This is a genomic window from Streptomyces sp. NPDC032091, assembly GCF_055580265.1.
On record NZ_JBVILR010000003.1, the window covers coordinates 1 to 57,053 of the forward strand.

A 57,053-nucleotide genomic window follows, 5' to 3' on the forward strand; every position below is an offset into this window, starting at 1 on the left:
CGGCGTCTGGTGCGTGCTCTCGGTGCGCCGGGCGGAAGCCCGCGTACTGGACGTACTTGGCTTTCGCCCGGTGCGGCGAGAGCGCGTGCCAGGCGCCGCGGGGCAGACGGGAGTTTGACGACAGGCCCTAGGTGCCCCCCTAGGCCGGCAGTTCCCAGATCAGCAGTTCGCCCGGGGAGCCGGCCGTGACCTCCAGGTTCTTCTCGCCGGTGATCCGCGCCGCGTCCCCGGGCCCCAGCTCCGCCCCGTCGAGGCGCAGGTCCCCGCGCACCACGTGCAGGTAGACCCGTTCCGCGTCCGGCACGGGCACCCGCTCGCCCGCGCCGGGCCGCCGCACGTGGAGCACGGCGCCGGCGGCCGGGACCTCGTACGGGGTGCCGTCCGCGAGGTCCCGTACGACCTCGTACGACGGGTCCCCGCCCGCGGCCAGCGGGGCGAGCCACGTCTGCACGAACCGCAGCGGCCGGTCGCCGTCGTTGCGCTCCACGTGCCGGGCCCCGCTGCCGGAGCCGAGGCGCTGGACGTCCCCGGGCCGGACGGCGGCGGTGTGGCCGGTGGTGCTGTCGCGGTGGGTGAGCTCGCCCTCCACCACCCAGGTCACGATCTCGGTGTGGCTGTGCGGGTGCTCGTCGAAGCCGGAGCCGGGGGCGAGCAGCTCCTCGTTGCAGGCGAGCACCGGGCCGAAGCGGATGTTGTCCGGGTCGTAGAAGGACCCGAAGGAGAAGGCGTGCCGGGTGGTGATCCCGGTGTCCGGATCCCCTCCCGCGTACCGGTCCGCGGCGCGGCGTACATCGATCATGGGAGCCACCGTAGCCGCCTCGCGGGACCCCGGGGCCGGTACCCGCGTCCGCGCCGGGCCGCCGATAAGGCAGTCTTGTCCCGTGCCCCAACCCGAACGTGAGCATTCCCCCGAGACCCGTCCCGCGCATCCGGTGCATCCGCACGCGGCGACGCTGCGCCGGCTGGAGAAGTCCTCCGGCCGGCTCGCCGCCAACGCCATCGCGCGCATGGACGAGGCCCTGCCGTGGTACCGGGCGATGCCTCCGGAGAACCGGTCGTGGATCGGCCTGGTCGCCCAGGCCGGCATCGCCGCGTTCACGGAGTGGTTCCGGCACCCGGAGACCCCGCAGGCGATCTCCACCGACGTCTTCGGCACGGCCCCGCGGGAGCTGACGCGGGCGATCACCCTGCGCCAGACCGTGGAGATGGTCCGTACGACGATCGAGGTCATGGAGGCCGCGATCGACGAGGTGGCGGCCCCCGGCGACGAGTCGATCCTGCGCGAGGCGCTGCTGGTGTACGCCCGGGAGATCGCCTTCGCGACGGCCCAGGTGTACGCGCAGGCCGCCGAGGCGCGCGGGGCGTGGGACGCCCGGCTGGAGTCCCTCGTCGTCAACGCCGTGCTGTCGGGCGAGGCGGACGAGGGCGCCCTGTCACGGGCCGCGGCGCTCGGCTGGAACTCCCCGGAGCACGTGTGCGTGGTGCTGGGCACCGCCCCGGAGGGGGACAGCGAGCTGACGGTCGAGGCGATCCGCCGCGCGGCCCGCCACCACAAGCTCCAGGTGCTCACGGGGGTGCTGGGCGACCGGCTGGTGGTGATCGCCGGCGGCAGCGACAACCCGATCCAGGTGGCGAAGTCGCTGATCGGCCCGTTCGCGGCCGGTCCGGTGGTGGCCGGGCCGGTGGTCCCGGACCTGCTGAACGCGACGAAGTCCGCGCAGGCGGCGGCGGCCGGCCTGAAGGCCTGCACGGCCTGGCAGGACGCGCCGCGTCCGGTTCTGGCGGACGATCTCCTGCCCGAGCGCGCGATCGCCTCGGATCCCTCGGCCAGGGAGCAGCTGGTGGAGGAGATCTACAGACCGCTGGAGGAGGCGGGCTCGGCGCTGCTGGAGACGCTGAGCGTCTACCTGGAGCAGGCGAGCAGCCTGGAGGGGGCGGCGCGGATGCTGTTCGTGCACCCCAACACGGTGCGCTACCGGCTCCGACGTGTGACCGACGTCACCGGCTGGTCACCCTCCGACGTCCGCTCGGCGTTCACGCTGCGGATCGCCCTGATCCTCGGGCGTCTGGCCGACGGAGATCAGCAGCCCTAGACTTTTGTCGGACATCAACAATTACCCCGACGGTTCTTCGTCCCTGTCCCCACGGGCGGCGGAGACCACCCACAAGAGAGAGTGTGAGGGTGCTCGTACTCGTCGCTCCCGGCCAAGGCGCTCAGACGCCCGGCTTCCTGACTCCCTGGCTCGAACTCCCCGGCGCCGCCGAACGCGTCGCGCGGTGGTCCGACGCCATCGGGCTGGACCTCGTCCACTACGGCACCAAGGCCGACGAGGACGAGATCCGCGACACGGCGGTGGCCCAGCCCCTGCTGGTCGCGGCCGGCCTGCTGTCCGCTTCCGCGCTGGGTTCCCCGACGGCCTTCGGCGCCGTCGCCGGCCACAGCGTCGGTGAGATCACCGCTGCCGCCTACGCCGGTGTGCTCGGCGAGGGCGAGGCGCTGTCGTTCGTCCGTACCCGCGGGCTGGCCATGGCCGACGCCGCCGCCGTCACCCGGACGGGCATGGCCGCGGTCCTGGGCGGCGACCAGGACGTGGTCGTCGCGCACCTGGAGAAGCTCGGGCTGACCCCGGCCAACATCAACGGCGCGGGCCAGATCGTGGCCGCGGGCACCGCGGAGCAGATCGAGGCCCTCGTCGCCGACAAGCCCGAGGGCGCGATGAAGGTCGTCGCCCTCAAGGTCGCGGGCGCCTTCCACACGCACCACATGACGCCCGCGGTCGCCACGCTGGCGGAGGCCGCGAAGGCCCTCGCCCCGGCGGACCCGGCGCTGACGTACGTGTCCAACAGGGACGGTCTCGTGGTCGAGTCGGGCGCCGACGTCGTCGCCCGCCTGGTCGGCCAGGTCGCCAACCCGGTGCGCTGGGACCTGTGCATGGGGACCTTCTCCACGCTGGGCGTCACCGGGATCGTCGAGCTGAGCCCCGGCGGCACCCTGACGGGTCTGGCCAAGCGCGCGCTCAAGGGCGTGCCGAACGTGGCGCTGAAGACGCCGGACGACCTCGACAAGGCCGCGAAGCTCATCGCCGAGCAGACGGCCTGAGAGTAGGAGCCCACACAGCATGTCCAAGATCAAGCCGGCCAAGGGCTCCCCGTACGCCCGCATCCTCGGCGTCGGCGGCTACCGCCCGACCCGCGTGGTGCCCAATGAGGTCATCCTCGAAACGATCGACTCCTCGGACGAGTGGATCCGCTCCCGCTCCGGCATCGCCTCGCGGCACTGGGCCTCGCCCCAGGAGACCGTCGCCGCGATGTCGGTGGAGGCCTCCGGCAAGGCGCTCGCCGACGCCGGGATCTCCCCCGAGCAGATCGGCGCGGTGATCGTCTCGACGGTCTCGCACTTCAAGCAGACCCCGGCCGTCGCGACCGAGATCGCGCACCGGATCGGCGCGGGCAAGCCCGCCGCCTTCGACATCTCCGCGGGCTGTGCCGGTTTCGGCTACGGCCTGACCCTCGCCAAGGGCATGGTGGTGGAAGGTTCCGCCGAGTACGTCCTCGTCATCGGGGTCGAGCGGCTGTCGGACCTGACGGACCTGGAGGACCGGGCGACGGCCTTCCTCTTCGGCGACGGCGCCGGCGCCGTGGTCGTCGGCCCCTCGGACGAGCCGGCCATCGGCCCCACGGTGTGGGGTTCGGAGGGCGACAAGTCCGAGACCATCAAGCAGACCGTGCCGTGGGACGAGTTCCGCAGCACGGACACCGCCCAGAAGTTCCCGGCCATCACCCAGGAGGGTCAGGCGGTCTTCCGCTGGGCCGTCTTCGAGATGGCCAAGGTGGCCCAGCAGGCGCTCGACGCGGCCGGGATCACCCCCGAGGACCTGGACGTCTTCATCCCGCACCAGGCCAACATGCGGATCATCGACTCGATGGTGAAGACTCTCAAGCTGCCGGAGCACGTGACGGTCGCCCGTGACGTGGAAACCACCGGCAACACGTCGGCCGCCTCGATCCCGCTCGCCATGGAGCGGCTCCTGGCGACCGGAGCGGCGAAGAGCGGCGACACCGCGCTCGTCATCGGCTTCGGGGCGGGGCTCGTCTACGCCGCCACGGTCGTTACCCTCCCCTAGGGCCCGGATCACTTCCCGGACCTGAACCACCAGCTAGCTAGCTACAGAAGGAGCGCCACATGGCCGCCACGCAGGCAGAAATCGTCGAGGGTCTCGCGGAGATCGTCAACGAGATCGCGGGCATCCCGGTCGAGGACGTCGAGACCGACAAGTCCTTCACCGACGACCTGGACGTCGACTCGCTGTCCATGGTCGAGGTCGTCGTCGCCGCCGAAGAGCGCTTCGACGTCAAGATCCCCGACGAGGACGTCAAGAACCTCAAGACGGTCGGCGACGCCGCCGACTACATCCTGAAGCACCAGGCCGCCTGAGCCTGACGAGCGTTTGTCGCCACCCCGCGGTGGCGCCGTGACAATTCAGCACCCCCTGAGACGTGGAGAAAGAATTCCTGTGAGCCCGACCAATCGCACCGTGGTCGTCACCGGTATCGGCGCAACCACTCCGCTGGGTGGCGACAGCGCTTCGACCTGGGAAGGTCTGCTCGCCGGCCGGTCCGGCGTCTCGCCCCTGGAGGGCGAGCGCTTCGCCGAACTGCCGGTCCGCATCGCCGCCCAGGCCGCCGTGGACCCGAGCGAGGTACTCCCCCGCCCGCTGGCCCGCAAGCTCGACCGCTCCGCGCAGTTCGCCCTCATCGCGGCCCGTGAGGCCTGGGCCGACGCGGGTTACACCGCTCCGGCGGGCGAGGACGAGACGATCGTCCCCGAGCGTCTGGGCACCGTGATCGCCTCCGGCATCGGCGGTGTCACCACCCTGCTCGACCAGTACGACGTACTGAAGGAAAAGGGTGTGCGCCGGGTCTCCCCGCACACCGTCCCGATGCTCATGCCGAACGGCCCCTCGGCCAACGTCGGCCTGGAAGTCAACGCCCGCGCCGGTGTGCACACCCCCGTCAGCGCGTGCGCGTCGGGCGCCGAGGCCATCGGCTACGCCGTCGAGATGATCCGTACCGGCCGTGCCGACGTGGTCGTCGCCGGCGGTACCGAGGCGGCGATCCACCCGCTGCCGATCGCGGCGTTCGCCAACATGATGGCGATGTCGAAGAACAACGAGAACCCGACCACGGCCTCCCGCCCGTACGACAAGGCCCGCGACGGCTTCGTCCTCGGCGAGGGCGCCGGCGTCGTGGTGCTGGAGTCCGCCGAGCACGCCGCCCAGCGCGGCGCCCGCGTCTACTGCGAGGTGCTGGGCCAGGGCCTGTCCGCGGACAGCCACCACATCGCGCAGCCGGAGCCGACGGGCCGCGGTGTCGCGGCCGCCCTGCAGAACCTGCTCGACAACACCGAGCTCGACCCGTCCGAGCTCGTCCACGTCAACGCGCACGCCACGTCCACCCCGCAGGGTGACACGGCCGAGCTGAAGGCGCTGCGCAAGGTCCTGGGCGACGACCTCGACCACGTCGCGATCTCCGCGACCAAGTCGATGACCGGTCACCTGCTGGGCGGCGCGGGCGGTATCGAGACGGTGGCGACGGTACTGGCGCTGTACCACCGGATCGCCCCGCCGACGATCAACATCGACGACCTGGACGACGAGATCGACGCGGACATCGTGCGCGGCGAGGCCCGCAAGCTGCCCGTCGACGGTCCGGTCGCGGCGATCAACAACTCCTTCGGCTTCGGCGGCCACAACGTCTCCCTGGCGTTCCGCACGGTCTGAGTCGGGACCCGCACCACGACGAAGGCCCCCTCCCGGCAGTTCCGGGAGGGGGCCTTCGTCGTATGCGTGGCCCGACTCAGACCACCTGGTGGAGCCAGCGGACCGGGGCGCCCTCGCCCGCGTAGCGGAAGGGCTCCAGCTCGTCGTCCCAGGGCTTGCCGAGCAGCTTGGCGATCTCCGCCTCCAGCTCGGTCTCGCCGCGCGCGGAGCGGGCCAGGGCGGCGCGCAGCCGGTCCTCGGGGACCAGGATGTCGCCGTGCATGCCGGTGACGGCGTGGAAGATGCCCAGCTCGGGGGTGGAGCTGTAGCGCTCGCCCTCGGCCGTCGGGCAGGGTTCGGCGGTCACCTCGAAGCGGAGCAGGTGCCAGCCGCGCAGGGCGGAGGCGAGTTTCGAGGCGGTGCCGGCCTCGGCCTGCCAGGAGAACTCGGCTCTCCAGGTGCCGGGGGAGGCGGGCTGCCTGATCCAGTCGAGGTTCACCCGCACCCCGAGCACGCCCGCAACAGCCCATTCCACGTGCGGGCAGAGCGCGCGCGGTGCGGAATGCACGTACAGAACTCCACGTGTCGTCACCGGGACCTCCAGTGTGGGACGAGGTCGGGAATAAACTCCAGAAAACGGACAGTATGTGACGTGATGTAATGTAACGGAAATTAATGGACATTGCGTAGCGGCACCTGCGGCCGAAACGCCACGGGAAAAAGCTACCGTGCGCCAGGGGTCATGGTGTGACGTACGGTCGCTCCGAAGCCCGTAAACACAGAGCATTCACTCAGCAGGACGCCCCGGGGAGGACGCGGGGCGACGAGGGAGGACCACCCGATGCGCACCACCGCCGCGCGCCGCCGCGTACGCCGGACCGTCACCGGCGCGGGCGTGGCGGTGGCCGTACTGGCGGCGGCGGTCACGGGCTGTGACGACTCGGGGGTGCCCGCGAAAGAGGGCGAACGGGGGGCGCGGGCGAAGCCTCGCTGGAACCCTGCGCCGGCCTCCGTCGCCGCGGTCGGAGACTCCATCACCCGGGGTTTCGACGCCTGTTCGGTGCTGGCCGACTGCCCGGAGGTCTCGTGGGCCACGGGCAGCGATCCCGCCGTCAACTCACTGGCCGCCCGGCTGCTGGGCGAGGCGGAGGTGCCCACGCGCAGCTGGAACCACGCCGTGACGGGCTCGCGCATGGCGGACCTGCCCGGGCAGGTGGCCGAGGCGGCGCAGCACAAGCCGGGCCTGGTCACGGTCATGGTGGGCTCGAACGACGCCTGCCGGCCCACGGCTTCGTCCATGACCCCGGTGGCGGACTTCCGGGCCGAGTTCGAGCAGGCGTTGAAGGAGCTGCGGGCGGCCTCGCCGGCCTCGCAGGTGTACGTGTCCTCGGTGCCGGACCTCCAACGGCTGTGGGAGCAGGGCAAGGACAGCCCGATGGTGCGGCAGGTCTGGAAGCTGGGGATCTGTCAGTCCATGCTGGCCGAACCGCTGTCCGCCGACGCGGGGGCGACGGCCCGGCGGGAGAAGGTACGGGCGCGCGTGGTCGAGTACAACGAGGCGCTGCGCCAGGTCTGCGCGAAGGACGCGCTGTGCCGCTACGACGGCGGGGCCGTCTTCCAGTACCCCTTCGGGGCGGAGCAGCTGAGCCACTGGGACTGGTTCCACCCGGGCAGGGACGGGCAGGCGCGGCTCGCGGAACTGGCCCACCGGCAGGTGACGGCGGCGCAGCCGCCGCGTTGACGCCGACCCCGTGCGGGCGCCCGGTGACGAGTGCGGACGGGCCGGGGGCGGGTGTCAGGGCGACGCCCCCGGCCCGGTTGTGCGGCCGGGACGGGGGTGATTTCCGGCCAATCGCCCGCCCCGGCGTGTCGCGGGCCCTCCCCGGCCTACAGGTCGAGGGTGGCCGTCAGCCGGGTGTCGGCGTGGGAGTGGCTCGCGCGGACCTCGTAGGCGCCGCCGATCCGGCGCCAGCCGTACGCCTCCTCGTCCCAGACCTCGAAGGCGCGGGCGGCCAGCGGGATCTCCACCTCGACGCTCTCCCCGGCTCCCGCGGCGACGGACGCGAAGCCGGCCAGCCAGCTCGCCGGGCGCTCCACGGGGCCGGCGGCGGGGGCGAGGTAGACCTGGACGACCTCGCGGCCGGGCCGGGTGCCGGTGTTGGTGAGGCGGACCCGGACGGACTCGGCGGTGGCCTCCAGGGATTCGTAGGCCCAGTCGGTGTAGCCGAGGCCGTGCCCGAAGGGGTAGGCCGGGGTCACGCCGTGGGCCTCGTAGGCGCGGTAGCCGATGAGCAGCCCCTCGCGGTACTCCAGGCGCCCCTCCCGGGGGACGACCTCGGTGACGGGCGCGTCCGCGAGGGAGGCGGGCCAGGTGGTGGGCAGGCGGCCGCCGGGTTCGGCGTCGCCCAGGAGCATGTCGGCCAGCGCGGCCCCGCCCTCCTGCCCGGGGAACCAGGTCAGCAGGACGGCGGCGACGTCCTCACGCCAGGGCAGTTCCACCGGGGAGCCGGCGTTGACGACGACCACGGTGTGCGGGTTGGCGGCGGCGACGGCCCGCACCAGGTCGTCCTGGCGGCCGGGCAGCGCGAGGCCGGTGCGGTCGAAGCCCTCGGACTCCACCCGCTCGGTGGTGGCGACGACCACGACGGCGGTGTCGGCGGCGCGGGCGGCCCGCACGGCCTCGGCGATCAGCTCGTCGGGGTCGCGGCGCGGGCCGCGGTGGAGCAGGGAGAACATGACGGCCTTGAGCGGCATCGCGCCCATGTCGGGCACCTGGTGGGTGAGCGAGACCTCGACGGGCTCGCCTGCGGTCAGGAGCACCGTCGCCCGCTCTTCGGGGGCGCCGAAGAAGGCCTCGAAGGGGTCGGCCTCGGATCCCCTCTCCTGGACGCCCTCCCAGCGGGTGCGCCCGCCGACGGCGAGGCGGAAGGCGCCGAGCCCACGGGTGCCGAAGACGTGCTCGCCGCTCTCGCGCGGCAGGAACGTCCCGGTGACCTCGATGGAGGCCAGCGTCCCGTACGTGACCCCCTCGGGGAGGTCGTCGCCGATCCACTGGACCTGCCCGGACGGCAGGGTGCCCGCGCCGAGGACCGTCCCGGAGGCGTCGCGGCAGACGGCGCGCAGCTCGAACCCCTGCCCGGCCGGGGCGGGCTCCTCGCTCGGGTCGGCGCCGACGGCGTAGGTCAGGGCGCCCTCGGGCAGGGCGGCGGTGAGCCCGTCGAGCGGGGAGACCACCCGTTCGGGGAAGACGGTGGCGCTGCCGCCGCCCAGGACGCGGGCGTCGCGGGCGGCGGCGCCGATCAGGGCGACGGTGCGGCCGGCGGTGCGGTCGAGCGGCAGGGCGCCGTCCTCGTTGCGTACGAGGACGGACCCGCGGGCGGCCAGCTCACGGGCCAGGGCCTGCCCGTCGAGCGGCGCGGGCGGCTCGGTGACGGCCGCGGGGGCGCCCTCCAGGAGGCCCGCGCGGGCGGCGAGGCGCAGGACGTTGCGCACGGCCCCGTCGACGGCGGACGGGTCGGCCTCCCCGGCGCGGACGGCGGCGGCCAGGGCGGGGCCGTAGACGGTCGTCGGGCCGGGCATGGCGACGTCGAGGCCGCCGTCGAGGCAGCCGGTGGTGGAGCGGGCGGCCATCCAGTCGGAGACGTTGCAGCCGTCGAAGCCCCACTCGCCGCGCAGCACCCCGTTCACCAGCTGCGCGTGCTCGGTCATGGTGGTGCCGTTGACCTGGTTGTAGGCGGTCATGACGCCCCAGGGGCGGGCGCCCTTGACGATGGCCTCGAAGGGCGCGAGGTAGAGCTCGCGCAGCGGGCGCGGGGCGATGGCGCAGTCGACGGTGAAGCGCTCGGTCTCGGCGTCGTTGCCGGTGAAGTGCTTGACGGTGGTGCCGATGCCGCCGTCCTGGACACCGCGGACGTAGCCGGTGCCGATGGCCCCGGTCAGGTACGGGTCCTCGGAGTAGCACTCGAAGTGGCGGCCGCCCAGCGGGGAGCGGTGCAGGTTGACGGTGGGCGCGAGGAGGACGTGGACGCCCTTGCGGCGTGCCTCCTGGGCCAGCAGCCTGCCCGCCCGGCGGGCCAGGGCCGGGTCCCAGGAGGCGGCGAGGGCGGTCGGCGAGGGCAGGGCGACCGAGGGGTCGTCGGCGGTCCAGCGCACGCCGCGAACGCCGATGGGCCCGTCGGACATGACCAGGGAGCCGAGCCCGATCTCCGGGAGGGCGGGCAGGGACCACATGTCCCGGCCGGCCAGCAGCCGGGTCTTGGCGTCGAGGTCCAGCTTGTCCAGGGCGGCCTCGACGGCGTCTTCGCGGAGCTGCTCGCTCGCGCAGCCGTCGGGGACCTCATCGGCAGCGGTCACGGCCGTGCCTCCTCGCTCTGTGGGTGCGGTGCGGTGCGTGGGGTGCGGTGCGGCGGTGCGGTGGGCCCATGGTGGACCCATTCCCTGTAGGACGGTAGGTCTTGTCATCGTTTCGTGATGTAGCGATGGCGTACGGTCGTACGACTGCCGGGCGGGTCCGGTCGGAAGGGGTGTGGCGGGGCGATGGTCAGGGCGAAGAGCGAGGAGCGCCGGGGCGAGATCGTCCGCGCGGCGGTCGAGGTGATCGCGGAGCGCGGCTACCGGGGCGCGTCCCTCGGCTCCGTCGCCGAACGCGTGGGCCTGACCCAGCAGGGCCTGCTGCACTACTTCCCCACCAAGGAGGCCCTGCTGGTCGCGGTCCTGGAGGAGCGCGACCGCTGGGACACCGGCGGCGGGTCCCGCGCCTCGGCCGGCACCTGGCGCCTGGACCTGCTGGCCTCCCTGGTCGAGTACAACGCCATGCGCCCCGGCATCGTGCAGACCTTCTCCGCCCTGCTCGGCGAGAGCGTCACCGACGGCCACCCGGCCCGCGCCTTCTTCACCGAGCGCTACGCACAGGTGCGCGGGGACATGGCCGGCATGCTGCGCGCCGAGTTCGGCGCGCGCCTCCCCTCCGGCCTCACCCCGGACGAAGCCGCTCCGCTGCTGACGGCGGTCATGGACGGCCTCCAGTACCAGTGGCTGCTCGCCCCGGAATCGGTGGACATGCCCGCCGCGTTCCGCTCCTTCCTCACCCTGCTACGGGGCCCCGGCGCGTAGCCGCCCGCCCGCACCGGGCATCCTTTCCCCCGGACTTCGAGCGGGGGGACACGACATGGAGCCCGAAGAGCGGGAGAAGAAGGTCGCGTGGTCGGAGCTGTTCTTCGACCTGGTGCTGGTGTTCGCCGTGACCCAGGTCTCGGCACTGCTCCACCACGACCACGGCTGGGCCGGCACCGGCCGGGCCCTGATCGTTTTCATACCCGTCTACTGGGTGTGGGTGGGCAACACCGTCCACTCCAACACCCATGACGCCGACCGGCCCCTGGAACGGCTCGGCCTCTTCGCCGCCGGACTGTGCGGCCTGCTGATGGCCCTGGCCCTGCCCGGCGCCTTCGGCGACCGCGGACCGCTCCTGGCCGGCGCCTACTTCTGCGCCCGCCTCGTGCTCGCCGCCCTCGCGCACGGCCGCAGCCGCCGCCTGCGGCTCACCCCGGTGACCCTCTCGGTGCTGGCCAGCGGCCCGCTGCTGCTGGCCGGCTCCTTCCTCGACGGAACGGCCCGCGTCGGGCTGTGGGCACTGGCCGCCGCGGTGGACCTGGCCGCGCCCCGGCTGACCCGCCGCAACATGGTCCGCCTCAGCTTCGACTCCGGCCATCTCGCCGAACGGTTCGGGCTGTTCGTGATGATCGCGCTGGGCGAGTCCATCGTGGCCGTCGGCGCCCCGGTGGCCTCCGCCGCCGACCTGGACGCCGGCGCGCTGGCCGCCGTCGCCGTGGCCTTCGCCCTGGTCTGCGGCCTGTGGTGGGTGTACTTCCACCTCGCGGCCGACGCCGTCCGGCACGGACTGGAGACCGCCGCCGTACGGGCCGACGTGGCCCGGCAGGTCCTCTCGTACGGGCACCTCTCGCTCATCGCCTCGGTCATCGCCGTCGCCGTCGGCATGGCCGAGGCCGTCGCCCGCCCCGGCACCCGGCTGCCCCTCGGCGTGGCCGCCCTCCTCTACGGGGGCTGCGCCCTCTTCCTCGCCACCTTCGGGTACACCCGCTGGCACCTGTTCCGCTCCTGGTCGGTGACGAGGCTGACGGCCGCCGGGATCGTCCTGCTCCTGCTGCCGGCGGCCGTCCTGCTGCCCTCACTGGCCGCGCTCGCCCTGCTGACCGCGGTGGTGACCGGGCTCAACCTGGTGGAACTGGCCTTCGTACGCCGTCGCGGGCAGCTCCCCGGCGCCACCTCCGCCTCCCTGGCATCCTGAACCCCATGAAGATCGCCGCCGCACAGCTGACCTGCGTACCCGCCGACGTCACCGCCAACGCCGCACGGGCCGCCGCCCTCGCCGCACGGGCCCGGGCCGAGGGCGCGGAGCTGGTGGTCTTCCCGGAACTGACGCTCACCGGCTACGAGCTGGAAGCCCTCGCCGAGGACCCGACCCTGTGGCTGTCCGGCGCCGACGACCCCCGCCTGGACGGGCTGCGCTCGGCCGGCATCGCGGTCGCCGTCAACGCCGCCCTGCGCACGCCGGACCCGCTGCCGGCCCTGGCCACCCTGGTCTACGACGCCGACGGCGCCCACCTCACCACGTACGCCAAACAGCACCTCTACCAGCACGAACAGGGCGCCTTCACCCCCGGCACCACGGACGGCCGCTTCACCCTCGGCGGCATCCGCTTCTCCCTGGGCGTCTGCTTCGACAACCACTTCCCCGACCTGCCCGCCCGCGGCGCGGCCGACGGCTGCCGCGTCCACCTCGCGAGCTCCCTCTACGGCACGGGCGACGGCATCACCGAACGCGCCACGATCCACCCGGGCATGGCGAAGGAACACGGCCTCCACGTGGTCCTCGCCAACCACGTCGGCCCGGCGGGCCCCTGGACCGGCTGCGGCGGCGCCGCGATCTGGTCCCCCGACGGCACCCCCCTCGCCGAGGCGGACGCCCTCACCCCGACGGTGGTCACGGCGGACGTCCCCGCCCCACCGCGGTCCTAGACGGAGTCGGGCAGGAGGTGCTTCGCGCCCCACTGCCCCAGGGACTCCAGGGCCCCGCTCAGCTCCTCGCCGAGCGGGGTCAGGGAGTACTCCACGCGCGGCGGGACCTCGTCGAAGACCTCACGGTGGACTATGCCGTCCGACTCCAGCTCGCGCAGCTGCGCCGCGAGGACCTTCTCCGAGACGCCCGGGACCAGCCGGCGCAACTCCCCGAACCGGCGGCCCGGACCCTGCTCCAGCTCCCACAGGATCGAGACCTTCCACTTGCCGTCGATCACCGCCATCGCCGCCGCGATCCCGCAGTGGTCCGCACCCGGCCTCCGCGTCAGCGCCATCCCGCCCACCCCTCCCACCTGCTCGCTCACCCCGGGGTAACCACCCACTCCGAAGTGCGTACTTGAGCCCCCGTCACCCTGCCACCAGGCTAAACGGCATGACCGACAACGACACCGCGCACCGCCCGCTCACCCTGCTCGGCCTCGGCGACATGGGCACCGCCCTCGCCCGCACCTGGCTCTCCGCCGGACACCCCCTGACCGTCTGGAACCGCACCCCCGCCAAGGCGCGGGCCCTGGCCGACGAGGGCGCGGCCGTCGCCGGCACCCCCGCCGCGGCCGTCTCCGCGAACACCCTGATCGTGCTCTGCCTGCTGGACGACGCGAGCATCGGCTCCGTCCTGGACGGGATCGACCTGACCGGCAAGGACCTGGTCAACCTCACCACCGGCACCCCCGCCGAGGGCCGGGCCCGGGCCGCCTGGGCCGAGGAGCGCGGCGCCCGCTTCGTGGACGCCGGGATCATGGCCACCCCGTCGATGATCGGCGTCCCGGAGGCCGGCGGGTACGTGTTCTACAGCGGCTCCCGCGCCCTCTTCGACACGCACCGGACGACCCTGGAGGTCCCGGCCGGCGCCCGCTTCGTCGGCGCGGACCCGGGCCACGCGGCCCTGCACGACGTCGCGCTGCTGAGCGCGATGAACGGGCTGTTCGCCGGGGTCTCGCACGCCTTCGCCCTGATCGAGGGCGAGGACATCGCGCCCAAGGACCTGGCCCCACTGCTGTCGGAGTGGCTCGGCGCGATGGGGTTCTTCGTCGGGAACGCCGCCGAGCGGCTGACCTCCCGGGACTTCACCACCGGGGTGGTCTCCAACCTGGCCATGCAGGTCGCGGCCGCCGGCACGCTGCTGCGCACCGCCGCCGACCAGGGGGTCAGCGCCGAGCTGATCGCGCCGTACCTGGACCTGATGCGGGAGCGCCTGGACGCCGACCCGGCGGCCCACGCGGGCGAGGACACGGTGGGGGCGATCACCCTGCTGCGGCGCGACCCCGGCCGCTGAGGCGCCCGCGCCGCCGCTTCAGGAGTACGAGCGGGGGTCCTGCCCGGGGGCAGGGGGGTACCCGTACGGCTGTCCCGGCCCGGGAGCCTGGCCGTAGCCGGGGGCCTGCCCCGCGCCCTGCCCGTAGCCGGACGGCTGGCCGTACGCGGGAGCCCGGCCCGGGGCCGGCTGTCCGTAGCCCTGCCCGGGAGCGGGGGCGTATCCCTGGCTGCCGTGGCCCTGCCCGGGAGCCTGCGGGTACGCCCGGCCCGGAGCCTGACCGTAGCCCTGGCCGTGAGGCTGCCCGGGGCCGCCGTACGGGCCGGCCGCACCGTACGGGCCCGCCTGGCCGGGAGCACCGTACGGGCCCGCCTCGGCCTGGGCGTCGGCCCGCCCGGCTTCGTCCCCGTCCCCGCCCTCGGAGGCCTCCGCGTCGTCCCCCACCAGCTCCCGCGCCAGCAGGGTCGCCCCCGCCACCGCGCCCGGCATCAGGAACACCGCGACGAACGGGACCAGGAACAGCAGCACCAGCGGCACCCCGAAGCCCAGGGCCATCGCGCGCCGCCCGCGCAGCAGGACGAGCTGCTCGTCCAGGTCCACCCGGCGCCGCTGGAGGGCGACGGAGGTGAGCTCCTGGGTCAGGAAGAAGCCGGAGACGCAGAAACCGATCGCCGGGACCACCGTCTGCCCGATCACCGGGATGAACCCGAGGGCGAACAGCAGGATCCCGTAGAGCATCACCCGCACCAGCAGCCTCAGGCTGTCCCGGGCGGAGATCCACAGGTCCTCCCAGAACGAGCGCCCCGATTCCGGGACCTCACCACCCTCGGTGCGGTCCACCTGCTCCGAGAGGGACTCGTAGAAGGGCTGGCCGACCAGCAGGGTCACGGCGGTGAAGGTGATCACCGACAGGAACAGCCCGAGGGAGACCACCACGGCGGTCAGGAACCCGCGGAAGAGGCCGAGCCAGGGCGAGGACCAGTCCGAGGCGAACGGCGTCGCCCAGGCCGTGAAGTCGTCGGCCCCGTAGAAGAGACCGGTCAGCGCGGCGCCGTACAGCACCAGCGAGACCAGGCCCGGCAGCAGGCCGAAGCCCAGCCAGCGGCCGTTGCCGAACACCCATCTCTGTCCGGCCATCAGGTACCGGAAGCCCCCCGCAAGATCACGCATGCGGCCAGTTTACGGCGAAGGCCGCACCCCCTGGGGGGTGCGGCCTCGTGGAGCTGCGGCGGGCGAGCGTCAGGCGACGTTCAGCTCGACCGTGATGTTGCCGCGGGTCGCCTTGGAGTACGGGCAGATCTGGTCGGCCTTCTCGACCAGGTCCTTCGCGACGGCGGCGTCCACGTTCGGGATCGAAGCGGTCAGCTTGACGATGATGCCGAAGCCCTCGTCGTTCTTGCCGATGCCGACCTCGGCCGTCACGGTGGAGCCGGTGACGTCGACGTTCTCGTTGCGGGCCGCGACGCTGAGGGCGCCCTGGAAGCAGGCGCTGTAGCCGGCGGCGAACAGCTGCTCCGGGTTGGTGCCGGCGCCGCTGCCGCCGAGCTCCTTCGGCGGGTTCACGACGACGTCGAGCCGGCCGTCGTTGGTGGCGACGCGGCCGTCACGGCCGTTCTCGGCGGTGGCGACGGCCGTGTACGCGACGTCGGACTGGGTGATGGACATGAAAACGGATCCTCCAGATAGTCGCCGCGACTCGCGCCCACGATCGCGACGGTATGGAGGGAGCCTAACGGGTGAACGTGACGATCATCTTTCCGGTGTTCTCGCCCCGCAGCATTCCGAGGAAGGCCTCGGTCGCGTTCTCCACGCCCTCGACGACCGTCTCGTCGTAGCGGAGCTCGCCGGAGGCCAGCCAGCCGGCCACGTCCTTGACGAACTGCGGCTGGAGCGCGGCGTGGTCGCCGACCAGGATGCCCTGGAGGCGCAGGCGCTTGCCGATGACCATCATGAGGTTGCGCGGGCCGGGGGCGGGCTCGGTGTCGTTGTAGCCGGCGATGGCACCGCACAGGGTGGCGCGGCCGTGGACGTTCATGGCGGAGATGGCGGCCTCCAGGTGGTCGCCGCCGACGTTGTCGAAGTAGACGTCGACGCCCTCGGGGGCGGCCTCCTTGAGCTGCTCGCCGACGGGGCCGTTCTTGTAGTTGAAGGCGGCGTCGAAGCCGTACTTCTCCGTGAGGAGCTTCACCTTCTCGTCCGAGCCGGCGGAGCCGATCACCCGGGAGGCGCCCTTGATCTTCGCGAACTGGCCGACGAGCCCGCCGACCGCACCGGCCGCGCCGGAGACGAAGACGGAGTCGCCCTCCTTGAAGGAGGCGACCTCGAAGAGGCCCGCGTACGCGGTCAGGCCCGGCATGCCGAGGACGCCGAGGTAGGCGGAGAGCGGGGCGAGGGAGGCGTCGACCTTGGTGGCGTGCCGCGCGTCGAGCTCGGCGTACTCGCGCCAGCCCAGCATGTGCAGGACGTGGTCGCCGACCTCGAAGCCCTCGGCGGCGGAGGCGACGACCTCGCCGACCGCGCCGCCCTGCATCGGCTCGTCGAGCTGGAAGGGCGGGACGTAGGACTTGGTGTCGTTCATCCGGCCGCGCATGTACGGGTCCACGGACATGTGCAGGTTGCGGACCAGGATCCGGCCGGCGGCGGGCTCGGCGGAGACGGGCACCTCACGGAGGGCGAAGTCCTCGGCCACGGGCCAGCCCTGCGGACGGCGGACGAGGTGCCACTCGCGGCTGACGGCGGGGATCTGAGACATGAGGGGCTCCAGGGAGAGGGTAGAGAGGAGGGAGGGAAGACGAATGCTTCACGACCTGAAACAACCATGCTCCTGGATATTTCATGTTGTCAAGCAAATGGGTACGCTGGTCCCATGCCCAGTCGTCGCGCAGACCCAGTGACCGTCGAGGTCGTCGAGCTCATCGGCGACGTCGTGGCCCGCTACCACATGGAGTACGAGGAGGCGGCCGCCCGCCACCAGCTCACCGGCGCCCAGGCGAAGGTCCTGACGCTGCTGTCGCTGGAGCCGCTGCCCATGCGCCGCATCGCGCAGAAGCTGCGCTGCGAGCCGTCCAACGTCACCGGCATCATCGACCGGCTGGAGACCCGCGGCCTGGTCGAACGCCGCCCGGACCCGGCCGACCGCCGGGTGAAGCTGGCCGCACCCACCGAGGAGGGGGCCGAGACGGCGGAGCGGCTGCGCGAGTCGCTGGACTTCGCGCGCGAACCGCTGGCCGGGCTCACGTCGGAGGAGCGCACGGCCCTGCGGGACCTGCTCAGGCGGATGCTGGGCTGAGGCCGAGCGGCCGGGGACGGCCGGACCGGTCGGGGCCTGTCAGCAGAAGATCCAGAACACGCACGTATCGGTCGGCTGGGGCTTCGGCTTGCCCGGCTTGGTCTTCGTCGGGGTCGGCTGCACCGTGCCGGAAGTGCCCGGCGACGGCTTCGCCGATGCCGTCGGTTTTACGGTTGCCCCTCCGCCGGAACCTTTCTGCGAGGGCGTCCCCGTCGGGGCGGAGGCGCTCTCGCTCGGCCCCGACGGGGAGCCGCTCGGGCTCTCGCTGGGCCGGGCCGTCTTCGCCGCCCCGACCGGGGCCTTCGGCAGGGCGGAGGGCGCGGCGGGCGCCTCGCTCGGCAGGGCGTCGGGCTGCTTGGGCCCGCTGTCGGTGAGCTCCACGCGGTCGGCCCGGTTCACCCCCTCGTCGTCGCCCACGATCCGGGCGACGGCGATCGAGCCCCCGGTCGCCAGCACCAGCCCGAGGCCGACGGCCAGGGCGGTCCGTCCGCGTCTGCGGCGGGAGGCCGCGCGCTTGCGGGTGCCGGCGCGACCCTCGTGGGGGGCGGTCAGGACGACGAGCGAGTCCGCGAACACCTCGGCCAGCGCGGGCTGCGGCGCCGGGCCCGGGCCCGGCGCACCGGGCACGGCGGCCACCAGGTGCTCGGCCGGGGTCCCGCACCCTGCGCACGCGAGCGCGCCGTTGAGGTGCCTCTGACAGGCGGGGCAGAAGTAGTTCATGGGCCCCGCAGGCTATGCGGTCCTCGGCAACATAAGCATTCCGGGAGCGTGAGGATCCTGTGTGGAATCGTGGGCTCCATGACCGCGACCCCGAATCCGGGGCGCCCTGGAGCCTTCGGGCCGGGCGCCTTCCAGCTGGTGCTGCTGCGCAGGATGGCGGACTTCCAGCCCGGCCTCGCGGAGGCGGCCCGGCTGCGGCTGGGCGCCGGCCTCGCCGAGCAGCGGGAGGCCAACCGGCGGTGGCAGGCGATGGTGCGCTCGCCCCGCTCGCGCGGGGCACTGGCCCGCTACCGGTCGGTGCTCGGGCCGGCGGAGTCGGTGGAGCGCCGCCGGATCGGGGACCTGGAGTGCGAGGCGCTGCTGTGGCCGGTGCCGCTCTGGCCCGAGCTGCGCTTCGAGGTGCTGGCCGCGCCGGACGGGGCGGTGTGGAACGAGTGGCTGGTGCGGGCCCCGGGTGCGCGGGGACCCGTACTGGAGACGGAAGCGGACCTGCTGCCCTGGTCGGCGACGGTGGACGAGGTGGCCCGGGCCTTCGCGCCGGCCCGGCCGATGGAGGGCACCGCACCGACGCGCTGGCGGCTGGCCTTCACCGCGTCGGGGCGGGCCCTGGTGGCGGAGTTCACGTACGGGCTGCTCCAGCGGGTGCAGCCGGCGGGGGAAGCGGGCCTCTAGGACCGTAGGAAGGCGCGGACGCCGGCCGAGGTGGCGTCGTCGCCGAGCAGGTCGTTGTGCTTGAGGCAGCCGACCGGGGTGTTCAGGGCTCCGGCGAGCGGGACGCTGCTGTCGGGGTTGACGACCTCGTCGCAGTCCGACCAGAAGGTCGCGTACTTCACCGCGCCGGGGGTCTCGTCGCCGGAGGCGAGGTTCTTCACCACGTAGGAGCCCGGGGTCATGTCGCGGCAGGCCTGGTCCCACAGGGCGCAGGCCCAGGCGGTGGAGGTGCCGTGGTTGGGGCCGGCCAGCGAGACCCAGTGGTCCACGGTCGCGGTGCCGCCGCCGTACTTGACGTACCAGCGGCTGACGAGCGAGCCGAAGGAGTGGCCGACGACGTCCACCCGGGCGGCTCCGGTCCGCCGGCGGACCTCGTCGACGTAGGCGGCGAGGCGGCCGGAGAGCACCTCGTTGACGGACTGGTGGGTGTCGTAGCCGAAGGAGAAGAGCTCGGAGTCCGCGTACCCGTCGGCCCGCAGGTCCTCCCGGAGGGAACCCCAGACGCCGGGGTCGGCGTTGTAACCGTGGACGAAGACCACCGGATTGCGGGCGGCGGCGGGCCCGGCGGCCGCCGCCTGGGCCGGGACGGGCGCGAGAAGGGTGAGGCAGAGGGTCAGGAGCGCCAGGAGTTTCTGGCGGGACGTCAGCATCGGGTCCCCTTTACCTTGTTACGCACGGGTAGCGCGGATGGTGCGCGCATGGTGCTGCCTGTCGGTACAGAAATCCACCCCCGTGCAGCACGTCCGCCCCGTACGCCACGCCCCAGCCGGAGCATTCCAGCGGGCGGTATGCCCCATTGACCCGAGAAGATATGAATTGCGACCGGCGTCCGTCGGTCCCTTCTGCACCAGCGCTCTCGGGAGGACCTGCCGTGACCGTCAGTCTTGAGCAGTTGCGCCGCTGCCACGTCGCCGTCGACCTGGGAGCCGCGAGGACCCGCGTCTACGTCAAGGGCGCGGGGCTCGTCGTCGACGAGCCCAGCGTCGCCGCGGTCAACACCCGCACCGGCGCCCTCATCGCCGTCGGCACCTTCGCCGAACGGATGACGGGCCGCACGCCCGACTACATCCGCGTCGTCCGCCCCGTCTCCGGCGGCACCGTCGTCGACATCGAGATGGCCCAGCGGATGCTGCGTCACCTCCTCGGCGAGAAGCTGCGCCGCGCCCTGCGCCGCAAGCCCCGGCTGCGCGCCGCCTGCTGCACCCCGCACGACGCCGACCCGCTGGCCCAGCGCGCCGCCGTCGAGACGATGGTCGGACTGGGGGCGCGGCGCGTCGAACTGGTCGACACCCTGATCGCGGCGGCCGTCGGCTGCGGCCTGCCCGTGGAGCAGCCGACCGCGACGATGATCATGGTGTGCGGGGCGGCGGCCACCCAGGTGGCGGTGCTCTCCCTCGGCTCGATCGTCACCGCCGAGCGGATCCCCGTCGGCGGCGAGGCCATCGACCACGCCGTCGTCCAGCACCTGCGCCACGCCCACGAGCTGATGCTGCCGAGCCAGGCCGTCCGCCCCCTCCAGCTGGCCCTGCACGGCAACGGCATCACCCCGGAAGGCCCCGCCTCCACCCTGATCCACGGCCGCGACGTGGCCACCGGCCTGGCCCGCTCCGTCCACGTGGACACCGCCGCCGTCCGCGACGCCATCCACACCCCGCTGACCGCCGTCCTCGACGGCATCGGCAAGGTGCTGCGCGACTGCCCGCCCGACCTGGTCGCCGACCTGACGGACCGGGGGATCATGATGGTGGGCGGCAGCGCCCTGCTGCCCGGGCTGGACCAGATGCTCAGGGATTCGACCGGAATGCCCGTGGCCATCGCGGAACGGCCGGACGTGTGCGCCGTCATGGGTCTCGGCGCGATGCTCGAAGGGAAGATCGCCCCGATGGTCCTCAACCCGCTGGCCGAATGACGGGAAAGCCTGCCGACGAGGGGCCGGGGCCCGAACCGGGGTCCCGGCCCGGATCGGCGGCGGAGCCGGGCGGGCTCCTCGCGGGCGGGGCGGCGCCGTCCAGCCTGCCGGTGCTGCTGGACGCCGTCCTCAGCGTCGGCTCGGAGCTGGAGCTCCAGGCCACCCTCCAGCACGTCGTGGACTCCGCCACCGACCTGTGCGGAGCACGGTACGGCGCGCTCGGGGTGGTCGACCCCGAGCGCGGCCGGCTGACCCAGCTGTTCACCGCCGGGATGAGCGAGGCCGAACGCGCCGCGATCCCCCGCCTGCCCGACGGCCGCAGCGGCGTGCTCGGTGCGCTGATCACCGACCCCAGGCCGCTGCGGCTCGACGACCTCACCCAGGACCCCCGCTCGGCCGGCTTCCCGCCCGGGCACCCGCCCATGCGCAGCTTCCTGGGCGTGCCCATCCGGGTCCACACCGAGGTCTTCGGAAACCTCTACCTCACCGAGAAGCGCGGCGGCGGCCCCTTCACGGACGAGGACCTCGCACTGATGCGGGTCCTGGCCTCGCAGGCCGGGATAGCGATCGGCAACGCCCGGCTGTACGAGACCGCGCGCCGCCGGGAGCGCTGGATCGAGGGCGCGGCCGCCGTGACCACCACCCTGCTGGCGGGGCGGCCGGCGGCCGACGCCCTGATGTGCGTCGCCGAACGGGCCCGGCTGCTCGCGGACGCCGCGGCCGGCGTGGTGCTCCAGCCGACGGCGGAGGGCGGCATGGAGATCGTGGCCGCCTCCACGCACGGGGACCCCGGCGACCTGGTCGGCACGACCATCGCGCCGGGGTCCCCGGTGCTGGTGCAGCTGCTGGGCGGCGAACCCGTCTTCATAGAGGACTCGGCGACCGACCCCCGGATGACCACGCACGTACGCAAACGCTTCGGGCCCAGCATGATGCTGCCGCTCCAGAGCGGCGGCCAGCTCATCGGCACCCTCGCCCTGCCCAGGGCGCGGGGCGGCCGCCCGTACGACGCCGTGGACCGGCTGCTGGCCTCCCAGTTCGCCTCCCAGGCGGCGCTGGCGCTGGTCCTGGCCGACGCCCAGCACGACCGCGAACAGCTCGCGGTGTACGAGGACCGCGACCGCATCGCGCGCGACCTCCACGACCTGGTGGTCCAGCGGCTGTTCGCGACGGAGATGATGCTGGAGAGCACCCGGCGGCGCTCCTCGAACGCCCCGACGGGCGACGCGGCGGACGTCGGCGACGAGCTGAGCCGGGCCGTGGACGAGCTGGACTCCACCATCCAGGAGGTCCGCACGGCCATCTTCGCCCTCCAGCAGCCGCCGACCGACGCCCCGACGACGTTCCGGGGCCGGGTCCTCAGGGAAACCGGCGGGGCGGCGGTCCTGCTGGGCTTCCAGCCGTCCGTGCACTTCGCGGGCGCGGTGGACGCCCTCCTCCCGGACCGCGTGACGGACGCCCTCCTGGCCACCCTCCGCAGCGCCCTGGCGGCGGCCCACCGCCGCAGCGGGGTCACGACGATCGAGGTCGAGATCGACGCCACCCCCTCCCGAGTCCGCCTCACGATCTCGGACGACGGCCACACGGAGACGGGGACCAGGGGGACAACGGTGACGTGGGAGTCGGGGTTGTAGGGGGCGGGGGGGTGGGGGGCGGAGCGGGGTCGGGGGTGGGCGGGACCCGAGTCGGGCGGTCTCACAGATCGGTTGGGGCTTTCCCGTCAGTCTCATCGTCCTTCCGTGTCGGGCCGGCCTGTCAAGGGCGCTCCTTCGTCGCGTCGCTGCGCGATGGCCTTCGGCCACCCTTGACAGACCGTCCCGCCACGGAAAAACGAAGACTGCCGGGAAACCCCCAAAGAAACGGGACGGTGGATAGATGGGCATGCGGCCGGATCAACGATCAGGCGAGGTCGTCGGGGGTCGGCAGACCGGGCATCCGGCCCTCTCGCGAGCGCAATCGGGCACTGCCCACGCGTCAGATCGCTACGCGCTCCTCTTTGCTTAGCGTCCGCCGCCCGTCTGGGGTCCCTGCCTGCACCCAAGGACGATCAGGACGACATGCGGGCTCCCCGGCGCGCCAGATCGCTACGCGCTCCTCTTGTCTCGGCGTCCAGGGGTGGGTCGTGGGCTGGGATGCCCTGCCACTCGTCGTCTGGTGCGGTCAGAAAGCCAAGACGGCCGCCCGACGCCGAGATGCGAGGAGCGCGTAGCGATCTGGGGCGCCGGAGGGCCCGGATGACGATTCCGTCGTCCTTTCCTGCGGGCAGCGGCCCCAGACGGACGCCGGACGCTAAGCCATGAGGAGCGCGTAGCGATCTGACGCGTACGTCGTCCCCGATTGCCCTCACGACGGGGCCGGATGGATGTCTGCCGACCCCCGACCACCCCGGAGGGTCCCTGATCCGGCCGGATGTCTCACGTACATCCGTCCCGTTTCTTTGGGGGTTTCCCGGCAGTCTTCGTTTTTCCGTGGCGGGTCGGTCTGTCAAGGGTGGCCGAAGGCCATCGCGAAGCGACGCGACGAAGGAGCGCCCTTGACAGGCCGGCCCGACACGGAAGGACGATGAGACTGACGGGAAAGCCCCAACCCCTCCCTGAGACCGCCCCGCTCGGGTCCCGCCCTCCCCCCACCCCGCTCCGCCGCCTACCCTGGCCCCGTGACGACCCGTCTCTCGGCCCGTGCCGCCATCGCCGCCCTCACCGATCCCGGGAGCTTCGAGGAGTTGCCCGCGCCGTGCGCGGAGTACCCCGATGACGACGGCCCGCTCGGGTGGGCCGGGTACGACGCCTCGCTGGCGCGGGCCACCGCGCGGACCGGGGAGCGGGAGTCCGTGGTCACCGGGACCGCCCGCATCGGTGGCCGCGAAGCCGCGCTCGTCTCCTTCGAGTTCGGCTTCCTCGGCGGCAGCCTCGGCCGGCGTACCGGTGACCGGCTGGAGGCCGCTTACGCGCACGCCCGCGAGCGCCGCCTGCCGCTGGTCTCCCTGATCGCCACCGGCGGCTCCCGCATGCAGGAGGGGATGCTGGCGCTGGCGCAGCTGCAGCGCGTGGCCCGCCAGTGCGTGCTGACCCGGGCCGCCGGGCTCCCCCAGATCGCGGTGCTGCGCGATCCCACCACCGGCGGCGGGTGGGCCACCCTCGGGGCGGGGGCCGACGTGGTGCTGGCGCTGCCCGGGGCCCAGGTGGGCTTCGCCGGGTCCCGGGTGCGGCCGGCCGACGCCGATCCGGCGGCCTACACCGCCGAGGGCCAGTACGGGGCCGGGCACGTCGACGCCGTCGTGCCCGCGGCGGAGCTGCCCACGGCGGTCGGGGACTGGCTGCGGGTGCTGGCCGCGCCCCGGGCCGCCGTTCCGGTCGAGCCCCCGGCCGCGCTGGGCGCCGTCACGCCCCCGCCGACCGGCTGGGACGCCGTCCTGCAGGCCCGGCGCCCCGAGCGCCCCCGCGCGCAGGCGTACCTGGACGCGTATTTCGAGCTGCGGCTGCCCCTGAGGGGGGACCGGGCCGGGGCCTTCGACGCCGGGATGCTGTGCGGGTTCGGGCTGCGGGAGGGCCGGGCGGTGGCGTACGCCGCCCAGTGCGGCACCGCCACCCGCCCGGCGGGCTACCGTACGGCCGCCCGCGTGATCCGTCTCGCGGACCGGCTCGGGGTCCCGGTGCTCACCCTGGTGGACACCCCCGGCGCGGCCAACGACGCCGCCGCCGAACACGCGGGCGCAGGCCCGGCCATCGCGGACTGCTTCGCGGCGGTCGCGGCGGCCACCGTCCCGGTGACGACCCTGCTGATCGGCGAGGGCGGCTCGGGCGGGGCGCTCGCCCTGGCCGCGCCCGGGAACACCTGGGTGACCCCGGACGGCTACTTCTCGGTCATCGCCCCCGAGCTGGCGGCGGCCATCCTCAAGCGACCGTCCGGGGAAGCCCCTGCCACGGCGGACCAACTCCGCATCCGTCCCCAGGACCTGGTCGCGCTGGGCGTGGCCCGCGGCATCGTCGGCCCGAAGCGGTAGCCGAACCGCCGGCCCACCCGCCGGCCCGCCGGCCCCTCGCCACCGCCGCCGACGCGTCCGCCCGGGCCGGGCCCCGGACCACCGGCGTGCGTCCTAGTACCGCCGCGCCGGAAGCCGTACGTCCACCTGGTACAGGCGGGTGATCTGCTGCGGGAGTTCGTTGTCGTCGCTGGCCAGCAGCAGCCGGATGCGGCCCGCACCGTCGTGGCCGATGACGGTCATGCCCTCGATGTTGTCGACGAGGGGGTGGTTCTGCGGCAGCTTCGACGGGGCACCCAGCGTGGGGCAGGCGTCGAAGTCGCCGATCCCGGTCTTGCGCGCGGGCCGGAGCCCCGGGCCCTCCGTCAGGGTCTCGGTCTTCGAGGTGTCGCTCGCGCCCAGCGGGTCGGCCGCGTACAGCCGAGCGGTGATCTTGAACTCGCGGGTGAAGCCCCGTTCCAGGACGATCAGCCGCCCGTCCCGGGTCGCCGCGAGCTCGGCGATGCCGTGGCCCGCGTCGACGGGGTAGGCGTACTGGCGGCCCAGGACGAACTCTCCGTCGCGGCGCCGTTCCCAGGTCTGGATCCGCTGGAGGGTGCGCCCCCGCGCGTCCTTGCCGTCTCCGGCCAGCGGGCCCTCCAGGGCGGCGACCAGGGTGTGCCCGCCGGGCAGGAGGGTGAGGGACTCGAAGGTCTGGTTGGCCGTGGCCCGGCCCTCGGGGGCGATCCGGAACGCCGGGGGGACCGGCAGGGTCGCGAGGACCCGGCCGGTCCGGTCGTGGCGGCGGACGGCCGGCGCGGTCTCGTCCGTGACGAGGTAGGTCCCGTCACGGTCGACGACCACCGCCTCCGAGTCGAGGACCTTGCCGGCGCCGTCGGTGAGCGGGAGCCGCGCGGTGGCGGTGGCGGCCGGGGTGTCCCCGCCGGGCACCTCCAGCCGGTACAGGGCCGACTTGTCCGAGACGGCCGCGACCGTCCCGTCCCGGTCGGGGGCGAGCCCGGAGATCCCGCCGACGAGCTTCCCGTCGAGCAGGGCCTTGTCCAGCGCGTCGGAGTAGCCGGCGACGGACATGTACGGGGAGCAGGCCCGGTCCCCGGGAGCGGGCGCCGCGCCGGCCGTCGGGGCGAGCAGCGCGCAGAGGGCGGCGGTGGCCGTCGCGGTGGGGACGAGCGTACGGAGGCGGGGCATGGAGGCCTTTCCTGGTGGTTCGACCGGTCCGGAGGAGGCGAGGGGCTCGCGAACCGTCCTATGCCGAATCGAAAGAAAGGGGAAGGGGAGGCGGCGGTCCCGCAACGATCCCGCCAACTCCCGTTCACAGCAGGCCTCCAGGCCCTACGCCTCCGGCGACCGCGCGTCGTAGCGGGCGAAGGACCGCCACCGCGCCGCCAGCAGCCCCAGCACCACCACGCACGCCAGCCCGCCGCCCGTGACGGCGACGGCCGGGGAGGCGAGGTCGCCCACGGTGCCGGCCAGGAAGTCCCCGAGCCGGGGCCCGCCCGCGACGACCACGATGAACACGCCCTGGAGCCGGCCCCGCATCCCGTCCGGGGTCGCGGTCTGCATCATCGTGGAGCGGAACACCATCGAGATGGTGTCGGCGCACCCGGCCAGCGCGAGGAAGAACAGCCCCAGCCAGAGGTTGCGGGTCAGTCCGAAGACGGCGATGGCCAGCCCCCACCCGGCGACGGACAGCAGGATCGCCAGCCCGTGCCGCCGGATCCGCCCCTGCCAGCCGGAGAACAGCCCGCCGAGCAGTGCGCCCACGGCCGGGGCGGCGACCAGCAGGCCGACGGTCTTGGCGTCGCCCCCGTACCAGAGGACGGCGATGGCCGGGAACAGCGCCTTCGGCTGCGCGAAGATCATCGCGGCCATGTCGGAGAAGAAGGTCATCCGGATGTTGGGCGTGGTGCCGAGGAAGCGCAGCCCGTCCATCACCGAGGCCCGCCCCTTGCGCCCTTCCGGCAGCATGGCGGGCAGCCGCCACATGGCGTACAGGGCGGCGACGAAGGTCACCACGTCGATCAGGTACGCCGCCTGGTAGCCCCACCAGCCGACGATGAGCCCGCCCAGGACGGGACCCAGCATGCTCCCGGAGGTCATCGTCACGGAGCCCAGCGCGTTCGCGGCGGGCAGCTGCTCGGGCGGCAGCAGCTTGGGGATCATGGCCGAGCGGGCCGGCCCGTTCAGCGCCCCGCAGACGGCCTGGAGGGCGACGACGGTGTAGAGCAGCCAGACCCGGTGGTAGTCGAGCAGGGCCGCGGCGGCCAGGCCGCAGGACAGCAGCGTGAGACCGATCTGGCTGTGGAGGCCGAGCTTGCGCCGGTCCACGGTGTCCGCGATGGCGCCGCCGTACAGGCCGAAGGCGACGAGCGGGACGAGCGAGAAGAGGCCGACCAGGCCGACGGAGAAGCTGGAGCCGGTGATCTCGTAGACCTGGAGGGAGATCGCCAGGGCGGTCATGGCCTGACCCATCCAGGAGATGGTGCCGCCCACCCACAGCCGCCGGTAGTGGGCGGAGGTGCGCAGCGGGGTCAGGTCGGCGAGTATGCGCCGCTTGGGTCGGGGCGGGGAGGCGGTACCGGTCACACGGGATGGTAACCGGCTGCGCCTGGGGCGCCCCTGGAGTCCGCGGAACGTTCGTACGGACCTCACACGCGCGCCACACCCCACCCACGCGCCCGTCCGTGCGCCCGCCGACGCCCACCGCCCACGCGCACCGCCCGACCCACCCGGACCGGGGGTTTCGGTACGCGGTCGGTCTTGCCGCTAACTCGCCATTATCACCCGACATTTGACCGGATCAGCCTTGTCCCCGCGCCACCTGTTCGGCTCATGATGAAAGACTCGTATGTCCAGGGAGGCGTAGTGATCGATCCTGGCAACAGCACCACGAGCACCGGTGACACCGGCCCCGCGGGCCACGGCCCGCGCACCGCGAGCGGTGTCACCGCCCCCCTCACGGTGGGGGTGGAGGAGGAGTTCCTGCTCGTCGACGACCGCACCTTGCGGGTGGTCCCGGCGGCACCGCTCGTCCTCGCCACCGCCGCCGGGCTCCCGCAGCAGCTGCACCCGGAGGGGACCCGGTACCAGGTGGAGATCTCCACCCCGGTCGCCGACTCGGCGATCACCCTGCGCGAGGAGCTCGCCGCCCTGCGGCGGACCCTCGCCGCGGCGGCCCGCGAACACGGCTGCCGGCTGCTGGCCGCCCCCTCGCCCGTCGTGGCCGTCGACGGGCCGCTGCACCTGACCGACGACGAGCCGCGCCAGCGCGAGCAGCACCGCCGGTTCGGCGCGCTGACCGACACCCTGGTCAGCTGCGGCCGCCACATCCACATCGGGACCCTCGACGTGGACACGGCGGTGGCGGTGTCCAACCGGGTCCGCCCCTGGCTGCCGACGCTGATCGCGCTGGCGGCCAACTCCCCCTTCTGGGGCGGCCGTGACACCGGTCACTCCAGCTGGCGGGCGATGGCCTGGGCGGGCTGGCCCTCGGCGGGCCCGCCCCCGCACTTCCCGTCCACGGCCCACTTCCGCCGCTCGGTGCAGACCCTGCTCGGCTCCGGGGCGGCCCTGGACACCAAGATGGTCTACTGGGACCTCCGCCCTTCCGGGAACTGGCCGACGCTCGAAATCCGGGCGCCCGACATGTCCCCGGACATCGACACGGCCGTGCTCCAGGCCGAGCTGGGCCGCGCCCTGGTCTCGTCGGCGCTGCGCGACATCGAGGAGCAGCGGCCCGACCGTCCCGTACGGGACGAGGTCCTGCGTCTGGCCCGCTGGCGGGCGGCGCACGACGGCCTGGAGGGCTTCGGGCTGGACCCGTACACGGGTGCCGAGCTCCCGGCGGCCGATCTGGCGGAGGCCCTGCTCGACCTGGTGGCCCCGGACCTGGCCGCCGCCGGCGACCTGGACCACGCGGCACGCACCCTGGGCGGTCTCCTGCGCGACGGCTCGGGCGCGGCCCGCCAGCGCGCGGCCTTCGCCCGCCGCCAGGACCTGGGGGACGTGCTGCGAAGCCTGGTGGAGGAGACGGAGAAGTTCTGAAGCCTGTCCCGTATGTCACCCCTGGGGGGAGCAGTCGGGGATGCGGGCGGTCCGGGTGGGAGCGGGGCCTTCCGGCGTGGTCACGCGTGAGGCGTGTCCCGTACTGGGTCGCCCGGCCCCGCCTTCCGACGCTCCGTGGGGGCGCAGGTCCCACCCGGAGCGGACCCCGCTCCGGCCGGTCTCCCGATGTCGGCCGTTCCCTCCCCCGTCGCCTGGAGCCGCCGCTACGGTTACGGCTCTGAGGCCGCCGTGCACAGGTGCGGCCATGGGCAACGGGGGGCGCGATGGCGCGGCTCAAGCATCTGGTCGTTGTGGTTCCGGGCATCGGCGGCAGCATGTTGCAGACCCCCGAGGGCGCGGCGCGCTGGGACGAGCACCGGCGGCGGTTCATCGCCGCGGCCACCCGGCCGGGCCGGCTGGGACTGGACCGGCACCCCGAACTCGTCCCCGTCGGACTGTTATCGGACATCACCCTGCTGGGGCCGTTCGTCGTCCCCGGCTACGACCGCCTGGTCCGCAAGATCTGCAATCACTTCGACGACGTACGGGTCGACGTCTCCCGACCCGGGAACCCGCCCGACACCCGGGCTGACCTCGTCCTCTTCCCGTACGACTTCAGGCAGAGTGTCCAGCACGCGGCCGAGCGCCTCGCCGCCGACGTCGCCGCCCGCCTGGAAGGTGAGCACAGCGGTGCGCGTCGCCGACGCGTGATCGTGGTGGCGCACTCCATGGGCGGTCTGGTCGCCCGCTACTGGGCGGGCCCGCTCGGCGGCGCCGCCCACTGCGAGGCGCTGATCACCCTCGGCACCCCACACAGGGGAGCCCCCAAGGCACTGGAGGTCCTGGGGAACGGACTGATCGTGGGCGGCAAGCGGCTGACCGGCCTCACCAGGGTGCTGCGCCAGTGGCCGTCGGCGTACGAGCTCCTGCCGCGCTACCCGATGGTGGCGGGTCCGGACGACGACACCCCGCTCAGGCCGCACGAGCTGAACCCCGGAGCTGCGGGGGACGCGTCCTTCGGCATCCGGGCGAAGCTCGCGTTCGACATGCACCAGGACATCGAGACGGCCTGGACGGAGCTGCACGACGAGGCCGGCGGCCCCGAGGTGACGGCGGTGTTCGGCCGCGGCCACGCCACCTTCCAGCAGGCCCTCCTCGCCTCCCCCTCCGGCCTGACCGTGACGAAGGACCCGGCACACTGGCTGCCCAACCCGGAGTGGCACGGTGACGGCACGGTCCCGGCGATCTCGGCCGTCCCCGTGGAGCAGCGCGACATCCGGGCCCGGCGGGCCGTACCGGAGCGCCACATGGTGCTCGCCTCGTCGTCGGTGGTCGTCGACGTCCTGGCCGAGTACGCCGCCGAGCCGCTCGACGCGGTCCGGGGCGACGCCCCCGACGGGCCCTGGCTCGGGCTCGACCTGGAGGAGACCGTCGGGACGGGCGAACCCGTGCCGATCGGTGTGACGCTGCTCGGCGCGCAGGCCGACGAACGGACCAGGGTCGTGGTGCGGGCCCGTCCCCGGGACGGCCGCCGGGAAGGCGGCCCGGGGTGGCTCCCCTGCACGGAGGTCGGCGACGGCCGGTGGCGCGCGGACCTCGCCCCCCTGGATGCCGGCGCCTACACCGTGGAGGTCGAAGCCACCCGCGTACCGGTCGTGGACCGGCTCTCGGCCGGTGACGTCCTGGGCGTGGTCGACACCGGGACGGACGTGGACGCGTGAGCACACCCTGGCGCCGGTGGGCGAGCAGCGATCCCAAGGCTCTGATCGAGTACGTCCAGCGCCAACGCCGCGGCGACAGCACCCGCGGCACGTCGGCTGACCTGCTCGGCACGAGCATGCCCGGCCCCGGCGTCGGCCCGCCCGTCGCACGCGCCCGTGCCCTGTACGAGGCCTTCACCGCCCTCCGTATCCAATACGCCGACGAGCCGACCAGCAGCGACCCCGGCCGCCAGACCATCCGGCCACCGGACCAGGTGCTCAGCCGCCCACGGCACGGCACCTGCCTGGATCTCGCGCTCGCCTTCGCCGGAGCCTGTCTGGACGCCGGACTCCACCCGCTGCTCATCGTCCTGGCCGGCGCCCGGCCCGGCGATCCGGCACACGCGCTGGTGGCCGTCTGGCTCGACGGCAACTGGTCCAACCGCGCCCACCGCGACTATCGGCCCGACGAGCAGGACCCCGACTGGACGACGCTGCCACCGGATTTCACGGACCGGCTCGCGGACGACGAGGACTCCCCCGGCTCGTTCCTCGCCATCGACGTCACGGGCGTCGCCTCCCGCTCCGACGCAGTCGAGCCACGGCGGCGGCAACAGCAGTCCTGGGCCCGGTCACTCGAACACGGGGCGGCCCTGCTGCGGGAAACCGCCGCCGACCGCTGGAGGGCGACGATCGACGTCGGGCTGGGCTACGCACACGCGGAGCCGCACCCCCTGCCCTACCGGCCGACCACGGACGTCCTCACACCCCCCTACCTGCCGGTGCGGCAGGACGACGACAGCGGACCGCTCAAACTCCTGTGGGCCCGCCACGACACCATCCGCTTCCACCCCCGGGACGAGCTCGACTTCCTCCGAGACTGGTTCCAGGCTCCGGACCCCCTCGGGCCGCGCACCAGGATCGCCCTGCTGCACGGTGTCGGAGGATCGGGGAAGACGCGCCTGGCGGCGGAACTCGCCCGCCAGCTGTCCGATTCGGGCTGGTACAGCGGATTCCTCGTCCGCGATCCGGACCCTCGGGACCGGGCCTGGCTGAGCGAGGTCGCCTCTCCGCTGCTGGTGGTCGTCGACTACGTAGAGGACCGCAAGTCCGCCGACGTCATCAACGTGCTGCGCACGCTGCGCGACCGCGAGGCGCCCACCTGCCTGCTGCTGACCGCGCGGACCGTCAGCGGCTGGTGGGAGGAGGAGGTCTCCGTGGCCCTCAGGGAGGACGGCCATCCGTACATCCTCCACGACAGCGCCCTCGCGGCCCGTCACCCCCGCCACCCGGCCGTCTACAGGGAAGCACTGCGTTCCTTCGGCGGCTCGCCCTCCTCCGGCATGGGCCACCAGCCGCCCCCGGACCCCCGCTCGGGCAGGTGGACCACCCTGGACCTGGTGATGCTCGCCTGGCTCGCCGTCCAACCCGGCGGGACCGGCGCGACCCCCGAGTCGGAGGAGAAGCTGTACGAGAGGATCCTCGACCACGAGCTGGGCTACTGGGTACGCACGTACCGGTCGCGGATCGGCAACGCCTCGAAGCGGACGAAGGGGATGCTGCGCGAGGCGGGAGCCTGCCTCAGCCTCCTGGCCCCGCGGGAGGAGCGACTGGACCACAGCCTCAAGGCCGTCAAGGAGCTGGCCGGTGAGGCGCGGTGGCGTGACGAGGTCGCGGCCCTCTTCGCCGACCTGCTGCCCGTCGCTCCCGAGGACGGAACCCTGTCCGTACGACCGGACCCGCTCGGTTCCCATCTGGCGACCGGCGTGTTCGGCAGCGATCAGGCCCTGCTCCGGGACTGCCTGACCGCGGCGGACGACGACGAGCGGCTGAACGCCTGCATCAGCGTCTCGCGCTTCCCCGGAGGGGGCACTGCATCCCCGGCCGCGGACATCGCCCGCACCGCCCTGAACACGGTGCCCGATCTGTGGCAGCCGGCCCTGGCGGTGGCCGCCGCACAGGGAGGCGTCTTCGTCCAGGCTCTGGAACAGCTCGCCGAGGCCGACGGAACGCCACTGCCACTGGCCGAACTGGCCACCACGGTTCCGACGGGCCACAGCACCCTCCGCGGCCTCGCCCTGATCGCCACCGAACGCTCCAAGCCGGCCGATGCCGGCGACACGTCCGAGGAGGCACGGGCAGCCCGCGCCGCCTGGCTCAACAACCTCTCGGTCCGGCAGAGCGAGAACGGAGACCGCCACTCGGCCCTGACCTCCATCACCGAGGCCACCGGCCTCTACCGCGCCCTGGCCCGGAAAGACCCCGCAGCCTTCCTCCCCAACCTCGCCTCATCCCTGAACAACCTCTCCGTCCAGCAGAGCGAGAACGGAGACCGAAACACCGCCCTGACCTCCATTACCGAAGCCGTCGAAATCCGCCGCGCCCTCGCCCAGAACAACCCGGCGGCCTTCCTCCCCGACCTCGCCATGTCCCTCAACAACCTCTCCAACCGGCAGAGCGAGAACGGCGAGCTCATTCCCGCCCTGACCTCGATCACCGAAGCCACCGACCTCTACCGCAGCCTCGCCCAGAACAACCCCGCGGCCTTCCTCCCCAACCTCGCCTCCGCCCTCAACAACCTCTCCGTCCAGCAGGGCAACACCGGAGACCGCAATACCGCCCTGACCTCCATCACCGAAGCCGTCAAGATCCGCCGCATCCTCGCCCAGAACAACCCCGCGGCCCTCCTCCCCGACCTCGCCTCCTCCCTGAACAACCTCTCCGTCCAGCAGAGCGAGAACGGGGACCGTCACTCGGCCCTGGCCTCGATCACCGAAGCCGCCGACCTCTACCGCAGCCTCGCCCGGAACCACCCCGCGGCCTTCCTCCCCAACCTCGCCTCCGCCCTCAACAACCTCTCCATCCAGCAGAGCGACACCGGAGACCACGACGCCGCCCTGACCTCGGTGATCGAAGCCGCCGACCTCTACCGCACCCTCGCCCAGAACAACCCCGCAGCCTTCCTCCCCAACCTCGCCTCCGCCCTCAACAACCTGTCCAACCGGCACAGCCAGAGCGGAGACCACGACGCCGCCCTGGCCTCCATCACCGAAGCCACCGACCTCTACCGCACCCTCGCCCAGAACAACCCTGCAGCCTTCCTCCCCGACCTCGCCGGATGCCTCAACAACCTCTCCGTCCAGCAAAGCCAGAGCGGAGACCACGACGCCGCCCTGGCCTCCATCACCGAAGCCGCCGGCCTCTACCGCACCCTCGCCCAGAACAACCCCGCAGCCTTCCTCCCCGACCTCGCCATGTCCCTCAACAACCTCTCCAACCGGCAGAGCCAGAAGGGAGACCGCGCTCCCGCCCTGGCCTCCATCACCGAAGCCACCGACCTCTACCGCACACTCGCCCAGAACAACCCCGCAGCCTTCCTCCCCGACCTCGCCATGTCCCTCAGCAACCTCTCCAACCGGCAGAGCGAGAACGGCGACCGCCACTCGGCCCTGGCCTCCATCACCGAAGCGGTCAAGATCCGCCGTACCCTCGCCCAGGACAATCCCGCGGTCTTCCTCCCCAACCTCGCCTCAGCCCTCAACAACCTCTCCATCCAGCAGAGCGAGAACGGCGACCGCCACGCCGCCCTGGCCTCCATCACCGAAGCCACCGACCTCTACCGCACACTCGCCCGGGACAGTCCCGCGGTCTTCCTCCCCAACCTCGCCTCAGCCCTCAACAACCTCTCCGTCCAGCAGAGCGAGAACGGAGACCACCACTCGGCCCTGACCTCCATCACCGAAGCCGTCCGGATCCGCCGCACCCTCGCCGGAACCAACTCCGCGGCCTTCCTTCCCGACCTCGCCTCCTCCCTCAACAACCTCTCCATCCGGCAGAGCGAGAACGGAGACCGCGTTCCCGCCCTGGCCTCCATCACCGAAGCGACCGACCTCTACCGCACCCTCGCCCGGGACAACCCGGCGGCCTTCCTCCCCAACCTCGCCTCCGCCCTCAACAACCTCTCCGTCCAGCAGAGCGAGAACGGAGACCGCCACTCGGCCCTGACCTCCATCACCCAAGCCCTCAAGATCCGCCGCACCCTCGCCCAGAACAACCCGGCGGCCTTCCTCCCCGACCTCGCCTCCTCCCTCAACAACCTCTCCAGCCTGCACAGCCAGAGCGGAGACCACGACGCCGCCCTGGCCTCCGTCACCGAAGCGACCGACCTCTACCGCACACTCGCGCAGAACAACCCCTCGGCCTTCCTCCCCAACCTCGCCTCCGCCCTCAACAACCTCTCCGTCCAGCAGAGCGAGAACGACGACCACCACTCGGCCCTGACCTCCATCACCGAAGCCGTCCGGATCCGCCGCACCCTCGCCCGGAACAACCCCGCAGCCTTCCTCCTCGACCTGGCCTCCGCCCTCAACAACCTCTCCGACCAGCTACAGGAGCAACGACGCCTTGGCGAGGCATTGCGCATCTCCGACCTGGCTGTCGCGGAACTCCCCTCCGGTCCCCGAGCCGAACTTCTCGTCTCCCGTGCGCAGTGGCGCCATTCCCACGACGACCACGCCGGTGCCGTGGCAGACCTGCTCGCGGCCGCGCGATGGGCGAACGAAACCACCGATCCGCGGTGGACCGGACGCTCCCGCCGCGCCGTCCGGGGCCTCGCCGGCGTACTGGGCCGAGACCTGCTCCAGCGGCACTCGCCGGACCACGCCCCTACGGGCTTCCCGGCCTGGGTAGTGGATGAGCTGTCACCAGAGACCCTCGTACGGCTCGGTGGCTGGCTCGCCGCAGCCGACTGGACCGAGCAGAAGGCCTTCATCCGGCAGAACCACGCTCTGCTCACACAGCCTGAAGGACGGCGAGAGCTCGACCTCGCACGCGTCCTGTACCCGGAGATCACGCGCTTCGGTGATCTGACGGACGTGCTCGACGCAGCGGCCGAGCGGGACCTCGACGCGGTGTTGGAGGATCTCGGCGACATCCACGCCAGGGCCGACCTGGTGAGTGCCTGGCTCTCCACCCCCACCTGGCCGGACGACCTGGAGTTCCTGGACCGCCATCCCCAGCTGGCCGACGACCCCCTGGTGCGTGAGCTGCTGGCATCGCAAGACCACGACCCGTCGTCGGGCCAGCACCTGGCCATCCTCCAGCTCGCCGACCACCTCTCGGTCCCGGACGTCTACGACGCCGTCACCGACCCCACGACCGCGAACGACACGGCGATGGCCTTCGTCGAAACGGGCCTCCCAGAGCTGCTTCGCCCCCTGTTCCTGGCAGCCCCCGCCCTCAGGCGCATGCCCTTCGCCGCTCCATACCTCCTGGCCGTGGACACGCTGTTCGACGCCACAGCGGAGGGAACGCCCTCCCCCACCGAACTCATCGCGGAAGCCGCCGCCGGGGCCTCCGAAGTCCAACGCGGCGCTGGTGCCGCGCGGCTGCGCCGGCTGGCGCGGCACCGGCCGGAGCAGGCCGCAGCGCTCCTGGAGCTGGCCGCCCTCCTCACGTCGCACGGCGAATCTGACCCCGATGCCAGCTGAGGAGTCCCGACGCAGGCTGACAGTCGACGAGATCACGTACCTCGGCCACGCGGGCCGGCTCTACCGCTCGGCATCCGGTTACAGGGCCACTCAGGACGCCCTCGACACGGCACTCAAAGCCGCGGAGCGGTTCCGCGCCGAGGGGGTGGGCTGGCAGGACATCACCCAGGCCCTCGCCATCCCCCAGGAGGAGCTGCTGCACCGCCTGCGGGAGTCCACGGACAAGCCACTGCTGCGGCCCCCACCACCGCCCCCGACCGGCGGTCGCCTGTTCCCGGACCTGCCGGACACGTCATTCGAGGCGACCTGGCAGGCGTCCTTACCAGCCCTGTCCTCCGAGAACTCCCTCTCGTACGCCCACACCCCGTCCCCCCAGCACTCGGCGAACATGATCGTCCCGGTCGGCACCACCCGGGCGGTCCTCTTCGTCTCCGGCGATCCACGCCCCGGACGCAACAGCTTCGGTCCCGAGGCCGCGGCCATCCGGGACGCTCTCGCCGGGAGCTACGTCCGGGTGAACGAGATGGCGTCGGTCGGGCTCGCCGACATCTGCCCGGCCCTGGACGAGCACACCCCCGCCGTCCTGCACATCGCCGCGCACAGCTCCTTCGGCGGGATCCACCTCACGCAGGAGGGCGGTGGCCTCTGCATCGCCCACGAGGACTTCTGCGCGCAGGTCGCACGGGTGCGCTTCCCGCCCCGTCTCGCCGTGCTGAACTTCTGCGGTTCCACCGCGTTGGCCGCCGAGATCGCGCGGACGGTGAGGACCGTGATCAGCTGGCCCGGGGCCCTGAGCGATCGGCAGGCCCAGACGTTCACGGGCCGGCTCTACCGGTCGCTGGCCGCCCGGCGGCCTGTAGGGGAGAGCGGCAAGGACGGGGAAGCCGCACTGGCCGGCCCCGAGCCGGACTGCCCGCCCTTGGCCCTGCACGGCGAGGAAACGGCTCAGGTCTTCTGAACGGCCCGTAGAACCACTGTGACGAGCCCCACAAGCCCCACCCGTGCACCGCTGGCACCGCCAGCCTGAAACACCAAGCCACAGGTGAAAACGATTCTTCACCTGCGGCTTGCAGTGGGGCGGGTGGGACTCGAACCCACGGCCGACGGATTATGAGTCCGCTGCTCTAACCGGCTGAGCTACCGCCCCTTCACGGCGTGGCGCGTACATGTGTGCGCGCCGTCTGCCGCAGCATAGCCGCTCATACGATCTCCTGCTTCGGATGCCTCGCATGATCGGCTTCGCATGTTCAGTGAGACCGCGCTGCGCCCTGCCCGGTTCCCGGATCGGGACAAAAAGAAAGAGGACCCACCCGGGTCCTCTTCCCTTCCTGCTCCCCCGACTGGACTCGAACCAGTAACCTGCCGGTTAACAGCCGGCTGCTCTGCCAATTGAGCTACAGGGGACCGCGCTCCCCCGACTGGACTCGAACCAGTAACCTGCCGGTTAACAGCCGGCTGCTCTGCCAATTGAGCTACAGGGGATTGCTGCGGTGCCACGAACAGCCCACCTCCGGCCTTGCCGGGGGGCGAGTGCCCGTTGCGAGTCATAGATTAGCGCAAGCAGGGGGGTGCTCCGCCAATCGGTATCGCCAGCCGGCCGGGCACCGACACGACGAAGGGTGGCAGGCATGCGGTACAAGGTCACGTTCCTCGCCGGAGTGGCCCTCGGGTACGTGGTGGGAACGGCCGCGGGACGCGAGCGGTACGAGGAGATGAAGAAGTCCGCGCGGCGGGTCGCGCAGAACCCGGTGGTGCGCAACGCCGCGGAGACGGCGGGGCAGAACGGGCGGGCGTTCGCGGGCAAGGCGTTCACCGCCGTCGGCGACAAGGTCGGCGACGTGCTCCCGGCTTCCGTGGTCCGGCGGGTGCCCGGGCTGCGCGAGCGCGGGCAGGGGTACGAGGACGAGTGGGGGACCAGCAACACCTGACCCTCCTGGAAGGGCCGTCCCGTGGGGCAGAATTCTCCGCATGGGGATAGTCGCCGGGCTGGACAGCTCTTCCACCTTCACTCGCATCGTCGTCTGTGACACGGACACGGGCGCCGTGCTGCGCCAGGGCTACGCACCCCATCCGCAGCCGGCGGCCGAGCCGGTGCCGGGCGAGACCGACCCGCAGGCCTGGCTGCTCTCCCTCGGCGAGGCCGCGGGCGGCGGGCTGCTGGAGGGCGTCCAGGCCATCGGCGTCTCCGCGCGGCGCGGTCTGCTGGCACTCGACGCGCAGGGCGGGCTGGTCGGGCCCGCCCTGGTCGGCAACGACAAGCGCGGGCAGGTCGCCGCGGCGGACCTGGTCGAGGCCCTCGGCGGCAAGGCCGCCTGGACCGCGGCCGTGGGCTCGGTCCCGCACCCCGCGCAGCCGATCGTGAAGCTCGCCTGGCTGGCCCGTACCGACCCCGAGGCCGCGCGCCGGGTGGCGGTGCTGATGTCCCCGCACGACTGGCTGGTCTGGCAGCTGCTGGGCCGCCCCGCCCGCCGCACCACCGACCGGGCCGACGCCTCCGGGACCGGGTACTGGTCGGCGGCCACCGGCTCGTACCGCCCGGACCTCGTCGAGCTGGCGCTCGGGCACCGGGCGCTGCTGCCCGAGGTGCTCGGCCCGTGCGACGCCGCCGGGATGACCCCGGAGGGGCTGTTGATCTCCGCCGGGACCGGGGAGACCACGGCCGCCGTGCTCGGGCTGGGCCTGGGCCCCGGGGACGCGGTGGTCTCGCTGGGGGCCACCGGTTCGGTGATGGCCGTGCACCACGAGGCCCTGGTGGAGCCGGGCGGCCTGGTGACCTCCCTCGCCGACGCCGGCGGCATGCACCTGCCGGTGGTGAACACCTCCAACGCCGTACGGACCCTGCGCGGCACCGCCGACATGCTGGGCACCGACCTGGAGGGGCTGAGCGCGCTCGCGCTGAAGTCGACGCCCGGTGCGCACGGACTCGTCCTCCTGCCGTACCTGGAGGGAGAGCGCACCCCGCACCTGCCGCACAGCGCCGGCACCCTGTCGGGGCTGCGCCGGGACTCGATGAAGCCGGAGCACCTGGCGCGGGCCGCGTTCGAGGGGATGCTGTGCGGCCTGGTGGACGCCCTCGACGTGCTGCGCCACCGCGGCGTGGGGATCCGGCGGGTGTTCCTGCTGGGCGCCGTGGCCGAGCTGCCCGCCGTACAGGCCGCCGCGCCGGGGCTGTTCGGGACGCAGATCGTCGTCCCCGCTCCGGCGGACTACGCGGCGCTGGGCGCGGCCCGGCAGGCGGCGTGGGCGCTGGGTGTGCAGCAGGGCACGCCGGCCCCGCACACGCCCCCGCTGTGGCCGGCGCCGGCCGCGCAGGTCTTCGAGCCGGGCGAGGACTTCGCGGCCTGGCAGGCGGTGCGCCAGCAGTACGTCACCACCCGGGAGCAGCTGCACCCGGGCGCCTTCTGAGGCGCGGGGACAGGGCGCGAGGACAGGGCGAGGACAGGGCGCGCACCCGTGCGCAACCCCTTGCGGCCGCGAATGCTGGCAGCAAGGGGACCTTGGCAGGAAGAGGCCTCCTCCTTTTGACCCGGCTTTGGGAAAAGCGGTAGGGATCGGGCCGCCGCTTGGCACAAGATGGAGTGAACCCCCTCGATCTTTGCTACCGGAGCCTGCGCGTGCTCATACGACTTCTGCGGACGTACCTGCGTCCGCACCGGAAACCCATCGCCGCACTGGTGCTGCTGCAACTGCTGCAGACCAGTGCGAGCCTCTACCTGCCCACGCTCAACGCCGACATCATCGACAAGGGTGTCGTCAACGGGGACACGGGCTACATCCTGCGCTTCGGCGCGCTGATGCTCGGTGTCTCCCTCGTCCAGCTCGTCTGCAACGTCGGGGCCGTCTACTTCGGCGCGCGGACCGCCGCCGCGCTGGGCCGGGACCTGCGCGCCGCCGTCTTCGACCGGGTGCAGAGCTTCTCCGCCCGCGAGCTGGGGCAGTTCGGCGCGCCGTCGCTGATCACCCGTACGACCAACGACGTCCAGCAGGTGCAGATGCTGGCGCTGCTGACCTTCACGCTGATGGTCTCGGCGCCGATCATGTGCATCGGCGGCATCGCCATGGCGCTCTCCCTGGACGTGAAGCTGTCGGGCGTCCTGCTCGCCGTGGTCCCGGTGCTGGGCGTCTCGGTCGGTGCGATCGTCTGGAAGACGCGTCCGCTGTTCCGCCGGATGCAGCAGCGCCTGGACGTGGTCAACCGGGTGCTGCGCGAGCAGATCACCGGCAACCGCGTGATCCGCGCGTTCGTCCGCGACGACTACGAGGAGGAGCGCTTCCGCGGGGCCAACACCGAGCTGACCGGGGTTTCGCTGGCCTCGGGCCGGCTGCTCGCGCTGATGTTCCCCGTGGTCATCCTGGTCGTGAACATCTCCAGCGTCGCCGTCATCTGGTTCGGCGCGATGCGCGTGGACGGCCGCGAGATGGAAATCGGCCAGCTGACGGCCTTCCTCGCGTACCTGATGCAAATCGTGATGGCCGTGATGATGGCCACCTTCATGTTCATGATGGTGCCGCGCGCCGAGGTCTGCGCGGAGCGCATCCAGGAGGTCCTGGACACCGAGTCCAGCGTGGTCCCGCCGGCGGACCCGGTGCGCACGCTGTCCGTGCGGGGGCGGCTGGAGCTGCGCGGCGCGGACTTCCGCTATCCGGGCGCCGAGGCGCCGGTGCTGCGCGGGGTGGACCTGGTGGCCCGTCCCGGCGAGACCACGGCGGTGATCGGCTCCACCGGCAGCGGGAAGTCCACGCTGCTGGGCCTGGTGCCCCGGCTGTTCGACGCGACCGGCGGCGAGGTCCTCGTCGACGGCGAGGACGTGCGCCGGCTGGACCCGCAGCTGCTGGCCCGGACGGTCGGCATGGTCCCGCAGAAGCCGTACCTGTTCTCCGGGACCGTGGCCTCGAACCTGCGCTACGGGCGTCCGGACGCCACGGACGAAGAGCTGTGGCAGGCGCTGGAGGTGGCCCAGGCCAAGGACTTCGTCTCCGCGCTGGAGGGCGGCCTGGAGGCGCCCATCACCCAGGGCGGCACGAACGTCTCCGGTGGCCAGCGCCAGCGTCTGGCGATCGCCCGCACGCTCGTGCAGCGTCCGGAGATCTACCTGTTCGACGACTCCTTCTCCGCCCTGGACTACGCGACGGACGCGGCGCTGCGCGCGGCGCTGGCGCGTGAGACGGAGGAGGCGACGGTCGTCATCGTCGCCCAGCGGGTCTCCACGATCCGCGACGCCGACCGGATCATCGTCCTCGACGAGGGCCAGGTGGTCGGCGAGGGCCGCCACCACGAGCTGATGGCCGGCAACGAGACCTACCGGGAGATCGTGCTCTCCCAGCTGACGGAGGCGGAGGCCGCATGAGCGGGCCCGGAGGACGCATGATGATGGGCTCGCCCCAGAGGTCCATGGACTTCAAGGGGTCGGGCAAACGGCTGCTGGGCCAGCTGGCGCGGGACAAGGCGAAGCTGTGGGGCATGGTCGCGGCCGTCGTCGGCAGCGTCGGCTGTTCGGTGGTCGGGCCGAAGATCCTCGGCGAGGCCACGGACCTGGTGTTCGCGGGCATCGTGGGCCGGGAGATGCCGGAGGGCCTGACCAAGGAGCAGGCGCTGGAGGGGCTGCGGTCCCAGGGGCACGGCGGCATGGCGGACATGCTGGCGAGCAGCGACTTCACGCCGGGCGAGGGCATCGACTTCGGTGCCGTCGGGGTGGTGGCGCTGTGGGCGCTGGCGGTATTCGTGATGGCGGCGCTGCTGATGCTGGTCGCGACGAGGCTGTCGAACCTCGTGCAGAACGGCATGGTGTTCCGGATGCGCGAGGAGCTCCAGGCGAAGCTGTCGCGGCTGCCGCTGTCGTACTTCGACCAGCAGAAGCGCGGCGAGGTGCTGAGCCGGGCGACGAACGACATCGACAACATCGGGCAGACGCTCCAGCAGACGCTGGGTCAGCTGATGAACTCGCTGCTGACGATCGTCGGCGTGCTGGCGATGATGTTCTGGATCTCGCCGCTGCTGGCGCTGGTCGCGCTGGCGACGGTGCCGCTCGCCATGGTGGTCGCGGCGAAGATCGGCAAGAAGTCGCAGCCGCAGTTCGTGGCGCAGTGGAAGACCACGGGTGCGCTGAACGCCCACATCGAGGAGATGTACTCCGGCCACGCGCTGGTGAAGGTCTTCGGGCGGCAGAAGGAGTCGGCGGAGGTCTTCGCCGAGCAGAACGAGGAGCTGTACCGGGCCTCGTTCAAGGCGCAGCTGGTCAGCGGCATCATGCAGCCGGTGATGTTCTTCGTCTCGAACATCAACTACGTGCTGGTGGCGGTCGTCGGCGGTCTGCGGGTGGCCTCGGGCACCCTGTCGATCGGTGACGTGCAGGCCTTCATCCAGTACTCGCGCCAGTTCTCGATGCCGCTGACGCAGGTGGCCTCGATGGCGAACCTGGTGCAGTCCGGTGTCGCCTCGGCGGAGCGGGTGTACGAGCTGATGGACGCTCCGGAGCAGGAGCCGGACGCGGAGGTCCCGGAGCGTCCGCAGGAGCTGCGCGGGCAGGTCGTCCTGGACAAGGTGGCCTTCCGCTACGAGCCGGACAAGCCGCTGATCGAGAACCTGTCGCTGCGGGTGGAGCCGGGCCAGACGGTCGCGATCGTCGGCCCGACGGGCGCCGGCAAGACCACGCTGGTCAACCTGCTGATGCGGTTCTACGAGGTCACCGGCGGCGAGATCGCCCTCGACGGGGTGGACATCGCGAAGATGACCCGCGAGGAGCTGCGCTCCGGGATCGGCATGGTCCTCCAGGACACCTGGCTGTTCGGCGGGACCATCGCGGAGAACATCGCGTACGGCGCCTCGCGCGAGGTCACGCGCGCCGAGATCGAGGAGGCCGCGCGGGCGGCGCACGCGGACCGGTTCGTCCGTACGCTGCCCGACGGCTACGACACGGTGCTCGACGACGAGGGCGCGGGCGTCAGCGCGGGTGAGAAGCAGCTGATCACCATCGCCCGGGCGTTCCTGTCGGACCCGGTGATCCTGGTCCTCGACGAGGCGACGAGCTCGGTGGACACCCGTACCGAGGTGCTGATCCAGAAGGCGATGGCGCGCCTGGCGCACGGCCGTACGTCCTTCGTGATCGCGCACCGGCTCTCCACGATCCGGGACGCGGACGTGATCCTGGTGATGGAGAACGGCTCGATCGTGGAGCAGGGCACGCACGAGGAGCTGCTGGCCGCGGAGGGTGCGTACGCGCGGCTGTACGCGGCGCAGTTCGCGCAGGCGGTCGCCGAGGTCGACTGACCGGCGCCGCGTGCGAGCGGGTGGGGGCGTCCTTCGGGGCGCCCCCTTCCCGTGCGCGGGGCGGCTTCCTGCGGCGCCGGTCAGTCGAGGTAGCCGCGCAGCTGGTCGGCGAAGGCGTGGTCGCGGAGCTTGGCGAGGGTCTTGGACTCGATCTGGCGGATCCGCTCCCTGGTGACGCCGAAGATCCGGCCGATCTCCTCCAGGGTGCGCGGGCGGCCGTCGGCGAGGCCGTAGCGGAGCTGGACGACCTTGCGTTCGCGTTCGCCGAGGGTCGACAGGACCGCTTCGAGGTGTTCGCGCAGCAGGAAGAAGGCGGCGGACTCCATGGGGGAGGCGGCGTCGCCGTCCTCGATGAGGTCGCCGAGGGCGACATCCTCCTCCTCGCCGACGGGGGCGTGCAGGGAAACCGGTTCCTGGGCGAGGCGCAGCACCTCCAGGACCCGTTCGGGGGTCAGTTCCAGGTGGACGGCGACCTCTTCGGCGGTGGGCTCGTAGCCGCGTTCCTGGAGCATGCGGCGCTGGACGCGGACGACGCGGTTGATGAGCTCGACGACGTGGACGGGGACGCGGATGGTTCGGGCCTGGTCGGCGAGGGCCCGTGACATCGCCTGGCGGATCCACCAGGTGGCGTAGGTGGAGAACTTGTAGCCGCGAGCGTAGTCGAACTTCTCGACGGCCCGGATCAGTCCGAGGTTGCCCTCCTGGACGAGGTCGAGCATGGTCAGGCCGCGGCCGACGTAGCGTTTGGCGACGGAGACGACGAGCCGCAGGTTGGACTCGATGAGCCGGCGTTTGGCCATGCGGCCCATGACGACGAGTTTGTCGAGGTCGACGGCGAGCTGGGAGTCGAGGTCGGTGGCGCCGGCGAGCCGTTCCTCGGCGAAGAGTCCCGCTTCCACCCGCCGGGCGAGTTCGACCTCCTCGGCGGCGGTGAGGAGCGGGATCCTGCCTATCTCGCGCAGGTACTGGCGGAAGAGGTCGGCGGAGGGGCCGCCCGCCGCGGGCCCGGCCTGTCCGCGGCCGGGCTGCGGGGGCGGCTGCTCGATGAGTTCGAGCACTTCGGGTTCGTCGTCCTCGGGCTGCTCCGCGGTGTCGCGTGCGGCGGCGTCTGCGGTTTCGTCCACGGCCTCGGCCTCGGCCTCCGCGGTAGCGGCGTCGTCGGCGCGGAAGGGGCTGCCGACGGGGTGGCTCACGTTCACGGTCAGGGTCCGGGTCTGCACGGGGGCGACCTCCAGGGGCTCCGAGGACGGTGGCACCGCACCTCAGTGTGGGGTACGACACATCGCCGCCACGAGGGGCGTGCGGGCACTTTCTGAGCCCGCTGCGTGACCGGATGGTTACCCCCCGGCGGCAACCCCGATGCGGATCGGACTCATGTCCGAGACGATCGGGGGCCGCCCGTGCCGGGCCCCGTGCGGGGAGTCCCGTCAGGCCATCCAGAAGAAGACGGCCGTCATCCGCTTGTCCTCCAGGGTGGTGCCCCAGTAGCCGGTGGCGCTGTGGATCAGGTTGGCGGAGTAGAGCAGGAGGCGGTTGTAGCGGTGGGGGACGCGGAGGTCCTCGGTGAAGGAGTCCTCGGGGACGAAGCGGGTGCCGAGGGCGTCGACGAGGTTGTTGTGCGGGGCGAGGACCTGGTTGCCGCCGAGGACCCCGCCGGGCAGGCTCTGGCGGTAGAAGCTGGTGCCGCAGTCCTTGGGGATGCCGGGGGTGAGGTAGAGCACGGCGGCGTAGCGGCACAGGGTGCGGGAGTCGGTGTGCGGGCGGGACTCGCACTCCCCCTCGCCGACGACCTGGACGCAGTTGTGGTTGAAGGTGCCGGCTCCGGCGGGGTCCTCGGCCCAGATCCGCTTCGCCCCCGTGGCCTGCCGCACGAGCTTCTCCACGCGGGCGAGTTCGGCCGGCTCCAGGGCGGGCATGGCGCGCAGGCCGGGCCAGGGCTCGGGCTTGTGCGGGGCTCCCTGGACCCAGTCGCCCTTGGCGAGGCAGCGTTCCCGTACGGCGTCGGCGTCGGGCAGGACGTCGTCCAGCACCCAGTAGTCGCGGCCGCGGGTGGGCTTGCGGTAGGGCAGCACGGGCAGGGTGTTCGAGGGTCGGATTGACATGCGCGGAACGCTAGTTGCGGGAGCTGTGAGGCTCCCCAAAGCGGGCCCCAAGAGTGCGGCAAGAGATGGTGCGGCGAAGGTGCGTCACGCGGGCTCCACCCGGACCGCGCAGACCTTGAACTCCGGCATGCGGGAGACGGGGTCCAGGGCGGGGTTGGTGAGGGTGTTGGCGCGGCCCTCCCCGTACCAGTGGAAGGGCATGAACACGGTGTCCGCCCTGATGGCGTCGGTGATCCGGGCCGGGGCCACCGCCCGTCCGCGCCGCGAGGTGACGGCCAGGGGGGCGCCGTCGGCCACCCCGAGGCGGGCGGCGAGGCGGGGGTGGAGCTCCACGAACGGGCCGGGGGCGGCCTCGTTGAGCTCGGCCACCCGGCGGGTCTGCGCCCCGGACTGGTACTGGGCGACGACCCGGCCGGTGGTGAGGAGCAGCGGGTAGTCGGCGTCGGGGGTCTCGGCGGCCTCGCGGTGGGCGACGGGGGCGAAGCGGGCGCGGCCGTCCTCGGTGGCGAACCGGTCGAGGAAGAGCCGGGGCGTGCCCGGGGAGCCTTGGGGGCAGGGCCAGAAGACGCCCTGTTCGGCGGCGATGCGGTCGTAGGAGATGCCGGAGTAGTCGGCGGGGCCGCCCGCGGAGGCGCGGCGCAGTTCGGCGAAGACCTCCTCGGGGTCGGTGGGGAAGCCCTTGTCCAGGCCGAGGCGGGCGGCGAGTCCGTGCAGGACCTCCAGGTCGCCGCGGACGCCGGGCGGCGGGGTGAGGGCGCGGCGGCGCAGCAGGACGCGGCCCTCCAGGTTGGTGGTGGTGCCGGTCTCCTCCGCCCACTGGGTGACGGGCAGGACCACGTCCGCGAGGGCGGCGGTCTCGGAGAGGACCACGTCGGCGACGGCGAGGAAGTCCAGGGAGCGGACGCGTTCCTCGACGTGGGCGGCGTGGGGGGCGGAGACGACCGGGTTGGAGCCCATGAGGAGGAGGGCCTTCACGTCGCCGCCGAGGGCGTCGAGGAGTTCGTAGGCGCTGCGGCCGGGGCCGGGCAGGGTGTCGGGGTCGACGCCCCAGACCCGGGCGACGTGTTCGCGGGCGGCGGGGTCGGTGAGCTTGCGGTAGCCGGGGAGCTGGTCGGCCTTCTGGCCGTGCTCGCGGCCGCCCTGGCCGTTTCCCTGGCCGGTGAGGCAGCCGTAGCCGGAGAGGGGGCGGCCGGCCCGGCCGGTGGCGAGGCAGAGGTTGATCCACGCGCCGACGGTGTCGGTGCCCTTGGCCTGCTGTTCGGGGCCGCGGGCGGTGAGCACCATGGCGGACTCCGGGGCGCAGAACAGCTCGACGGCGCGGCGCAGCCGGGGGACGGGGACGCCGGTGATCCGCTCGACGTGCTCGGGCCAGTGGGCCATGGCGGCGGCCCGGGCGTCCTCCCAGCCGGTGGTGCGGGTGGCAATGAACTCCGCGTCGGTGCGGCCCTCGGCGACGACGAGGTGCAGCAGGCCGAGGGCCAGGGCGAGGTCGGTGCCGGGGCGGGGGGCCAGGTGGAGGTCGGCGAGCTCGGCGGTGCGGGTGCGGCGGGGGTCGACGACGATCAGGGTGCCACCGGCCTCCTTGAGTTCGGTGAGGTGGCGCAGGGCGGGGGGCATGGTCTCGGCGGGGTTGGAGCCGACGAGGATCACGCAGCCGGTGCGCGGGATGTCCTCCAGGGGGAAGGGCAGTCCGCGGTCCAGGCCGAAGGCGCGCTGGTGGGCGGCGGCGGCCGAGGACATGCAGAAGCGGCCGTTGTAGTCGATCTGGGAGGTGCCGAGGGCGATGCGGGCGAACTTGCCGAGGGCGTACGCCTTCTCGTTGGTGAGTCCGCCGCCGCCGAAGACGCCGACGGCGTCGGGGCCGTGCGCGCCGCGGGTGCGGGAGAGGCCGGCGGCGACGGCGTCGAGGGCCTCGTCCCAGCCGGCCGGCACGAGGGGGCTGCCGGGGCGGGTGCGGATGAGGGGCTCGGTGAGGCGCACCCGGGAGGAGAGCACGGCGGGGGCGGTGCGGCCCTTTCCGCAGAGGGCGCCGCGGTTCACGGGGAAGTCGGCCCGCTCCTCGACCACCACCGTGCCGTCGGCGGGGCGCAGGTTCATGCCGCACTGCAGGGCGCAGTAGGGGCAGTGGGTGGGGGTGGCGTCGTGGCTGCGGGGCATGCGGCCAGGGTGCGGGTGGGGTGTTACGCCGGGCCGCGTCCTCGCGTTACGGGCGGGGGTGCGGGGGCTCAGCGCGGGCGGCCGGGGGCGGTGAGGGCCGTCGTTTCCCGGGGCTCCGCCCCAGACCCCGCGCCTCCAACGCCGGCGAGGCTGTTTCCCCGAAGCCGCGCCCGGCGATTGAGGCGGAAACGGAGAAAGGGCGGGGCGGGGAGAGGCTCCGCGCAGCGGGCGGCCGGCCCAGGGCCGGCTACCGGCCCGTGAGGTAGCCGACCGTCAGGCCTGCCGTCCAGCCGCCGTCGACGGCGAGTTCGGCACCGGTCACGTAGGAGGCGGCGTCCGACAGCAGGAACGCCACCGCCGCCGCGATCTCCTCCGGGACCCCGACCCGCCCCAGCGGCGCGCCGGGATAGTTCCCCTCCCCCGCCTGGATCCCGACCGGCGCCGTCATCGGGGTCAGGGTCATCCCCGGGTGGACCGAGTTCACCCGGATCCCCGCCTCCGCGAGCTCGACGGCGCCGATCTTCGACAGGCCCCGTACGCCCCACTTGGAGGCGCCGTAGCCGGCCGTCAGGGCCAGCCCGGTGAGCCCCGCCGCCGACGAGATGTTGACGATCGACCCGCCGCCGCCCGCCCGCAGCAGCGGGATCGCCGTCTTGAGGCCGATGAACGTGCCGACCAGGTTGACCTCCACGCACCGGCGGAAGTGCTCGACGCTCTCGTGCTCCAGGAACTGACCCGTGGCGATGCCCGCGTTGTTGACCAGTCCGTCGAGCCGGCCGAACTCGGCGACGGCGTGGTCCAGGACGGCCTGCCAGTCGGCTTCGCTGGTGACGTCGTGGCGCAGGAAACGGGCCGCGTCGCCGAGCTTCGCGGCGGTCCCGGCGCCCTCGGCCTCCAGCACGTCGGTGATCAGCACCCGGCCGCCGGTGATGACGACGGCTTTGCCGCTCAGATCCACAACAGCCACGGTTCCACCCCTGACGCCGCACGCACTCGTATATGACTAATCGGCATATCGCCGATCGCGGCGTCAGTCTGCCAGAGCGCCCAGCGCCCGCGACACCCCCTCCTCCTTGGGCCCGAGGAACGTGGGCCGCGGCCGGAAGACGGCGTCGACGGCCGCCTTGCCGGCCGCGAAGACCTCGCGGACGCCGCCGTAGTACCAGGTGGCGTCGTGCTTGTTGTCGACGCCGACCCCGTACGCGTCCACGCCCGCGGCCCGGCACAGCGTGACGGCCCGGTGGACGTGGAAGCTCTGGCTGACCAGCACCGCCCGGCGCACGCCGAAGATCTCCCGGGCGCGCACGCAGCTGTCCCAGGTGTCGAAGCCGGCGAAGTCGCTGACGATCCGGCCGTCCGGCACCCCGTGCCGGGTGAGGTAGGTGCGCATGGCGTCGGGCTCGTCGTACTCGGTGCGGCTGTTGTCGCCGGTGACCAGGACCGCCTTCACCTTCCCGGCCCGGTACAGCTCGACGGCCGCGTCCAGGCGGGCCGCGAGGTAGGGGGTGGGCCGGCCGTCCCAGAGCCCGGCGCCGAACACGACGGCCACCCCGGCGGCGGGCGCCTGCGCGGTGGTGCGCAGCCGGCCGGCGGCGGCCGCGTGGGTCCAGGTGGCGGGCAGCAGGGCCAGCACGCACAGCGCCATCACGGCCTGCACGGCCCGCCTGCGGGCCCGTACGGTACCGAGGCGCGGTCGGCGCATGGTGGTTCCCCCTGTGGTCGTGGTGGCGTCGCCGGTCCGGTGACTCCTCGCAGGTCAGGACGGTCCGGGTCGCGGGGCGGTTCCGCCGCCGGCCGCGGCGGGGGTGTGAGGAGCCGGCGAACACCCGTCACCGCGGCGCAACGCACCCGCAATCTGCGGCCCGCAGGATCGGTCCATGACGGAGCCGGTGCACCCTCCCGAAAGCCAGTCCTCCCCCTCCCCCTCCCTCCCGTTCGCCAGCACGGCCGAACTGCTGACCCGGATCACCGACCAGCTCGGCAGCCAGCTGAGCGGAGTGCGCCCGCCGCGCGCCCGGCCCCACGGAGCCCCCTCATGCAGCCCACCCTCGTCGCCGTGGCCCACGGCAGCCGCGACCCCCGCGCCGCGCTCACCGTCCTCGCCCTCCTCGAACGGGTCCGCGAGCTCCGCCCGCGCCTCGACGTCCGGCTCGGTCACATCGGGCTGAACCGGCCGCTGCTCGCCGACACCCTGGCGGACGCCACGGGTTCGGCGGTGCTCGTCCCGCTGCTGCTGGGGCGCGGCACCCACGTCAAGCGGGACCTGCCCGCCGCCGCGGCCCGCGCCGGGCACCTGCGGACCCGGGTCGCGGCCCCGCTCGGCCCGCACCCTCTGCTGGTGGAGGCCCTGTACGAGCGGCTCCTGGAGGCCGGCTGGCAGCCCGGCACGGCCGTCGTCCTGGCCTGCGCCGGCTCCCTCGAACCGGACTCCGCCGCCGACTCCCGCCGCACCGCCGCCCTGCTCTCGGAACGGCTCGGCGGAGTGCCCGTGACCCCGGCGTACGCCTCGGCGGCCGCGCCGGCCGTCCCGGACGCCGTACGGGCGCTCGCGGCGCGGGGCCACCGGGTGGCGGTGGCCTCGTACTTCACCGCCCCGGGCCGCTTCGCCAGCGCGAGCGCCGCCGCCGCACCGGGCCCGGCCGCCGCACCGCTGGGCGCCCACCCGGCCCTGGCCCGCCTGGTCCTGCACCGCTACGACGAGGCCCTGGCCCGCCCCGCCCGCCCCCGCGAGCCGGCCATCGCCTGAGGACCGGACGGGACCGGATTGCTCGGATTGTCGGTGTCTCCGGTTAACGTCTGATCCATGGAAGGCACCGCGCTCACCCCCGCGTACGACTCCTACGACCCCGCCGCCACCGAGCGGTGGGCCGCCGAGCCCGACAAACGGCCCGGGCGGACGGCCTTCCAGCGGGACCGGGCCCGCGTGCTGCATTCGGCCGCGCTGCGCCGCCTCGCCGGGAAGACCCAGGTGGTCACCCCGGGCACCCGCTCGTTCGACTGGGACGCGAGCCCCCGTACGCGGCTGACCCACTCGCTGGAGTGCGCTCAGGTCGGCCGGGAGCTCGGCGCGGCCCTGGGCTGCGATCCCGACCTGGTCGAGGCGGCCTGCCTGTCGCACGACATGGGGCACCCGCCGTTCGGACACAACGGCGAGGAGGCGCTCAACGAGTTCGCGAAGGACTGCGGCGGCTTCGAGGGCAACGCCCAGTCGCTGCGCCTGCTGACCCGGCTGGAACCCAAGCGGTTCGTGCCCGATCCGGCGACGGGCGAGCCGGTGAGCGTCGGCCTCAACCTGACCCGCGCCTGCCTGGACGCCGCCACCAAGTACCCGTGGGCGCGCGGCGGACACCCCACCGACCCCGGCTCGGTGAAGTTCGGCGCCTACGAGGACGACCTGCCGGTCTTCGCGTGGCTGCGGCGCGGCGCGCCCGCCGACCGCAAGTGCTTCGAGGCCCAGGTGATGGACTGGTCGGACGACGTCGCGTACTCGGTGCACGACTTCGAGGACGGCCTGCACGCCGGGCACCTCGACCCGAACCTGCTGTTCGCCGAGCCGGAGCGGGCCGCGATCTGGCAGGTCGCCATCGGCCGGTACGTGCCCGCCGACACCGAGCCGGAGGAACTGCGCGAGGCGCTGGACCGGCTGATGGAGGAGGAGTGGTGGCCGCACGGCTACGACGGCTCGGCGGTGGCGCAGGCCCGCCTGAAGGACGCCACCAGCCAGCTGATCGGCCGGTTCTGCCTGGCCGCCGAGAGCGCCACCCGTGAGGCGTACGGGTCCGGCCCGCTGACCCGGTACGCGGCGGAGCTGGTGGTGCCGCGCCGGGCGCGCAACGAGTGCGCCGTCCTGAAGGCGGTCGCCGACCTGTACGTGATGCAGCGCGACGAGCAGGAGCGGCTGAGGGCCGACCAGCGCATCGTCCTGGCCGAACTCGCCGAGGCGCTCAGCGCCCGCGCGCCCGAGGGCCTCGACCCGCAGTTCCGGGCGATCTTCGACGCCGCGCCGGACGACAAGGCCCGCAAGCGCGCGGTCATCGACCAGATCGCCTGCCTCACCGACGCCTCCGCCCGGTCCCTGCACGCCCGCCTCACCCGGCGCGGGCGGCGCGCCGAAGGGTGAGCCGATCGGGCCATTCCCCCTTCACGGAGCACGCTCGGTGCGGGACGCTCGCTTGTGGCCGCACATGGCGGAGAGGTTATGAGGAGGCATCAGGTGGTCGACGCACACCAGACGTTCATCATCGTCGGCGCGGGGCTGGCCGGGGCGAAGGCCGCCGAGACGCTGAGGTCGGAGGGGTTCACCGGCCGGGTGATCCTGATCGGCGACGAGCGCGACCATCCCTACGAGCGGCCACCGCTGTCCAAGGGCTACCTGCTGGGCAAGGAGGAGCGCGACAGCGTCTTCGTGCACCAGCCGTCCTGGTACGCGGGCGCCGACATCGAGCTGCACCTGGGGCAGCCCGCCGTCCACCTGGACCGCGAGGCCAAGACGGTGCGCCTGGGGGACGGGACCCTGCTGCACTACGACAAGCTGCTGCTGGCGACCGGCTCCGAGCCGCGCCGCCTGGACATCCCGGGCACCGGTCTGGCCGGGGTGCACCACCTGCGCCGGCTCGCCCACGCCGATCTGCTGCGCAAGGCGCTGACCTCCCTGGGCCGCGACAACGGCCATCTGCTGATCGCGGGCGCGGGCTGGATCGGCCTGGAGGTGGCGGCCGCGGCCCGCTCCTACGGGGCGGAGGTGACGGTCGTCGAGCCGCTGCCGACACCGCTGCACGCGGTGCTCGGCCCGGAGGTCGGCCAGTTCTTCGCGGACCTGCACGCCGAGCACGGGGTCCGCTTCCACTTCGGGGCGACGCTGACGGAGATCGTCGGCCAGGACGGCATGGTGCTGGCCGCCCGTACCGACGACGGCGAGGAGCACCCGGCGCACGCCGTGCTCGCCGCGATCGGGGCGGCGCCGCGCACCGCGCTCGCGGAGACCTCGGGGCTGGCGCTGGTGGACCGGGAGCACGGCGGGGGCATCGCCGTGGACGCCGCGCTGCGCACCTCCGACCCGGACGTCTTCGCCGTCGGTGACGTGGCCGCCGCGCAGCACCCCGGGCTGGGGAGGCGGCTGCGGGTGGAGCACTGGGCCAACGCCCTCAACGGCGGGCCGGCCGCGGCGCGCGCGATGCTGGGGCAGGAGGTCTCGTACGAGCGGGTGCCGTACTTCTTCTCCGACCAGTACGACGTGGGTCTGGAGTACTCGGGGTTCGCCCCGGCGGGCAGCTACGACCAGGTGCTGGTGCGCGGGGACGTGGGCAAGCGCGAGTTCATCGCGTTCTGGCTGTCCGACGGCCGGGTGCTGGCCGGCATGAACGTGAACGTGTGGGACGTCACCGAGCACATCCAGAACCTGATCCGGTCGAAGGACCCGGTGGACCGCGAGAAGCTTGCGGACCCTTCCGTTCCGCTCGACTCCCTGCTCCCGGCCGAGGGGGCCTGACGGGTTTGCCGCCGGCCCACCGTAGAATTCTCGGGTGGCAGGACGGATCAACGACGACGACGTGAAGGCGGTACGGGACGCGGTCCCGATCGACGCCGTGGTCTCGGAGTACCTCCAGCTGCGCAACGCCGGCGGCGGCAACCTCAAGGGCCTGTGCCCCTTCCACGACGAGAAGTCCCCGTCCTTCCAGGTCAGCCCGAGCAAGGGGCTCTACCACTGCTTCGGCTGCCAGGCCGGCGGGGACACCCTCGACTTCATCATGAAGATCGACCACCTCTCGTTCTCGGAGGCGGTCGAGCGGCTGGCCGGCCAGGCCGGCATCACCCTGCGGTACGAGGAGGGCGGCTACACCGCCGGCACCAGCGGCCGCGGCGAGCGGATCCGCCTGGTCGAGGCGCACAAGGCGGCCGCCCAGTTCTACGTGGACCAGCTCGGCGGCGCCGAGGCCGAGATCGGCCGCCGCTTCCTGGCGGAGCGCGGCTTCGACCAGGGGGCGGCCGAGCACTTCGGCGTGGGCTACAGCCCGGCCGGCTGGGACCACCTGACCCGGTTCCTGCGCGGGCGCGGCTTCAGCGACAAGGAGCTGATCCTCTCCGGGCTGGCCCAGGACAGCCGCAGCGGCAAGCCCATCGACCGCTTCCGCGGCCGCCTGATGTGGCCGATCCGGGACATCAGCGGCGAGGTGGTCGGCTTCGGTGCGCGCAAGCTGCGCGAGGACGACAACGGGCCGAAGTACCTGAACACCCCCGAGACGCCGATCTACAAGAAGTCCCAGGTGCTCTACGGCATCGACCTGGCGAAGAAGGAGATCGCGAAGACCTCCCGGGCCGTGGTCGTCGAGGGCTACACCGACGTGATGGCCTGCCACCTGGCCGGGGTCACCACCGCCATCGCCACCTGTGGCACGGCCTTCGGCGGGGAGCACATCAAGATCCTGCGGCGGCTGCTGATGGACAACGCGACCGCCGAGGTGATCTTCACGTTCGACGGTGACGCGGCCGGGCAGAAGGCGGCGCTGCGGGCCTTCGAGGACGACCAGAAGTTCGCGGCGGAGACCTCGATCGCGATCACCCCGGGCGGGATGGACCCCTGCGACCTGCGCCTGGCGCAGGGCGACGCGGCCGTCTCCGGGCTGGTGGAGTCCCGTACCCCGCTGTTCGAGTTCGCGCTGCGGCACATCGTGTCCCGGCACAACCTGGAGAACCCGGCGGGGCGGGCGGCCGCGCTGGACGAGGCGGCCCCGGTGGTCGCCGGGATCAAGAACATCGCGATCCAGCACGAGTCGGCGGTGCAGCTGGCGGGCATGCTGGGCATCCGCGACGAGCAGTTCGTGGTCAAGCGCGTCGCGCAGCAGGCCCGCTGGGCGCGGGAGCGCGGCCAGCAGCCGGACCGGCGGCAGCCCGGGCGCCGCTTCGAGGAGGCCCCGGCCGCCGCGCCCGCCGCCGTGCGGCCGAGCGGTCCGGCCCTGAACCTGCGCAGCCCGGCGCACCGCACGGAGCGGGAGCTGCTCAAGCTGGCGCTCCAGCGGCCGGCCCTGGTCTCCCCCGCCTTCGACGCGTACGGGACGGACGAGTTCACCGCCCCGCCGTACGCGGAGGTCCGCCGGGCCATCCAGGAAGCGGGCGGCGCCGCGCAGGGCACCGAGGACTACCTGGCCCGGGTGCGGGAGGCCGCCCCGAACGACACGGTGCGGGCGCTGGTGACGGAGCTGGCGGTGGAGGCCATCCACGCCAAGACGGTGGACGAGGTGTACGCGGGGGTCCAACTGGTGCAGGTCCGCCTGCGCGCGGTGGACCGGCGGGTGCACGAGATCCAGGGCCAGATGGCCCGCCTCGGCCCTCAGGCTCCGCCGGAGCAGCACGCGGCGGTGCAGCAGGAGCTGTGGGTCCTCCAGCAGTACGGGCAGCGTCTGCGCAACCGGGGAGCGGAGGGCCTGTAGGTCCCGGGGGGCGCGGCTGCGGCGCCGCTCCCCGCCCCGCGGAGCGGCGCCCCGCCTCCGGCTACCTCCGCAGCCAGTCCCCTCCGGGGATCTCGCGGCCCGACAGGGCCAGCCGGACGGCCAGCGGCGCGGCCGCCAGGTACACCCAGGCCCGCACCCGGCCCCCGTCCCCCCGGACGGCATCGCGTGCGACCCGGTCGTAGACGTTCCCCGGGCTGCCCGGCCCCGCGTACTCCTCCAGCAGGTCCAGCGCGGCCAGCAGTTCCGCGTACGCCCCGGGGACGGGCGTGATCAGCGACCCGGCTATGACGGAGCCGGCCCGCTCCACCGCGTACGGGTAGCCCGGCCCCTCGTACAGCGCCGCGCCCGGCAGCCGGGCCGGTTCCTCCGCGGCGGTGCGGCCGCGCAGGAACAGGTCGTGGTTGACCTCGCCGGGCCGCAGCGTCCCGTACACGAAGAGCGGCAGGACGCCGCCCGGTTCCGGCCGGTCGACCGATGCCACGAGCCCCTCCTTCGGCTGGTCCGGGCCCGCGGGGCCGGGTCGAAAGGCCCCTCTTCGCCGGTGCACCCCCACCGTACGCACCGCTGTCGCACCCTCTCCCGGTCCCCGCGACGGTCGCCGATCGCTGTCCGGTTCCTCCCCCTTCCTCGCCCCCACTGGGGGGCCGGTTTCACCCGGACGGGGTGGGGGTGCACGGATGGCCGTTCAGGGCCTCTGACGTGGGCGGATCCCGCGTCCGGGGGGCGGACGGACCGCATCTGACGCCGGGTCGGCGTGCGGGGGGCGGGCGGGCCGGTTTTCCTCGTGACACGACCCCGTGTCACGAGGAGTGACCCATGCGCCGCAGGACCGCCCACGCGCTGACCGCCGCCGCGCTGACCGCCGCCGCCTTCGCCGGCCCGGTCGCCGGAGCGGTGGCCGCCGCGGACCTGGGCATGCCGCCGTTCGCGCCCGGGGACTTCGCCGTGCTGGAGGTGTGGCCGAAGTCCGCGGTGCCGGGGACCACGGTCACCGTGAACACCAAGGCCTGCGGTCCGGGCGGCCACGCCGAGGGCGACGCCACCACCGTGGGCGGGGGCCGCTTCACGCTCGTACCGGGCCCCCACAAGGAGGTCGTGGCGGGCCGGTTCCAGGTCGCCCGCGACATCCGGCCCGGCACCTACGGCATCGGCGCCACCTGCGCCGACGGCAGGTTCGCCACCGGCGACCTGGTCGTCACCGAGCACGGCCCCCAGGGGCACGTGCGCACCGGGGTGGGCGGTGGCACGTCCACCACCACCGACCCGGCCAAGATCACGGCGGGAGCGGCAGTGCTGGCCGCGGCCGCCGTCGGCGGTACCTGGCTCCTGCGTCGCCGGGCGAGCGGCACGCGGAGCTGACGGGCGCCCGCCGCGGCCGAGGCCGCGGTCCGTCCGGTACCGCCCCCCGTCGCCCGCCCCGCGAGGTCCCCCCCGTTCGCGGGGCCGGGCGACGGCCACTGCTGACGACGGCGAGGCGAGGGGGTAGGAGGCATGGCCGGCTTCCCGGGCGTCCGGGGCATCTGGTCCGGACGCGACCGCCGCCCCGCGGAGCGGGTCCCCGGCCACGGCATGCGGCCCGGGTCCGCGGACCGGCGGGGGCGGGCCGGGGTGGTGGCGGTGGCCGTCTGCGTCGGCGTCTGGCTCGTCACCAGCGGCTCCGGCGAGACCGTCCGGCCCCCGCTGCCCTCCCCCGCCGACGCCCTGAGCGCGCAGGCCGTCTACCCCGGCAGCATCGACCCGCTGCCGGGCTCCCCGCCGACCCGGATCCGGATCCCGTCCATCCGTGTGGACGCCCCGCTCACCGGGCTCGGCCTGGAGCGCGACGGCAGTCTCGAAGTGCCGCCTCCCGCACCGGGCGACCTCGCCGGCTGGTACCGGGACGGGACCGCCCCGGGCGCGACGGGGACCGCCGTGATCGCGGGTCACGTGGACAACGCGAGCGGCCCGGCGGTCTTCTACCACCTGGGCGCGCTGCACCGGGGCGCCGCGATCGAGGTCGCCCGCGCGGACGGCCGTACCGCGGTGTTCACCGTCCACGCGGTCGAGGTCTACGACGCGAAGTCCTTCCCGGACCGGCGCGTGTACGGGCCGTCGCCGCGCGCGGAGCTGCGGGTGATCACGTG

Annotated in this window: 45 protein-coding genes, 3 tRNA genes and 1 pseudogene (1 of these 49 running past the window's edge); 29 read left to right on the top strand and 20 right to left on the bottom strand. The window is 73.2% G+C overall.

Features of this window, described 5'->3' with window-relative positions:
- Positions 1-139: 139 nt before the first annotated feature.
- A complete protein-coding gene (locus ACZ5NJ_RS05815) occupies positions 140-799 on the bottom strand; it encodes a pirin family protein (protein ID WP_468763180.1) in 660 nt (219 codons plus the stop codon).
- An 82-nt stretch (positions 800-881) separates the two neighbouring features.
- Between ACZ5NJ_RS05815 and ACZ5NJ_RS05820 the strand changes: the two genes are divergently transcribed.
- The 5 genes from ACZ5NJ_RS05820 (at position 882) to fabF (ending at position 5,780) form a co-directional block, all read left to right on the top strand.
- The gene (locus tag ACZ5NJ_RS05820) at positions 882-2,093 is read left to right on the top strand and encodes a PucR family transcriptional regulator (protein ID WP_395509267.1); all 1,212 of its coding nucleotides are present in this window, start codon (positions 882-884) and stop codon (positions 2,091-2,093) included.
- 89 nt (positions 2,094-2,182) lie between these two features.
- A complete protein-coding gene (locus tag ACZ5NJ_RS05825; protein ID WP_468763182.1) occupies positions 2,183-3,100 on the top strand; it encodes an ACP S-malonyltransferase in 918 nt (305 codons plus the stop codon).
- Positions 3,101-3,119: 19 nt separating this feature from the next.
- Positions 3,120-4,124 (top strand): beta-ketoacyl-ACP synthase 3, encoded by a 1,005-nt coding sequence (locus ACZ5NJ_RS05830; protein WP_468763184.1) that lies wholly within the window; start codon positions 3,120-3,122, stop codon positions 4,122-4,124.
- Between the two features lie 59 nt (positions 4,125-4,183).
- The gene (locus ACZ5NJ_RS05835) at positions 4,184-4,435 is read left to right on the top strand and encodes an acyl carrier protein (protein ID WP_125595168.1); all 252 of its coding nucleotides are present in this window, start codon (positions 4,184-4,186) and stop codon (positions 4,433-4,435) included.
- A 79-nt stretch (positions 4,436-4,514) separates the two neighbouring features.
- Complete coding sequence (gene fabF, locus ACZ5NJ_RS05840; protein WP_468763186.1) at positions 4,515-5,780, top strand: beta-ketoacyl-ACP synthase II; 1,266 nt, start codon at positions 4,515-4,517, stop codon at positions 5,778-5,780.
- Between the two features lie 76 nt (positions 5,781-5,856).
- Here the strand turns inward: fabF and ACZ5NJ_RS05845 are convergent, their stop codons facing one another.
- Entirely contained in the window at positions 5,857-6,351 is a 495-nt protein-coding gene (locus tag ACZ5NJ_RS05845; RefSeq protein ID WP_468763188.1) for a DUF3145 domain-containing protein, read from the bottom strand.
- Positions 6,352-6,600: 249 nt separating this feature from the next.
- Between ACZ5NJ_RS05845 and ACZ5NJ_RS05850 the strand changes: the two genes are divergently transcribed.
- Positions 6,601-7,500, top strand: coding sequence for an SGNH/GDSL hydrolase family protein (locus tag ACZ5NJ_RS05850; protein ID WP_468763190.1), 900 nt, complete (start codon positions 6,601-6,603; stop codon positions 7,498-7,500).
- 146 nt (positions 7,501-7,646) lie between these two features.
- Here ACZ5NJ_RS05850 and ACZ5NJ_RS05855 read toward each other — a convergent pair whose 3' ends face one another.
- Positions 7,647-10,193 carry a beta-glucosidase gene (locus ACZ5NJ_RS05855; protein ID WP_468763192.1) on the bottom strand — a complete coding sequence of 849 codons (2,547 nt, stop codon included), beginning with the start codon at positions 10,191-10,193 and terminating at the stop codon, positions 7,647-7,649.
- A 102-nt stretch (positions 10,194-10,295) separates the two neighbouring features.
- Between ACZ5NJ_RS05855 and ACZ5NJ_RS05860 the strand changes: the two genes are divergently transcribed.
- From ACZ5NJ_RS05860 to ACZ5NJ_RS05870, 3 genes are read left to right on the top strand one after another with little or no spacing between them, the layout of a single operon-like run.
- Complete coding sequence (locus tag ACZ5NJ_RS05860) at positions 10,296-10,871, top strand: TetR/AcrR family transcriptional regulator (RefSeq protein WP_468763194.1); 576 nt, start codon at positions 10,296-10,298, stop codon at positions 10,869-10,871.
- A gap of 55 nt (positions 10,872-10,926) precedes the next feature.
- Positions 10,927-12,066 carry a low temperature requirement protein A gene (locus ACZ5NJ_RS05865; RefSeq protein ID WP_468763196.1) on the top strand — a complete coding sequence of 380 codons (1,140 nt, stop codon included), beginning with the start codon at positions 10,927-10,929 and terminating at the stop codon, positions 12,064-12,066.
- 5 nt (positions 12,067-12,071) lie between these two features.
- On the top strand, positions 12,072-12,797 hold the full coding sequence (locus ACZ5NJ_RS05870) for a carbon-nitrogen hydrolase family protein (protein WP_468763198.1): 726 nt from the start codon (positions 12,072-12,074) through the stop codon (positions 12,795-12,797).
- Here the strand turns inward: ACZ5NJ_RS05870 and ACZ5NJ_RS05875 are convergent.
- On the bottom strand, positions 12,794-13,132 hold the full coding sequence (locus tag ACZ5NJ_RS05875) for a winged helix-turn-helix transcriptional regulator (RefSeq protein WP_468763869.1): 339 nt from the start codon (positions 13,130-13,132) through the stop codon (positions 12,794-12,796). The two genes, ACZ5NJ_RS05870 and ACZ5NJ_RS05875, sit on opposite strands and share 4 nt — an antisense overlap.
- A gap of 98 nt (positions 13,133-13,230) precedes the next feature.
- On the opposite strand from ACZ5NJ_RS05875, the gene ACZ5NJ_RS05880 reads away from it, so the two are divergent.
- Positions 13,231-14,133 carry an NAD(P)-dependent oxidoreductase gene (locus ACZ5NJ_RS05880; RefSeq protein ID WP_468763200.1) on the top strand — a complete coding sequence of 301 codons (903 nt, stop codon included), beginning with the start codon at positions 13,231-13,233 and terminating at the stop codon, positions 14,131-14,133.
- Positions 14,134-14,547: 414 nt separating this feature from the next.
- Here ACZ5NJ_RS05880 and ACZ5NJ_RS05885 read toward each other — a convergent pair.
- From ACZ5NJ_RS05885 to ACZ5NJ_RS05895, 3 genes and pseudogenes are all read right to left on the bottom strand, one after another.
- Positions 14,548-15,282: pseudogene (locus ACZ5NJ_RS05885) on the bottom strand (EI24 domain-containing protein); the annotation flags it as partial.
- 69 nt (positions 15,283-15,351) lie between these two features.
- Complete coding sequence (locus tag ACZ5NJ_RS05890) at positions 15,352-15,777, bottom strand: organic hydroperoxide resistance protein (protein WP_358896269.1); 426 nt, start codon at positions 15,775-15,777, stop codon at positions 15,352-15,354.
- 64 nt (positions 15,778-15,841) lie between these two features.
- Positions 15,842-16,864: an NADP-dependent oxidoreductase gene (locus ACZ5NJ_RS05895; protein ID WP_468763202.1), complete on the bottom strand. Its 1,023-nt coding sequence runs from the start codon at positions 16,862-16,864 to the stop codon at positions 15,842-15,844.
- A 114-nt stretch (positions 16,865-16,978) separates the two neighbouring features.
- Here ACZ5NJ_RS05895 and ACZ5NJ_RS05900 point away from each other — a divergent pair, with 114 nt between their 5' ends.
- Positions 16,979-17,401: a MarR family winged helix-turn-helix transcriptional regulator gene (locus ACZ5NJ_RS05900; RefSeq protein WP_395509280.1), complete on the top strand. Its 423-nt coding sequence runs from the start codon at positions 16,979-16,981 to the stop codon at positions 17,399-17,401.
- Between the two features lie 39 nt (positions 17,402-17,440).
- Here ACZ5NJ_RS05900 and ACZ5NJ_RS05905 read toward each other — a convergent pair whose 3' ends face one another.
- On the bottom strand, positions 17,441-18,121 hold the full coding sequence (locus ACZ5NJ_RS05905) for an SCO2400 family protein (protein WP_468763204.1): 681 nt from the start codon (positions 18,119-18,121) through the stop codon (positions 17,441-17,443).
- A 78-nt stretch (positions 18,122-18,199) separates the two neighbouring features.
- Between ACZ5NJ_RS05905 and ACZ5NJ_RS05910 the strand changes: the two genes are divergently transcribed.
- Positions 18,200-18,793 (top strand): hypothetical protein, encoded by a 594-nt coding sequence (locus ACZ5NJ_RS05910; RefSeq protein ID WP_468763206.1) that lies wholly within the window; start codon positions 18,200-18,202, stop codon positions 18,791-18,793.
- On the opposite strand, the gene ACZ5NJ_RS05915 is transcribed toward ACZ5NJ_RS05910, so the two are convergent.
- Positions 18,790-19,482: an esterase/lipase family protein gene (locus ACZ5NJ_RS05915; protein WP_468763208.1), complete on the bottom strand. Its 693-nt coding sequence runs from the start codon at positions 19,480-19,482 to the stop codon at positions 18,790-18,792. The genes ACZ5NJ_RS05910 and ACZ5NJ_RS05915 overlap by 4 nt on opposite strands.
- A gap of 221 nt (positions 19,483-19,703) precedes the next feature.
- Here ACZ5NJ_RS05915 and ACZ5NJ_RS05920 point away from each other — a divergent pair, with 221 nt between their 5' ends.
- The 3 genes from ACZ5NJ_RS05920 to ACZ5NJ_RS05930 all read left to right on the top strand — a co-directional run bounded on the left by ACZ5NJ_RS05920 (position 19,704) and on the right by ACZ5NJ_RS05930 (position 24,744).
- Positions 19,704-20,741 (top strand): rod shape-determining protein, encoded by a 1,038-nt coding sequence (locus ACZ5NJ_RS05920; RefSeq protein WP_468763210.1) that lies wholly within the window; start codon positions 19,704-19,706, stop codon positions 20,739-20,741.
- Complete coding sequence (locus tag ACZ5NJ_RS05925) at positions 20,738-22,375, top strand: sensor histidine kinase (RefSeq protein ID WP_468763212.1); 1,638 nt, start codon at positions 20,738-20,740, stop codon at positions 22,373-22,375. Before ACZ5NJ_RS05920 ends, ACZ5NJ_RS05925 begins: the two co-directional genes overlap by 4 nt.
- 1,022 nt (positions 22,376-23,397) lie before the next feature.
- Entirely contained in the window at positions 23,398-24,744 is a 1,347-nt protein-coding gene (locus ACZ5NJ_RS05930; protein WP_468763214.1) for a carboxyl transferase domain-containing protein, read from the top strand.
- 93 nt (positions 24,745-24,837) lie between these two features.
- Here ACZ5NJ_RS05930 and ACZ5NJ_RS05935 read toward each other — a convergent pair whose 3' ends face one another.
- Positions 24,838-25,911: an esterase-like activity of phytase family protein gene (locus tag ACZ5NJ_RS05935; RefSeq protein WP_468763216.1), complete on the bottom strand. Its 1,074-nt coding sequence runs from the start codon at positions 25,909-25,911 to the stop codon at positions 24,838-24,840.
- A 144-nt stretch (positions 25,912-26,055) separates the two neighbouring features.
- Positions 26,056-27,309, bottom strand: coding sequence for an MFS transporter (locus ACZ5NJ_RS05940; RefSeq protein ID WP_468763218.1), 1,254 nt, complete (start codon positions 27,307-27,309; stop codon positions 26,056-26,058).
- Positions 27,310-27,588: 279 nt separating this feature from the next.
- Between ACZ5NJ_RS05940 and ACZ5NJ_RS05945 the strand changes: the two genes are divergently transcribed.
- The 4 genes from ACZ5NJ_RS05945 to ACZ5NJ_RS05960 all read left to right on the top strand — a co-directional run bounded on the left by ACZ5NJ_RS05945 (position 27,589) and on the right by ACZ5NJ_RS05960 (position 36,914).
- A complete protein-coding gene (locus ACZ5NJ_RS05945; protein ID WP_468763220.1) occupies positions 27,589-28,767 on the top strand; it encodes a carboxylate-amine ligase in 1,179 nt (392 codons plus the stop codon).
- Positions 28,768-29,102: 335 nt separating this feature from the next.
- Entirely contained in the window at positions 29,103-30,488 is a 1,386-nt protein-coding gene (locus tag ACZ5NJ_RS05950; protein ID WP_468763222.1) for an esterase/lipase family protein, read from the top strand.
- The gene (locus ACZ5NJ_RS05955) at positions 30,485-35,956 is read left to right on the top strand and encodes a tetratricopeptide repeat protein (protein WP_468763224.1); all 5,472 of its coding nucleotides are present in this window, start codon (positions 30,485-30,487) and stop codon (positions 35,954-35,956) included. Before ACZ5NJ_RS05950 ends, ACZ5NJ_RS05955 begins: the two co-directional genes overlap by 4 nt.
- Positions 35,946-36,914 carry a CHAT domain-containing protein gene (locus ACZ5NJ_RS05960; protein WP_468763226.1) on the top strand — a complete coding sequence of 323 codons (969 nt, stop codon included), beginning with the start codon at positions 35,946-35,948 and terminating at the stop codon, positions 36,912-36,914. Before ACZ5NJ_RS05955 ends, ACZ5NJ_RS05960 begins: the two co-directional genes overlap by 11 nt.
- A 115-nt stretch (positions 36,915-37,029) precedes the next feature.
- Here the strand turns inward: ACZ5NJ_RS05960 and ACZ5NJ_RS05965 are convergent.
- The 3 genes from ACZ5NJ_RS05965 to ACZ5NJ_RS05975 all read right to left on the bottom strand — a co-directional run bounded on the left by ACZ5NJ_RS05965 (position 37,030) and on the right by ACZ5NJ_RS05975 (position 37,438).
- Positions 37,030-37,103, bottom strand: a tRNA-Ile gene (locus ACZ5NJ_RS05965).
- Between the two features lie 184 nt (positions 37,104-37,287).
- Positions 37,288-37,360 (bottom strand) — tRNA-Asn (locus tag ACZ5NJ_RS05970).
- Between the two features lie 5 nt (positions 37,361-37,365).
- Positions 37,366-37,438: transfer RNA gene (locus tag ACZ5NJ_RS05975), tRNA-Asn, on the bottom strand.
- Between the two features lie 146 nt (positions 37,439-37,584).
- On the opposite strand from ACZ5NJ_RS05975, the gene ACZ5NJ_RS05980 reads away from it, so the two are divergent.
- The 4 genes from ACZ5NJ_RS05980 (at position 37,585) to ACZ5NJ_RS05995 (ending at position 43,223) form a co-directional block, all read left to right on the top strand.
- Positions 37,585-37,884 (top strand): YtxH domain-containing protein, encoded by a 300-nt coding sequence (locus ACZ5NJ_RS05980; RefSeq protein WP_468763228.1) that lies wholly within the window; start codon positions 37,585-37,587, stop codon positions 37,882-37,884.
- Positions 37,885-37,924: 40 nt separating this feature from the next.
- Complete coding sequence (locus tag ACZ5NJ_RS05985; protein WP_468763230.1) at positions 37,925-39,361, top strand: xylulokinase; 1,437 nt, start codon at positions 37,925-37,927, stop codon at positions 39,359-39,361.
- A gap of 209 nt (positions 39,362-39,570) precedes the next feature.
- A complete protein-coding gene (locus ACZ5NJ_RS05990) occupies positions 39,571-41,304 on the top strand; it encodes an ABC transporter ATP-binding protein (RefSeq protein WP_468763232.1) in 1,734 nt (577 codons plus the stop codon).
- Positions 41,301-43,223 (top strand): ABC transporter ATP-binding protein, encoded by a 1,923-nt coding sequence (locus ACZ5NJ_RS05995; RefSeq protein WP_468763234.1) that lies wholly within the window; start codon positions 41,301-41,303, stop codon positions 43,221-43,223. The genes ACZ5NJ_RS05990 and ACZ5NJ_RS05995 overlap by 4 nt, the downstream gene beginning before the upstream one ends.
- Positions 43,224-43,303: 80 nt before the next feature.
- On the opposite strand, the gene ACZ5NJ_RS06000 is transcribed toward ACZ5NJ_RS05995, so the two are convergent.
- The 5 genes from ACZ5NJ_RS06000 to ACZ5NJ_RS06020 all read right to left on the bottom strand — a co-directional run bounded on the left by ACZ5NJ_RS06000 (position 43,304) and on the right by ACZ5NJ_RS06020 (position 49,184).
- Positions 43,304-44,443 carry an RNA polymerase sigma factor gene (locus ACZ5NJ_RS06000; RefSeq protein WP_468763870.1) on the bottom strand — a complete coding sequence of 380 codons (1,140 nt, stop codon included), beginning with the start codon at positions 44,441-44,443 and terminating at the stop codon, positions 43,304-43,306.
- Between the two features lie 207 nt (positions 44,444-44,650).
- Entirely contained in the window at positions 44,651-45,325 is a 675-nt protein-coding gene (locus ACZ5NJ_RS06005; RefSeq protein ID WP_468763236.1) for a DUF6445 family protein, read from the bottom strand.
- Positions 45,326-45,409: 84 nt separating this feature from the next.
- On the bottom strand, positions 45,410-47,482 hold the full coding sequence (locus ACZ5NJ_RS06010; RefSeq protein ID WP_468763238.1) for a molybdopterin oxidoreductase family protein: 2,073 nt from the start codon (positions 47,480-47,482) through the stop codon (positions 45,410-45,412).
- Positions 47,483-47,729: 247 nt separating this feature from the next.
- Positions 47,730-48,449: an SDR family oxidoreductase gene (locus ACZ5NJ_RS06015; protein WP_468763240.1), complete on the bottom strand. Its 720-nt coding sequence runs from the start codon at positions 48,447-48,449 to the stop codon at positions 47,730-47,732.
- 63 nt (positions 48,450-48,512) lie between these two features.
- Positions 48,513-49,184: a SanA/YdcF family protein gene (locus ACZ5NJ_RS06020; protein ID WP_468763242.1), complete on the bottom strand. Its 672-nt coding sequence runs from the start codon at positions 49,182-49,184 to the stop codon at positions 48,513-48,515.
- 333 nt (positions 49,185-49,517) lie between these two features.
- Between ACZ5NJ_RS06020 and ACZ5NJ_RS06025 the strand changes: the two genes are divergently transcribed.
- The 4 genes from ACZ5NJ_RS06025 to dnaG all read left to right on the top strand — a co-directional run bounded on the left by ACZ5NJ_RS06025 (position 49,518) and on the right by dnaG (position 54,909).
- Positions 49,518-50,228, top strand: coding sequence for a sirohydrochlorin chelatase (locus ACZ5NJ_RS06025; RefSeq protein WP_468763244.1), 711 nt, complete (start codon positions 49,518-49,520; stop codon positions 50,226-50,228).
- Positions 50,229-50,285: 57 nt separating this feature from the next.
- A complete protein-coding gene (locus tag ACZ5NJ_RS06030) occupies positions 50,286-51,602 on the top strand; it encodes a deoxyguanosinetriphosphate triphosphohydrolase (RefSeq protein ID WP_468763246.1) in 1,317 nt (438 codons plus the stop codon).
- Between the two features lie 93 nt (positions 51,603-51,695).
- Positions 51,696-52,970, top strand: coding sequence for an NAD(P)/FAD-dependent oxidoreductase (locus ACZ5NJ_RS06035; protein WP_468763248.1), 1,275 nt, complete (start codon positions 51,696-51,698; stop codon positions 52,968-52,970).
- 34 nt (positions 52,971-53,004) lie between these two features.
- Positions 53,005-54,909, top strand: coding sequence for a DNA primase (gene dnaG, locus ACZ5NJ_RS06040; protein WP_468763250.1), 1,905 nt, complete (start codon positions 53,005-53,007; stop codon positions 54,907-54,909).
- A gap of 61 nt (positions 54,910-54,970) precedes the next feature.
- Here the strand turns inward: dnaG and ACZ5NJ_RS06045 are convergent, their stop codons facing one another.
- On the bottom strand, positions 54,971-55,411 hold the full coding sequence (locus tag ACZ5NJ_RS06045; RefSeq protein WP_468763252.1) for a gamma-glutamylcyclotransferase family protein: 441 nt from the start codon (positions 55,409-55,411) through the stop codon (positions 54,971-54,973).
- A 335-nt stretch (positions 55,412-55,746) separates the two neighbouring features.
- Here ACZ5NJ_RS06045 and ACZ5NJ_RS06050 point away from each other — a divergent pair, with 335 nt between their 5' ends.
- On the top strand, positions 55,747-56,289 hold the full coding sequence (locus ACZ5NJ_RS06050; RefSeq protein ID WP_468763254.1) for a hypothetical protein: 543 nt from the start codon (positions 55,747-55,749) through the stop codon (positions 56,287-56,289).
- Between the two features lie 210 nt (positions 56,290-56,499).
- Positions 56,500-57,053, top strand: the 5' portion of a protein-coding gene (locus ACZ5NJ_RS06055; protein ID WP_468763871.1) for a class F sortase. Its footprint extends 76 nt past the window's final position; 554 of the gene's 630 nt are visible here — the first part of the coding sequence; the start codon lies at positions 56,500-56,502; its stop codon lies beyond the right edge, outside the window.

Bases quoted from the DNA above. Each gene is read 5' to 3' on its own strand.
- ACZ5NJ_RS05815 (WP_468763180.1), bottom strand. From the start codon at position 799: ATGATCGATGTACGCCGCGCCGCGGACCGGTACGCGGGAGGGGATCCG.
- ACZ5NJ_RS05830 (WP_468763184.1), top strand. From the start codon at position 3,120: ATGTCCAAGATCAAGCCGGCCAAGGGCTCCCCGTACGCCCGCATCCTC.
- ACZ5NJ_RS05835 (WP_125595168.1), top strand. From the start codon at position 4,184: ATGGCCGCCACGCAGGCAGAAATCGTCGAGGGTCTCGCGGAGATCGTC.
- ACZ5NJ_RS05850 (WP_468763190.1), top strand. From the start codon at position 6,601: ATGCGCACCACCGCCGCGCGCCGCCGCGTACGCCGGACCGTCACCGGC.
- ACZ5NJ_RS05855 (WP_468763192.1), bottom strand. From the start codon at position 10,193: ATGGGTCCACCATGGGCCCACCGCACCGCCGCACCGCACCCCACGCAC.
- ACZ5NJ_RS05860 (WP_468763194.1), top strand. From the start codon at position 10,296: ATGGTCAGGGCGAAGAGCGAGGAGCGCCGGGGCGAGATCGTCCGCGCG.
- ACZ5NJ_RS05865 (WP_468763196.1), top strand. From the start codon at position 10,927: ATGGAGCCCGAAGAGCGGGAGAAGAAGGTCGCGTGGTCGGAGCTGTTC.
- ACZ5NJ_RS05870 (WP_468763198.1), top strand. From the start codon at position 12,072: ATGAAGATCGCCGCCGCACAGCTGACCTGCGTACCCGCCGACGTCACC.
- ACZ5NJ_RS05875 (WP_468763869.1), bottom strand. From the start codon at position 13,132: ATGGCGCTGACGCGGAGGCCGGGTGCGGACCACTGCGGGATCGCGGCG.
- ACZ5NJ_RS05880 (WP_468763200.1), top strand. From the start codon at position 13,231: ATGACCGACAACGACACCGCGCACCGCCCGCTCACCCTGCTCGGCCTC.
- ACZ5NJ_RS05890 (WP_358896269.1), bottom strand. From the start codon at position 15,777: ATGTCCATCACCCAGTCCGACGTCGCGTACACGGCCGTCGCCACCGCC.
- ACZ5NJ_RS05895 (WP_468763202.1), bottom strand. From the start codon at position 16,864: ATGTCTCAGATCCCCGCCGTCAGCCGCGAGTGGCACCTCGTCCGCCGT.
- ACZ5NJ_RS05900 (WP_395509280.1), top strand. From the start codon at position 16,979: ATGCCCAGTCGTCGCGCAGACCCAGTGACCGTCGAGGTCGTCGAGCTC.
- ACZ5NJ_RS05905 (WP_468763204.1), bottom strand. From the start codon at position 18,121: ATGAACTACTTCTGCCCCGCCTGTCAGAGGCACCTCAACGGCGCGCTC.
- ACZ5NJ_RS05910 (WP_468763206.1), top strand. From the start codon at position 18,200: ATGACCGCGACCCCGAATCCGGGGCGCCCTGGAGCCTTCGGGCCGGGC.
- ACZ5NJ_RS05915 (WP_468763208.1), bottom strand. From the start codon at position 19,482: ATGCTGACGTCCCGCCAGAAACTCCTGGCGCTCCTGACCCTCTGCCTC.
- ACZ5NJ_RS05925 (WP_468763212.1), top strand. From the start codon at position 20,738: ATGACGGGAAAGCCTGCCGACGAGGGGCCGGGGCCCGAACCGGGGTCC.
- ACZ5NJ_RS05935 (WP_468763216.1), bottom strand. From the start codon at position 25,911: ATGCCCCGCCTCCGTACGCTCGTCCCCACCGCGACGGCCACCGCCGCC.
- ACZ5NJ_RS05950 (WP_468763222.1), top strand. From the start codon at position 29,103: ATGTTGCAGACCCCCGAGGGCGCGGCGCGCTGGGACGAGCACCGGCGG.
- ACZ5NJ_RS05960 (WP_468763226.1), top strand. From the start codon at position 35,946: ATGCCAGCTGAGGAGTCCCGACGCAGGCTGACAGTCGACGAGATCACG.
- ACZ5NJ_RS05980 (WP_468763228.1), top strand. From the start codon at position 37,585: ATGCGGTACAAGGTCACGTTCCTCGCCGGAGTGGCCCTCGGGTACGTG.
- ACZ5NJ_RS05985 (WP_468763230.1), top strand. From the start codon at position 37,925: ATGGGGATAGTCGCCGGGCTGGACAGCTCTTCCACCTTCACTCGCATC.
- ACZ5NJ_RS05995 (WP_468763234.1), top strand. From the start codon at position 41,301: ATGAGCGGGCCCGGAGGACGCATGATGATGGGCTCGCCCCAGAGGTCC.
- ACZ5NJ_RS06005 (WP_468763236.1), bottom strand. From the start codon at position 45,325: ATGTCAATCCGACCCTCGAACACCCTGCCCGTGCTGCCCTACCGCAAG.
- ACZ5NJ_RS06010 (WP_468763238.1), bottom strand. From the start codon at position 47,482: ATGCCCCGCAGCCACGACGCCACCCCCACCCACTGCCCCTACTGCGCC.
- ACZ5NJ_RS06020 (WP_468763242.1), bottom strand. From the start codon at position 49,184: ATGCGCCGACCGCGCCTCGGTACCGTACGGGCCCGCAGGCGGGCCGTG.
- ACZ5NJ_RS06025 (WP_468763244.1), top strand. From the start codon at position 49,518: ATGCAGCCCACCCTCGTCGCCGTGGCCCACGGCAGCCGCGACCCCCGC.
- ACZ5NJ_RS06030 (WP_468763246.1), top strand. From the start codon at position 50,286: ATGGAAGGCACCGCGCTCACCCCCGCGTACGACTCCTACGACCCCGCC.
- ACZ5NJ_RS06050 (WP_468763254.1), top strand. From the start codon at position 55,747: ATGCGCCGCAGGACCGCCCACGCGCTGACCGCCGCCGCGCTGACCGCC.